This is a genomic window from Pseudomonas sp. LBUM1663 (assembly GCF_059695905.1).
The window spans coordinates 1030651-1086943 of sequence record NZ_CP166792.1; the positions used below are offsets into that span (position 1 = coordinate 1030651).

A 56293-nucleotide genomic window follows, 5' to 3' on the forward strand; every position below is an offset into this window, starting at 1 on the left:
CGGTGCGACCGGTGGCGCCACGCACGATCTTCAGTGCGTTTTCCGCCGCTTCTGCGCCGCTGTTGGTGAGCATGCCGCTGACCGGGTAGTCCACCGGCATGAACGCGGTCAGACGATCCATCAGTTCGAGATAGGGCACATGCGGTGCGGCGTTGAACGCGTAGTGAGTCAGCCGGGTGGCTTGTTCGCGAATGGCCTCGACGATGCTCGGATGGCAATGGCCAAGGTTAAGTACGCCGATGCCGCCGACAAAGTCGATATAGCGTTTGCCATCGGTGTCCCACACCTCGGCGTTTTTGCCGTGGCTGAGCGTGACGGGATGAACGACGTTGATCGACTGGCTGATGGTTTCGCTGCTCATGGGTACCTGACTCAGAAGAAGGGATGCTTCTTTTTATCTAAGCCGTGAGCAGTGGTTTGGGGCAAACGAAATAAAGTGGCCGGGTCAATCTTAAAAGTCGGGATGTGTGCGAATGAGAGATGGGCAGGCAAAGCGTAACCTGTGGCGAGGGCGCTTGCTCCCGCTTGGTCGCGCAGCGGCCCCAAAAAAGAGGGACCGCTACGCAGTCCAGCGGGAGCAAGCTCCCTCGCCACAGGTCCAGTGTCACTGGTGAAGTGTTTTGCGGGCTTTGATCAGCGACGAGTCAGCGGTTGCTGCGAGAACTTCACGCCGGCCAGACCATGCGTAATCAACGCGCGAATGTTGCCGTGGTCGTTGCCTTCAGGCGTGGCCACGACCGAGCGGTAATGCTCGCCAAATGCCAACAGCGCTTCTTCATCGCTCAGGCCTTCCAGTAGCGCCAGGCCCAGGGTCTTGCACGAACCTTCGTTCTGCCCGGCGGCGTTTTCCACGCCACCGTTGTTGAAAGCCTGAGGCTGGTAGTCATAACCCGCGGCGATGAACGCCAAGGTGTCGGCGAAAACGTGTTCGCCGCTCTTGAGGCTGGTGCGCAGGGTAGTCAAATCATTCATTGGGTTTTCCTTTGGCGAACGCCGCTTGTTGTTCGGCGTTGGCTTCTTGCTGGTATAGGGCTTTCCACTCGGCGTAAGGCATGCCGTAAACCACTTCGCGGGCGTCATCGAGGCTGACCTCGATCTGACGTTCATCGGCGGCGGCCTTGTACCACTTGGACAGGCAGTTGCGGCAGAAACCCGAGAGGTTCATCAGGTCGATGTTCTGCACGTCCTTGCGGCTGTCCAGGTGGGCGACCAGCCGGCGAAAGGCGGCGGCTTCAAGTTCCAGGCGTTGTTGATCGTTCATGGCGGGCTCTGTGCAATCCAATCGTGGCGCGGATGATAAAAGTCTGGCGGACAATGCGCCAGACGCGGTCAGCGGCTTGCGGCCAGGGTGATCGACACCGACTCGGCGAAACGCAACGCGTGGGGCTTGTCGACTTCGACCTCGGCGTACAGCACCGACTCATTGGCCATGACCAGATCGAGAATTTCCTGGGTCAGGCGTTCGAGCAGGGCAAAGCGATTGCCTTCCACGTGAGCGATGATCGCTTTGGTGATGGTCCGGTAATTCAGTGCGTGATCGATGTCGTTGTCACGCACCGCTTCCTGAGCGGCATACAGGATGGTCAGGTTGATCAGCACATCCTGCTTGTTGAGGATTTCATCCTCGTTGATCCCGATGAAGGTCCGCAGGCACAGGTCCTTGACCCGGATGCGTGCCATTCCTGGTTGAAGTTGTGGCATTGCTACTTGCTCCGTCCAATCAATTGCAGAAACTCCTGGCGGGTGTTGCTCGACTCGCGGAAGGCGCCGAGCATCACCGAGGTGTTCATGGTCGAATTCTGTTTTTCGACGCCGCGCATCATCATGCACATGTGCCTGGCTTCGATGACCACCGCGACACCGGCGGCGTCGGTCACCTGTTGCACTGCGTCGGCGATTTGCCGGGTGAGGTTTTCCTGGATTTGCAGGCGCCGGGCGAACATGTCCACCAGCCGCGCGATCTTCGACAGGCCCAGCACCTTGCCCGTTGGAATATAAGCCACATGGGCCTTGCCGATGAAGGGCAGCAGGTGATGTTCGCACAACGAGTACAGCTCGATGTCGGCGACGATGATCATCTCGTCGGTGTCTGACGCAAACAGTGCGCCGTTGACGATCTCTTCGACACTCTGGTCGTAGCCATGGCAGAGGTACTGCATGGCCTTGGCCGCGCGAACCGGGGTGTCTTGCAGTCCTTCGCGGTCGGGGTTTTCACCGAGGCCGATGAGGATTTCGCGATAGCTCTGGGACAGGGCGTTCTGGTGCAGGGATAACGTCATGGAACATCCTCGCGGGGGCCGCTTATTTGATGTGCCGTCCGCCGTTGACGGTCAGGGTCGTACCGGTGACATAAGGGTTGTCGAGCAAATAACGCAGGCTCTGGTAGATCACTTCGCTGCCGGGTTCGATGCCCAGCGCGGACTTGGCCAGGGCCTTGGCGCGGTACGTAGCGTCGTCGTCGGGATTGAACATTAGCAGGGCTGGCGCGATACCGTTGACCTTGATTGTCGGCGCATATTTCGCGGCGAAGGACAGGGTGAGGCTGTCGAGTCCGGCTTTGCTGGCGCAGTAGCCAATGTGTTTGCTGCTGCCCTTGCGGGTCACGTCATCGCTGATGTGAACGATGTCGGCGGGGCTTGAGCGTTCGAGCAAGTCGGCACAGTGCAGGTTGATCAGGTAGGGCGCCAGCATGTGCACGTTGAACATGCGGGTGAAGGCCTCGGCGTCCGTGTCCGGGGTTTCGGCCAGCCATTCGGAAGCGTTATGGACAATGGCTCGCAATCTGTCGGTGTGGGTTTTCAGTTGAGTGATGAACGCGAGGATCCCCGCCTCAGTGGAGAAGTCGGCAAATACCGCAGTGGCGCCCAGGTCGCGCAATGTCTGCACGCCGGGGCGTTCGCTGCGGTAGCTGAAGATCACCGAATGGCCGTCTTCGAGCAAACGCTGCGCACAGTGCAGGCCGACACGCTGGCCGGCACCGGTGATGAGGATCGGAGCTGCGGAAGAGGTCATGAACGGCTCGCGTCGCGGTAAGAGCAAAACTATACCAGCGACGAGCCGTGAGGTGGCTATTGTAGGAGCGAGGCTTGCCCGCGAAGAACGATAACTCGGTCTATCTGTTGAACTGAGTTGTCTTCTTCGCGGGCAAGCCTCGCTCCTACAGGGATCAGTGGTTTTGAGGGGTGGATTCTACGGGCAACGGCCGCGCCGGAGTGCTGTTCAGCCAGCCGGCCAGCACGCGGGTCGACAACGGAATGAAGAAGTAGACCATCAATGGCGTCAGGCACAGGGTGCTGATGAGCACGCGCGGCAGCAGGCTCATGTCGCCGAGCAACGGCCCCAATACAAAGTTGAACAATAGGGAAACCGGAAAGAATGCCAACCAGATCGCCACGGCCTGCTTCCAGCGGGGTGGGCGCTGGCCGACCGCACCGAACCAGCCTTCAATGCCACTCACGCGATGTTCCGTCTTATGCGCAAACAGATCGCTGCCGCGCGCTAGCCATGCGGTACGCGAAGCGGAATGCTCCCAGGCGTGCATGGTTTGCTCGTTGGCAAAGCGGAAAATAATCTGGAATTCGTTATCGCCGGGCGGCGGGGCGAGCACGCCTGAGCCGAGATAACCGGGAAAGTCGGTGGCCAGTTGTTCGCCTTCGCGCAACCAAGCCATCAGGTCCTGATAACGCCCATCGGCGACGCGGCGCGCAACCATCAGCGTGACGGGTGAGGTAGACATGGTGAATCTCCGTATAACAAACGCGTCACCCCGGGTAGGAGTTTCGCCAGGCGCAGCGCCGGGGTGATGGGCTGCGTCTTGAGACAAGCAAGGATTATTCCTGATTCTGACGTATACACCAGCGACATCGTCGTTTTTCAGCCTTGAACAGTGGGGTGGAAGAGTTAGAATGGGATCCAATTTTGCACGCGGACGTTAATTTCCACATGCCTGTCCTGACTGAAAGTCTCCCAGTTTTGCAGCGAGGAGCTGCACTGGAACAGGAAGAGCTGTTTCCCATCCGTGAAGTGGCGCGCCTGACGGGTATCAACCCCGTTACGTTGCGGGCATGGGAGCGACGATATGGCCTGATCCAGCCCACACGCACCGAAAGCGGGCATCGGCTGTACTCGATGGCGGATATTGAAAAGGTCCGCAGCATTCTTGGCTGGATCGACCGCGGCGTTGCCGTGAGCAAGGTCGGCAAGATACTGGCCAAGACCGAGCCGCTCAAAGCCCTGGCGAAAATCATTCCCGACGAACTCGTTCAGGCCGACTACGCCCAGTGGCAGCAGGAGGTTCAGGTGGCGGTGACGGCGTTTGACGAGGTTAAGCTGGAGCAAGTCTATGGACAGATTTTTTCCAGTTACCCCCTGGCCGTGGTGTTCCAGGACATCCTGATGCCGATCTGGAAGTTGATGCTGCAGCGCCATGACGCGTTCGGTCAGACCAGCGAATGGCTGTTTCTGGATGGTTTCCTGCGTTCCCGCGTGTTGCAGCGCATGCTGCTTGTGCGCGTCATGCAGCCTCGACGTGTGATTGTCTGCGCCTTGGCCGATCAGGCTCATGAACTCGAAGTGCTGGTCACGGCGCTGTACCTGAGCAGTGTCGACTCGGCCATTCAATTGCTGGCGATCGGTCAGCCCTTCGACGAGTTGACTCTGGTTTGCGAGCGGATCAAGCCCACGGCATTGGTTCTGGTGTCCAATCACGCGCCGGCCCCCGAGATGCCTCGACGTCTGAATCGACTGGCCTTGAGCCTGGATTGTCAGTTGTTGCTGGCCGGCGATGCGTCGGACCTGGCACAGGACAGCCTGGCCGGATCGTCGATCGGGTGTCTGGGGAATGAGGGGATGGTGATGCGTCAGCGTCTAAAACAGTTCCTGGCAGGAAACCTGGATACCTGAGATCAGATGTGCAGGGCGGGATGTGTCAGACGATGTTGCTGAAGGATGTACTGACGCAGTCGCTCGGTCTCGTCCTTGTCGCTCTGGCTCAGTTCGTAGGCGTAGAAACCTTGTTCGGTTTCGCGCTCAAAAGTGCCGCGCAATGCAATTCGCTCATAACCTGAAGGACTGAACCACAACGCGAAGTGTTTGGGCGGTTTGGTCTTGTTGCGAACTTCCAGCAAAACCCCTTTGAACGATATTTCATGCACCCACATTGTGCCGGGTTGGCCTTTGGCATTTTCCAGCGCCACAGGGTCTTCAAGCGTCAGGCGCCATGGCCGTACCATCGGCCCGTCTTCATAAATACTCGGCACGCCCAGGCGCAAATGCAGCGCATGAAATTCGTCTTCCACCAGGTGCAGCGGAAAGGTCATTTGCTGGTTTTCGAAGTTGGCCTGGATGGTGACTTGCTCATGGGCCGCCAGACGCGTGAGCAAATCACGGATTTGCGATCCACCGTTGACGAGCAGACTCGACGTCGCATCCCGCACATTGAGTTGCGGGTTGTGTTGCATGGTCTGGATGAAATCCAGCTCATCCTGTGTCAGGAGTGCGTCGCGTTGCATGGCTAACTCGAAAGAAAAAGTTACAAAGTCATCGGTGATTGTAGTTAATGACAATTAATTCGCCGTTTTGTTTTCGCCGTTCGTCGCTTTCAGTGCGGCAAGCTCGGCTTGCATCTCGGCCAATTGTGCTTCCAGTTGCGCAACCCGCTGCTGTGCCTTGACCTGCACCGTAACGTCTTTCTGCACGCCTATAAAATAAGTTTGCCCATCGCTTGGGTTCTTCACTGTAGAAACGGACAGTTCATTCCAGAACGGGGTGCCGTCCTTGCGGTAGTTTCTCAGGATTTCACGGCAGGAGCCGCCACGGGCCAACGATTCGCGAATCGCGGTGAGGGCTTCTTTTTGATCCCGGTCGCCGGACTGCAGGAAACGGCAATCCTGGTAGAGAATTTCTTCGCTGGTGTAACCCGTCATGCGCTCAAACGCAGGGTTTACGTAAATCAGGATGTTGTCTTGGTCGCCTTCCTTTTCGGCAATCACGATACCGTCGTTGGAAGCGTTGATCACCATTTGTAGCAGTTGAGCGTTGATCATCGGAGAATCCTTTCCGAGTGGGTTGAGGGCAGCATTCTAAAAGATCAAATAAGGCTGTGCTGTTAATATCTGTGTCTTTTACTCAGCTTCAGGATCGATTGATGAAAGTTGCCATCATTTCCGGCTCGGTGTACGGCACGGCAGAAGAAGTTGCCCGCCACGCCGCCACTCTTTTAAAAGAAGCGGGTTTCGAAACCTGGCATAACCCGCGGGCAATGCTTGCCGATGTCCAGGCCTTCGGCCCGGAAGCCTTTCTGGCGGTAACGTCGACCACCGGCATGGGTGAGTTGCCGGACAACCTGCAACCGCTGTATTCGATGATCCGTGACCAATTGCCTGCGGCCTGGCGCGGTTTGCCAGGGGCGGTGATCGGCCTGGGCGATGCAAGTTATGGCGATACGTTCTGCGGGGGCGGCGAGCAGATGCGTGAATTGTTCGGCGAACTGGGCCTGCGCGAAGTGCTGCCGATGCTGCGCCTGGATGCCAGCGAAAGTGTGACCCCGGAAACCGACGCCGAGCCTTGGCTGGCCGAGTTGATCAGCGCGCTGCGGGGCTGACCGGCCGCTCGCGCAGCAGGGCGAGCCAGGCTTGCGCGGCTTTAGACAGGTACGCACCCTGCCGCCAGATAAAGGCAATGTCCCAGCGCAAATAGCTCGGCGCATTCAAGGTCAGGCGTACCACCCCTGGGCGCACCAGCCCGCGCGCCACCACGCTGGGCAACAGCACCACGCCTTGGCCGGCCGCCACCAGTGCCGCGAGAAAATCCGCCTGGCCACTGCGCCCACCTTCCTTGGGCGTAAACCCCAGCTGATGACAGGCCTGCAGCAAACGGTCGTTGAGCACGAAGCTGCGCTGGTACAGCAGGAACGGCGTATCGGACAATTCCTCCAATCCGATCACCGACTTCGTCGCCAGGGGATGATCGGCGGGCAGCAGCGCATCCAACGGCTCGTCACAGAAAGGCTGAAAGGCGAACTGCGGATCCTTCGGTAACAGACTGCCACCGAGTTCAAGCTCACCGCTCAACACCGCCTGTTCGATGTTCAGGCTACCGCCCTCCAGTAACTGAATGCTGATGTTCGGGTAGCGCCGCCGGTACTCGGCAAACAGCCCGGCGAACAGCGCATCACTGCCCAGCAATGGCAGGCCCAGACGCAATTCCCCGCGAGCCAGTTGGCTCAAATCGTCCAACTCGCTGAGCAACTCGTTGCGCAGCCGCAGCATGCCTTCGGCCCGTTGCAGCACCACGCTGCCTGCGGCGGTCAGGCGAAGCTGGGAACCCAAACGTTCGAGCAGCGGTGTGCCCAGGCTCTGTTCCAGCTGGGCGACTTGCTTGCTGACCGCCGATTGGCTGATGTGCAGGGTCTTGGCGGCTTGAGTGAAACCACCTTGGTGCATCACTTCGACGAAGCTGCGTAGCTGTTTGAATTCCATGTGCAGGATTCCAGATTGGAATAGAGCCGAGTCTAACAATTCGTTTCGGGGATAGCAGCCCGCTCCGTAGAATGAGCACCTGTGAGGACCGAAACCATGAATGCACCAACCTTGAAACGCCTGGCTCGATTAACCGCTGAACTGGCCGTGTTGCTCGGCATCTACCTGCTCGGCTGCGAAATCGCCGCAGGGTTTTCCTGGCCTATCCCGGGTGGTGTCATCGGCATGGCGCTGTTGCTGTTGGCCTTCGCTGTTGGCGGGATCAAACCGGCGGCGTTGCAAATGGGGGCCGGCCTGTTGATGGCCGAGATGCTGCTGTTCTTTATCCCGGCGCTGATGAGCCTGCTCGACTACGGCAGCCTGATGCGCGACGACGGCTGGCGGATTCTGCTGGTGATTGGCGTCAGTACGCTGATGGTGATGCTGGTCACCGCGTTTACCGTGGAAAGTGTGGTGCGGTTGAGGAGGTCCCATGAAGCTTGAGCTGATGCCGATGTTCTGGCTGGCCTTCACCCTTTCGGCCTATTTATTCAGTCGCTGGATCTACCGTCGCACCGGGCGTTATCTGCTGTCGCCGCTGATTCTGGTCCCGGCCCTGCTGCTGGCCCTCGCGGTGCCGCTGCACACCGCGTATGCCGAGTATTCGAGCAACACCCATTGGCTGATGTTGGTGCTGGGGCCGGTGACCGTCGCGTTCGCGGTGCCGATCTGGCAACAGCGGCAGATGCTGATGCGGCATTGGTCGGCGTTGCTGCTCGGAATGCTGGCGGGCAGTGCGGCGTCCATCGGCACCTCGTTCGGGCTGGCCAAGGCGCTGGCGCTGGACAGTTCGGTGACGATGTCGCTGGTGCCACGTTCCATCACCACGCCGTTTGCCATGCCGCTGGCTCACGACCTCGGTGGCGTGCCGGAACTGACGGCGGTGTTCGTGATGTTCACCGGGGTGTTCGGGGCGATGCTTGGCGGCATTCTGCTGAAGTGGCTGCCCTTGCGCAGTGCCCTTGCGCGTGGCGCGTTGTTTGGCGTCGGGGCGCACGGTGCCGGTGTCAGTCGGGCCCACGAAGTGGGCGGTGAGGAAGGCTCGGTTGCGGGGCTGGTCATGGTTCTGACAGGGCTTTTGAACCTGTTTGCCGCGCCCTTGTTGGCGGCGGTCCTTTGACATGGATCCAGGCTTTCTTCTGAACTGACTCGTTAGGCCATCAAGCTGGCTGCCAATGCAACTACACGAAATCCGGGGGCTGACTAGACTGTTGTACGACAGTAAAACAATAAGAACAGGAGGTCCTTGCCGTGAAAGTTGCTCCCGTCCAATCCCCCCAGAGTGTCAAAGACCAAGTCAGTGCCGCCGAGTGGCAGACCCGCGTCGACTTGGCTGCCTGTTATCGTCTGGTTGCCTCGCATGGTTGGGACGATCTGATCTTTACGCACATCTCGGCCAAGGTGCCGGGCACCGAAGATTTCCTGATCAACCCGTTCGGGCTGATGTTTCACGAAATCACTGCGTCGAGTCTGGTCAAGGTCGATCAGGCCGGCAACAAGCTGATGGACAGCCCTTACGAGATCAACCCGGCGGGTTACACCATTCACAGCGCCGTGCATGAAGTGCGTCACGATGTGGTGTGCGTGTTGCACACCCACACCGCCGCGGGTGTCGCGGTGTCCGCGCAAAAGCAGGGCATTTTGCCGATCAGTCAGCAGTCATTGTTTGTGCTGTCCAGCCTGGGGTATCACGCCTACGAAGGTGTTGCCTTGAACCATGAAGAGAAGGCGCGCCTGCAAGCCGACCTGGGTGAAAACAATTTCCTGATGCTGCACAACCACGGCCTGCTGACCTGTGGCAGCACCATCGCCGACACGTTTCTGATGATGTTCACCTTCCAGCGCGCCTGCGATATCCAGGTGCTGGCGCAGAACGGTGGCGCCGAGCTGATTGCCATCGAGCCGCAGATTCTGGCGGGCGCCAAGGCGATGATCGCCGGCGTGACCAAAAGTGCTCAAGGAATGGGCGGCGCGTTGGCCTGGCCGGCGTTGCTGCGCAAACTCGATCAACAAGACCCGGGTTATAAACTCTAATGGCACTTGCCGAGATCCCCCTGTGTGTCTGGCGCAAACGCGGCCAGACGTTCGTATTCCGTGGCCAGACCATCCGTTACTGGACGGCGGGGCAGGGTGAGCCGCTGCTGCTCATTCATGGCTTCCCGACCGCCAGTTGGGACTGGCATTACCTGTGGCAACCGCTGGCGCAGCGCTATCGGGTGATTGCCTGCGACATGCTCGGCTTTGGCGACTCGGCCAAACCGGTCAATCATGAATACAGCCTGTTGGAGCAGGCGGATTTGCAACAGGCCTTGCTCGCTCACCTGAACGTCGAGCAGCCAGTGCATGTGTTGGCCCACGATTACGGCGACAGCGTGGCTCAGGAGTTGCTGGCCCGGCATTACGAAACCCGCATTGATATCGCCAGTTGCGTGTTCCTCAACGGTGGCCTGTTTCCTGAAACCCATCGTCCGGTGTTGATGCAGAAGCTGCTGCTCAGCCCCTTGGGCTGGATGATCGGGCGAGCCTTCAGCCGTGACGGGCTGGTGAAAAGTTTCCAGCAAATATTCGGACCGCAGACTCGGCCCACCGAAAGCGAGATGGATGATTTCTGGGGTCTGGTTGACAGCAATAACGGCCCGCGAATCATGCATAAGCTCATCGCTTATATTCCTGAGCGGCGCGTCCAGCGCGAGCGTTGGGTCAACGCCATGCAGCGTGGTGAAGTCCCGTTGCGGGTCATCGATGGTGAAGTCGATCCAATTTCCGGCGCGCACATGGTCAAGCGTTATCGGGAACTGGTCCCCAACCCGGACACGGTGTTGCTGCCCGATATTGGCCATTACCCACAGACCGAAGCGCCGGCGCAGGTGCTCAAGCATTACCTGGAGTTTCGGGAACGGCTGGTTTCTCCGCCGCGCAGGGCCGCCTGTTCCTGACTATCCCCCAGCCTTATCGGGCACCATTCAGCTCTACCTGTGTTTATTGTGACCAGCAGCCTGGTGCCTGACACTCGGACTTATTGTCCCTGGTCTGCTGGAGTTCCCCCATGAATGAGTCTGTGCGCTTCGAAGATAAAGTTGTGATCGTCACGGGTGCCGGCGGCGGCCTGGGCCGGGCTCACGCGCTGCTGTTCGCCAAACAAGGCGCAAAAGTGCTGGTCAACGACCTCGGCGGCTCGGCTCAAGGGGAAGGCGCCAACGCGTCGGCGGCAGACCGCGTGGTGGCGGAAATTCGCGAGGCCGGCGGCATTGCCGAAGCCAACCACGACTCCGTTACCGATGGCGACAAAATCGTCCAGCACGCCCTCGACGCTTTCGGTCGCATCGACGTTGTGGTCAACAACGCCGGGATCCTGCGCGACAAGACCTTCCACAAAATGGACGACGCCGACTGGGACCTGGTTTATCGCGTCCACGTCGAAGGCGCCTACAAAGTCACCCGCGCCGCGTGGCCGCACATGCGCGAGCAAAACTACGGCCGCGTGATCTTCACCGCATCGACCTCGGGCATCTACGGCAACTTCGGCCAGTCCAACTACGGCATGGCCAAACTCGGCCTCTACGGCCTGACCCGCACACTCGCCATCGAAGGTCGCAAAAACAACATCCTGGTCAACGCCATCGCGCCCACCGGCGGCACCCGCATGACCGAAGGCCTGATTCCGCCGCAAGTGTTCGAGCAACTCAAACCGGAACTGGTCAGCCCGTTGGTGGTGTACCTGGCCAGTGAAAATTGCCAGGAGACGTCCGGGTTGTTCGAAGTCGGCGGCGGCTGGATGGGCAAGGTTCGCTGGGAGCGTAGCCTGGGCGCAGGGTTTGATCCGCGGGAGGGCTTCTCGCCGGAGGATGTGGCGGCGCATTGGCAGCAGATTTGTGATTTCGAAGGGGCGGCGCACCCGAAGGACAATATTGAGGCGCTGAAGGAAATGATGGGGAATTTGCAGAAGTATTCGATTTAAAAATGTAAGGGGAGCAAGCATGAATGCTTGCTCCCTTATGTTTATTCTTTGGGTTTGAAGCCTGGTTTGCCGTTTATGTTTCGCCAAGCTTTAACTTTCGCAACGATAGCTTCAGGTGTTGAGTCTTCGTCTGAATCTGCGTAGTAAATCAAGTCGGATCCGTCGGGGTGCTCTGTTAGTTCTTCAAACAAAAGTACTGCATCAATCTGTTCCTTCTCTGTCGGGTATTCTGATTGGCAGATTCTGGAAACGAACTCAAGGAATTCTGTTTCGCTGTAGTCGGAGAGGTCAAAGAGGCTCATGTCATTTATCTCCATTGTGTATTTCTGAGTGTCGTTTCGGGGTGACGATTCGGATATTGTCCATGTCATATATCTCGCCATCTTTTGAAATTTGGTTCACATGGTGTAGCTCTAGTTTTACTTGGCCACCTAATCTGTCCGCTTTACGAGAAAAAGGGGCTCGGCCGTTACTCATTTCTTGAACATTGTTGGCATTGAATTGTGTCGCCAGCTCCAAATCGTCTGAAACCGCTCTCCAGAGCGCTTCCCTGAACGCTCTGAAATTCGAAAACTCCCGCCCCCGAAGTTGATCCGCAATCTGCTTGGGAATCGGCGCGCCTCCCGACAGCGATCTCGTCCCCAGCCAGATTCCTGAAACGAACTCTCCATTCCCGCTGGCAATTCCAGGGTCCTGCCGTCGATCCCTGAATAGCGTGAAAATCGGAGGAATGCCGGAGTCGATTGGAAAGACGGTAATAAAACCACCAAACCCGTAGCGATCCAGCTCTGGAAATGGATCGACTCGTCCGGTGTTGGGAGTGACAGTAGCGCCTTCATAAATCGGCAGATCTGTTTCGGTCAGCGGAAGATCAGTCGAGGGGTTTATGGGTTCCACCAACGGTGTCCAGGTGATGACTGGACCGTTGACGACAGTGCTGCCCGATACGTAAACATTGTTGCCAGCATCAAAGTGGGCCAGATTCACCGGCACACTGGCGGGAACTGTCACGCCGTCTGTGGTGACAACGACGATCTCAACCCTATGACCTATTGACTTCGAACCGAGGGTAACCGGCAGGTCGATTGTTCCCCCGGCGACTGCTTGTTCGTACAGATGGGCAGTTGGAACTGGCGAAAGTTCTGACAGCGGAACACTGACAGAAAACAGATCACCGTTACCTAGCCGTGATGGCGCGAAAAGGGCGGCGAAGCCTACGAGAACTGGCGCGGCTGCTGTCGCAAGAGTTGCGGTGACAGCGGATACGGCTGTGCGAAGCGCGGTCTTTAACGCCAGAGAGGTCGCAGGGCTATTGCCGATAGTTCCGGTCGTGCCGGTAAACGCTGGGCCGAATGCTGCGGTCGAACCGACATTGGCAAACGTAGGGCTTTGCCACCTGGCCTCCGTTTCCTCTGACCCCAAGAGGCGGGCTTGCTCAAGTTTTCGTCGAGTCTCATCCTCTGCCGTCAGACGACCCTGTTGCCGCTCGCGCTCTTGCGCTTGCCTTTCCTTCAACTGCTGAACTATCAGATTCACCCGTTGAACGTGGCGTTGAGCCACGGCAGTAGCTGAATCAATGACTTTGAGGCGAGTCTCCAGACGCTGTCTTTCCGTCTCTAGCTGCCTTTGTATCTGCTCGATTTGCTGTTCCATTTCAGCTTGGAGACGAGCCTGTTCGGCTGCGAAATGCTGAGCAGCTGCTTTCGCATTAGCCTCAGCCTCGGCCAGGGCTGTATTCAATTCTGCAATACGTGCCTGTTCTTGAGCCTGAGCCTGAGCTTTCGCTTCAAGACGAGCCTCTTCCGCAGCGACCTGCTGCGCCGCTGCTTGCGCCGCAACCCGAGCTTGCTCAGTAGCCACCCGCCGCGCATTTTCCAATGCTGCAAGTCGCGCTTGTTCTCGAGCCCGAGCTGCTGCTTCCTCATTTACGCGCACCAACTCTGCAGCTGCTCGCTGGGCTTGCTCATTGGCCTGCACAGCACTGAGGAAGTTCTGCACATTGACGTTTTGCTGTCTAAGTAACTCAAGGCCTTGAGCCAACAATCTTGCATCGTGAGCTGCCCGAAGGGACTGAAACAGCGCCTGCATGGCAACGCCGTTCGGTGTAGGCCTCTTTTCGATAGTTGTAGCCTTCTTCATGAATTCGTTGATGTGCCTGTTAAATGGATCTCCTCCATAAAAAGAATGGGCAATAGCTGTTTTATTGTGGAACTCGGCTGTTTTTCGAGCAGTGAGTCTGTTTCGTACATCCAGTTCGCGAATTATCGATTGTGCAGGTGGAAGTGGATCAGTTGGACCCTCAAGCCGAGTGGCGGCCAGTTCATTTTCAATGGTTTGCGGCAATTGGCTGGACTTGGTTTGATATTCCTGTTCCAACGCATTGGAAGTGGCTTTTATTGTATTGAGATTCTGGTAGTAAACCGCTATGCCGTGTCCGTGTGGGCCCGCAATCACTTCGGTCGCTGTTAACGGTATAGGTGTTATGTGATCGGGTGCTTGTCCGATCGTATGGACAGGCACACTGATGTCTAGGAAACCTGGTCTCGGTGGCTTTTGCATATTCATATCCTTTTGAATGTGCAGGGCGATTTAGAATTCGCGCGTTGTTGGTATGTCTTTTAATAAAGTCGAGTTGTTGCATCGTGCCCATAAAGGTTACAACCAAAACCAGAAAGTCTGGGTCCGAGAGATGTGTGGGCTGTTACATACAGGGTTGAGAGAAGTTTCGATGCGGCAGGAATAAAGACGCGAATGTCTTTCGCGTAAAGAGATGTTTCTTATGCGGTTATAGGAAATATCTTGCAGGAGATTCTTCAGCGAAAATCCCCATCGCCATCCCCAAAACCCTCGCCCATAAAAAAGGCCGCTGCAAACGCAGCGGCCAAAGCAAGACGTTGGATCAAGGAGCTACAAATCAACGTCAGTGAACACAGGGCGATCAATCGAAAAAGTGTCGATTCATCTGGATTCTGTCGCCAATGGCGTGGACTAAACACACGCCATCGTTTCGCGCTTTCTGGCGGTTTGCCGTGAAAGCCCGGCAAGAATAAGCCGTTGAGCCGAAAGGAAAAACAGCGATTCGCGACATGCACTGTTGCAGTCTGAGCAATAGTCCGACGCGCCACGTCCCCTGTAGCAGCTGCCATGCGTTCTGCTGATAGTCCCCCATCCAGCCCGTCCATACCCGGCGCAAACCCTCGCCCCATCAGGCCATTCATCCTTTAGAGGTACACCACGAATACCTCCTTGGTGCGCTTATCGCTCCCAACGTGCGGCAGTAGGGTGGGGCCTTCTGTCACTCACCGGGGAAGACGCATGACAAAAACAACAATGCGCGCCATCTTCACACCGCAAGCGCTGGCCGCTGCGGTTGCCTTGGGCTGCTGTGCCCAGGCGCAGGCTGTTGCGTTCAACATTGGCGAAATCGAGGGGACGTTCGACTCCTCGCTGTCCGTCGGCGCGAGTTGGGGCATGCGCGATGCCGATAAGTCTTTGGTGGGCACCGTCAACGGCGGGACCGGACAGTCTTCGACCGGTGATGATGGCCGGCAGAACTTCGAGAAGGGCGAAACCTTCTCCAAGATCTTCAAAGGCTTGCACGACCTGGAATTGAAGTACGGCGACACCGGCGTGTTTGTCCGTGGCAAGTACTGGTACGACTTCGAGCTCAAGGACGAAGATCGCCCGTTCAAACCGATCAGTGACAGTGGCCGCAAGGAAGGCGCCAAGTCCTCCGGTGCGCAGATTCTCGATGCCTTCGTGTATCACAACTATTCCATCGCCGATCTGCCGGGCACCGTGCGCGCCGGCAAGCAGGTGGTCAGTTGGGGTGAAAGTACCTTCATCGGCAACTCGATCAACAGCATCAACCCGATCGACGTCTCGGCGTTCCGTCGTCCGGGCGCCGAGATCAAGGAAGGGCTGATTCCGGTGAACATGCTGTTCGCCTCCCAGGGCCTGACCGATCAGCTCTCGGTGGAAGGTTTCTATCAACTGGAGTGGGACCAGACCGTCGTCGACAACTGCGGCACCTTCTTCGGCAACGACGTGGTGGCGGATGGTTGCAACAACAATTACACCGTCGGCAGTCCCGCCATTGCTCCGTTGGCGCCACTGGCGGCAGCCTTCGGTCAGCCTATCCAGGTGACCCGCGAGGGCGTGGTCGTTCCCCGTGGTGGCGACCGCGATGCGCGGGACTCCGGGCAGTGGGGCACGGCGTTGCGTTGGCTCGGTGATGACACCGAGTACGGCCTGTATTTCATGAACTACCACAGCCGCACGCCGACGGTCGGTACCACCACTGCCGGCCTGTCGACACTGGCCAGCCTGCCAGGGATGGTGGGTGTGGCCAACCGTCTGGCGCCGGGCAGCGGTGCGGGACTGGCCCAAAGCGTGATGCTCGGGCGCGGTCAGTACTACCTCGAATACCCGGAAGACATTCACCTCTACGGCGCGAGTTTCTCCACCACCTTGCCGACTGGCACCGCGTGGAGCGGCGAGATCAGCTATCGGCCGAATGCTCCGGTACAGGTCAGCACCAATGACCTGACCCTGGCTTTGCTCAACCCGATTGCCGGTGGCGCCGCATCACCGATCGCCACCACCCCCGGCGCTGACAACAAAGGCTACCGCCGCAAGGAAATCACGCAGATCCAGAGCACCCTCACCCAGTTCTTCGATCAGGTGTGGGGCGCACAACGGTTGACGTTGGTCGGCGAAGCGGCGGTGGTTCACGTCGGTGGACTGGAGTCGCGTAGCAACCTGCGTTACGGCCGCGACTCGGTCTACGGCCAGTATGGTTTCGGCGGCGATACCGACGGTTTCGTCACCTCGACTTCCTGGGGCTACCGTGCCCGGGCGATCCTCGATTACGCCAACGTGATCGGTGGGATCAACCTCAAACCCAACCTGTCCTGGTCCCATGACGTCGCGGGCTATGGCCCCAACGGGCTGTTCAACGAAGGCGCCAAGGCCGTCAGCGTCGGTGTCGATGCCGACTACCGCAACACCTATACCGCGAGCCTGAGTTACACCGATTTCTTCGGCGGTGACTACAACACCCTGGAAGACCGCGACTTCCTGGCACTGAGCTTCGGCGTGAACTTCTGATCTGGCTGAGAAGGATGAATTTGATGCGTAAGATAATTCTGCAATGCGGCGCCCTGGCCCTGAGCCTGCTGGCGGCCAACGTGATGGCGGCGGTGTCGCCGGACGAAGCGAACAAACTCGGCACCACCCTCACGCCGCTCGGCGCCGAGAAGGCCGGTAACGCCGACGGTTCGATCCCGGCGTGGACCGGTGGCATCCCTAAAAACGCCGGCGCGGTCGACAGCAAAGGCTTCCTGGCTGACCCGTTCGCCAGCGAAAAACCGCTGTTCGTGATCACCCCCGCCAACGTCGACAAGTACAAGGACAAACTTTCGGAAGGTCAGGTGGCGATGTTCAAGCGCTACCCGGAAACCTACAAAATCCCGGTCTACCCGACTCACCGCACCGTGGCCGTGCCGCCGGAAATCTACGAGTCGGCCAAGCGCAGCGCGCTGAACGTGAACAGCATCAATGATGGCAACGGCCTGGCCAATTTCACCGGCAACCGCTACTACGCGTTCCCGATTCCGAAGAATGGCGTGGAGGTGTTGTGGAACCACATCACCCGTTATCACGGCGGTAACCTGCGACGCATCATTACCCAGGTGACGCCGCAGACCAACGGCAGCTACACGCCGATCCGCTTTGAGGAAGAGATCGCCGTTCCGCAATTGATGAAGGACCTGGATCCTGAAAAAGCCGCCAACGTGCTGACCTTCTTCAAGCAGTCGGTCACGGCGCCGGCACGTCTGGCGGGTAACGTGTTGCTGGTGCACGAAACCCTCGATCAGGTGAAAGAACCGCGTCTGGCATGGATCTACAACGCCGGCCAACGTCGCGTGCGCCGCGCCCCGCAAGTCGCCTACGACGGGCCGGGCACCGCCGCTGACGGCCTGCGCACGTCCGACAACTTCGACATGTTCTCCGGCGCGCCGGATCGCTACGACTGGAAACTGGTCGGCAAGAAGGAAATGTACATCCCCTACAACAGCTACAAACTCGACTCGCCGAGCCTCAAGTACGACGACATCGTCAAGGCCGGCCACATCAACCAGGACCTGACCCGTTATGAACTGCACCGTGTCTGGGAAGTGATCGGCACGGTCAAGCCGAGCGAGCGACACATCTACGCCAAACGCCACATGTACATCGACGAAGACAGCTGGCAAGTCGCGCTGGTGGATCACTACGACGGTCGCGGACAACTGTGGCGAGTGGCCGAGGGTCACGCTCAGTATTACTACGATCACCAGGCCCAGGCTTACACGCTCGAAGCGCTCTACGACATCATTGCCGGTCGATACATTGCGCTGGGGATGAAGAACGAAGAGAAGCACAGCTTTGAATTCGGCTTCGAAGCCAAGGCGGCGGACTACACGCCATCGGCGTTGCGTGCCGAGGGTGTCCGGTAAGGGAGTTGATACATTCGCAGTGCAGAAGGCGACCGGTGGGTCGCCTTTTTTATGGCTGCCAATCAGCGTCCTGAATACTTCTCAACAAGCGGGTTGGAGAGGTCTAGGGTTGCCGGACAATTATAAATAGGCACGCCGCAATGACCGCCATGACCCCGTGTCTTGACCGTTCTGGATTCCTGCCCCGTCTGTCCTCTCATCACCTGTCACGTGATCGATTGACCGAGCCCTTGCTGGCTTCCACATCCCGGGTGAAATTACTCTGCGCGCCCGCCGGCAGTGGCAAGACCGCGCTGCTTGCCGACTGCCTGTTGCAGGCACCGCCGTCATGCCGGGTGTGCTGGTTGCCGTTATCCGGGATGGCGATGAGCACGGCGGACTTTCGTCAGCGTGTGATAGAAGCGCTGGGCCTGGCTTCGTCAGAAGAGCCGGCGATGCTCGGCGCGCTGGCTCGATTGCAGGCGCCGACCTGGCTGTTTCTCGATGACTATTGCCGTGTTCCGAACCCGGAACTCGATCAACTGCTGGATCGCATGCTGGCCGTCAGCAGCCCGGCGCTGACCTGGTGGCTGGGCGCCCGCCGTCGCCCGCAATGCAACTGGCCGCGGTTGCTGCTCGATGATGAATTGTACGAATGCGAGCGCGATACGCTGGCCTTCAATCAAACTGAGATTGCCTCGCTGTTGCGCCACCTGACACCGGCCGATGCGAGCACCGCCGCCAGCAAGATTATCCAGCGCAGTGGCGGCTGGTGCGCCGGTGTACGCATTGCGCTGCTGCAAAAATGCGACTGGTCGCGCAACGACCCGCATCACAGCCGACCTGACACATTGCTCGATTACCTCGAACACGAACTGTTTACCAGCCTGACCCCGGAGTTGACGGAAGCCTGGCGGGTACTCGCGCATTTGCCACGCTTCAACGCACGGCTGTGCGATCACCTGTTTGGCGCAGGGGAGGGCGCGCAATGCCTGAAGACGTTGCAGGAGCTGGGGTGCTTTATCGAGCCCTGGCAGGACTCCGCCGACTGGCTGCAGATCTTCCCTCCACTCACGCAATTGATGCGCGATGAACAATGGCCGGCCGGACGTTCCTGGCATCGCCGCGCCTGTCAGTGGTTCGCCGCCGAGCAGGACTGGAAAGCGGCGTTCGAACAGGCCTTGCTGGCCGAAGAGTTCGAGGTCGCGGTCAGCCTGTTGCAGCATTTCAGTTTCGAGCATTTGTTCGAGGAGCAAACGGTCGTGCTGTTGTTGCGGTTGTACGAGCAACAAGGCGACGCGCTGATGTTCGGTTCGCCGCAACTGGTCGGGTTGATCACGGCGGCGTCGTTGTTTGCCGGGCGGTTTGAGCAAGCCGCCGATTGCATCGAGCAGTTGTCACGATTCACACCTATGCCGTCGGTGCTCCTTCAGCAGCAATTGATTGCGCGCTGGCAGGCCCAGCAAGGGTGGCTCCTGCATTTGCAGGGGCGCATGGAGGGGGCTCGCGCGCATTTTCTCGACGCGTTGACTGTGCTCGGTCCTGACCTCTGGCCCGTGCGCTTGATGTGCCTGTCGGGTTTGACGCAACAGGCCTTGCTCAGGAGTGAGCTCGAAGTGGCGCAGGCGATAAACCGCGATGCGTTGTGCCTGGCGCGGGCTCAAGGCTCGCTGGTTTTCGAAGGGCTGCTGGAACTCGATCATGCGCAATTGCTGGAGCAACGTGGGGCTCCTCAACGAGCCGACCATTTACTCGCCAACGTTGAGGGCATACTCACTCAACAGCAGCGGATCGCCGAGCCTCTGCTTGGGCGGATTGCCTTGCACCGTGGACGCTTGAGTTTGTGCCAGGGCCTGGATACGCAGGCTGCCGAGTATTTCGAAGCGGGGCTGTCTATCTGTTTGCGCAACCACGACAAACGGGCGCTTTACGGTTTCCTCGGTTTGGCGCAGGTGGCGGCCAATCAGCGCGACTATGCCCAAGCATTTGTCCATCTGCGCGATGCCGAGCGTTTGATGCAGCAACGGCAGATTCCCGACACCGTTTACCGCGGTGTGCTGTTGCAGGTCAGCAGTCAATTCTGGCTTCAGCAGGGTCGCCCGGAATTGGCCCATGAGGCGCTCAGTCGTGTACTGCGCCACTATCGTGGCCCGCACGCACGGCAGGCGCCTCCCGCAACCCTGATGCTGATCGCGCGGATCGATTATCTGTTGGTGTTGGCAAAGGTCGATCTGCACCAGGCCCAAGACCCGCTGAGCCATTTCGCCCAGGCACTCGAACAATCGCAGCTCGCGGGCATGCTGGCGCTGGAGGTCGAATTGCTGTTCGCCGCAGCCGAAGTCGCGTGGCAGAACGGTGACATGGCCGGCGCCCGGGGTTGGTTGCGTAAAGGATTGAATCTTTCTGAGCACCATGGGCTTCGCCAGGCGCTCGTTGAGTTGCAATTGCGAAAGCCTGATCTTCTGCCTGTATTGGAGGTGACTTGGAATCGCTCGGAAAAAACTCCATTGGTAAGTGAAATCAATCCACTCAGTCAGCGTGAAGTGGAAGTGCTCAAGCTGATTGCTCTGGGCAATTCGAATCAACAAATAGCCGAGCAGTTGTTTATCTCCTTGCATACGGTAAAAACACATGCGCGGAGAATTCACGGGAAGTTGGGCGTGGAGCGGCGGACTCAGGCGGTTGCGAAAGCCAAGAGTGTCGGTTTATTGGATTGAAGAGTGCAAGACTGTTTGCTGGTGAGTATGAGCGCTTACGGAGTGCGAATAGCCGGTTCTGCTTTTAAAGTCTTTTCATATTGGAAAAAAATTTCGCTGGGAGATGTTTCATCTTATATGTAAGGGCTGGTGTATTAATGGTTGATTAAAAGTTAGGGGTGGGGTGGTCGTTGCAGTGTCAGGCCCGCAGTGGCTGAATGCGTGGCTTTGTTGTGGAGGATGTGGGTTCATGTATTTCGTTTTTTTCTTTATGTGTTTTTTCTGTATTTAAGTTGCTTGTACAATTATTGAAAAACGTTTTGAGTTTTTAATAATAGTTCAATCTGTTTTAGTTTGGTCTCAAGTTAGTCGGCAGCAACGTGCCGTTTATGTGATCAAACTAAATGAGGTTGGAAATGCAAGGCGAACAAGCAACAAATACAATGCTGGACCCAGTGCGTGAAGCACGTAACAATTTGCTTGAAGCACTCAGGAAAATTCCTTCGTTCAAGACGATTCTTCATGTTGCCCTGATGGACGAGTTTCAGAAGATGGACTCAGGCGCCTCTATAGCGCGGCGTTTTGTTAATCTTCGCTCGGGTGTAAGTCCAACATCTGCAGAACCCACTGGCAATCTGCTAGATGTGTTTTTTGAGTGCTTAAAGCGCGGCAGGCCACCCCAGTACACTGCTGATAAATACGGGATGTATGAGCTGGATAAAGTCGGCACTGAAACCTTCAGGCTGAAATATCTGGACGTGGTAAACGTCGGAAAAATGATCGCCGAACTGATGCAAAAGCTGCCTGAGAAATGCAGTTCTGAATTAGGTAAGTATTGGAACGTATCCTATCTGGTTGATAGTAAAAATCGTCCTTTGCCGTCGCCTAAACAGGAGTTGCGCACTCTTCAGGCGCGACTTTTCTGGCGCGAGCTGGACCTGGCGGGCAGCGAGAACCTGATGTCCAAAGCCGATGTCGCGACCATCAATGGTTTAATCGGTTCGGGACTACCAAGTTCCTGCTATGCCGTCTCTGTTGAAAAACAAAAGGGAGGTTTTGCGACGCTGGCATCCACCTTTGTTATTTCTCTTTCCGGCGCTGTTGCAAATGAGCTGAATCCAGCAGGCAATCAAGAGGTTGTTCTGTATTCGCCGTTCGGTGGATTCGAAAAGTTCAGCACCGTGGGTGCACTTCATAAAACGTTGCAACAACGGTTGTCCAATGCGTCGACCCGTGCCGAACTTTTGCAGGGGCTGTCGGAGGACGAGCGAGCTCTGGTATCGAGTGTTCCAGCGGTTCGTTACGCGAGAATCCTTGAAGATCTGTTTGAGCATTGCAATAACGGCCTGCTGGCAAGGCAAAGTCGTGATGTCATCTCTCAAGTACTAAAGTTAGTGACCGTCGGCGCGCATACCGAGGCGGCGTGGAAGCCGCTGGATTCTATTCTGTCCATGGATGCACTTGTACATTCTGAAAATGCGCGAAATGTGTTCTTGATCAAAGCGATGCTGGCGAATGCCCGGCCCGAGTGGTTTAAAAAAGCTTATGTCACCAATCAGGAACTTTATGTCGGTCTGGAGAAGAACCTGCTGGAAAGCCAGATTCAGCTTCATGAATTGACCAAAGATGTGGCGACTCTTACAGCTTATGCCCGACAGGCAGTAGAGGCATTCATCTCGCCGGGAACCGACGAGCGAATCGATCCTGACACGGTATTTGTGAATATTCAGCACTCGGTCAGGATGGCGGATGGCAAACGTATAGAACACATTGAGCGGAAAACGCTGACCCAGGCGTTTATGTATGGGGCACATGATCGGGCAGGGCGTTACACGATTACGCTGGAGAAGAACTATGGCCTCGCCAGGCTGACGCCTGAAAACATCATGCGCGCCATTGAAACGCTGGACCTGCGTCTGGCGTATGGCCCCGCGCGACAGCGGGTGTATGGCCAGCAGAACGTCAAGGAAGCGATGCGGGAAGTGCTGGGTCGAAAGACGGCTTTGACCCTGTTCGGCGCCATCTTGCAAAAACACATCACCTCGGCTGCGCAGGATATTGTTCAGCGCTACAACTTTGGCGATCCCTCTATTGAAGCGTCTGGTATCGCATTAAGAGCTTTCTATAACTTCAAGCCCTTAAAGGATCTCATTGTCTACCGGAGGAAAGGAGGCGACCTGAATCTCAAAGCTTACGTGCTTTATGCACCCGGCTCCCCGACGGATAAAGACTGGTACGAATTCTCCGATCTGGACAGTCTGCAACGGTATATAGGGTTGTGGGCACTTGAAGAAGAGGGACGTACCTACCTTCGAACCCAAGTGCATGAAAGTGATCGACGTAATCTGGAGCATGAAGTCTTCGGCAAGGAATGGCCGCGTGGTGAGCCGAGGGAGAGGAATCAGGGCCGAGCATGGTGGGACCAGGTCAATCTTGTTGCCTGGGTTGAAAGCGATGGGTTAAAGGGCAGTATTCAAAGTGTCCTTGACTGGGAAGACGCCGAAGAAAAGGCAGTCACGCCCCATTGGTACCGAAACGCCTCTCTCTCTGATCGCCAGCTGTTCAATCGTTTGACCACGGACTTCAAGGCCATTTATAACGCGTCAAAAGACAAATTTCATATTGAGGGCTTTCAAAAGTTTTCTCGTGAATTGGTCATGAGCCGGTTAAATGAACATTTGGGCCGCACGGGCGATCGCCAAATCGATCCTGATCAAGTCATGGTGAAATTCCACAAAGGCGCAATGACGCTGACACAGCTATTTATCAATTGGCATCTGTGGCGCAGCGATACCAATGTGTTCGAGAAAATCGTGCTGCCTGGATCGAGTACGCTCAGAGACAGTATCCGGGTGTCTGAGTTCTGGTGGAAAGACACGGGCAAGCCAATGACTGAGCTGAATTCCAGTACGCTCAACAAGCTTATCGACCTGATGCCCGGCGAGCATTACAGCCGTTATCTGAAATCAAACTTTCTATGGAAGTCGGATATTGATCTGCGGGCCAACCTGTACCGGGAGCTCAAGAAAAACGAGATGTTCCGAGCAGCATTGACGCAAAAGCTCAATGGCACGTTGCCGTCGGGGCATTATGAGTGGTTGATAGAGTCGATCAAGGGGCTGGATCGAGACACAAGGACGCCAGACGGTGTTTCACCTGGCAGTGAGCCTGGCGAAGGGGTTTATGAATTCTGGCTTGAAGGTGCGCGCATAGCCGGGGGGTATGTTTTTGGTGAGGGGCATATGAAGTTTGCCTATATCCCGAATTCGCCTGGCAAGGCCTTTATCTGGGTCGGTGATTTATCCAAGGCTATCGAGAACGATCGTATTTTGGGCGAGCATCTTCGGAGTCTGGCTGGATTACGTGGGCAGAACAGGGTCGGCGCCTACATCAGCAAGTCCCGCGATCCACGAGGTTCGTTGCCAGTACCGGGGTTGGGCGGCACCAATCCGGTTTACAACTTCAAGGCCGAATACGAAAACCTGATTAATCGCGCACTTGATGATCTGGATGTCCTGACCACCTCGCCAGTCGAAGCGTTCTGGCAGGAGACAAAGATTCTTCTCGAAGTGGCATTGGATGTGATCTCGATCTTTGTCCCGCCGGTGGGTTTCGCCGTCAGCGTGTTGAAGATCAGTCATTCGATCGTGCAAGGCATCATTGCATCCAGCCATGGGGATTCTGCAGGCGCCAATGCACATTTTGCTGCCGCATGGCGCGGGGCAATCCTCATGTACCTGGGTAAGGTCGCCTCGGTAGGAACGGCGGCCTCTGCACTTGGCCTGCTATCCACGATCAGGGATCTGACCGACGTGCTCTCGGCCGTCACGGGCGTTCCGGTTGGAATCAGTTATGTCACTGCGGTGGCTGTGCCGCACTGGACTCCAGAGAGTACGACCCGCGTGATCGGTTGACAGTCGGGACGCACATCAAGGTGTTATCCAGAGGATGAATGATCGGAGCTGATCAGTTCCGGTCTTCGGGCATCGGCGGTGTCTCATACCCCATCCGCCAACTCACGGCCCGCGTCGCCGCCAGCAATCGCTGCGCCGCCGGGCCGTTTTCGTCGGCGTGAAACAATGAGGTCGGGCCGACAATGGTCAAGACCGCCGCCACGTTCCCTACGGCGTTGAATACCGGTGCCGACAAGGCGTCCACTCCCGGCATCAACAACCCATGCACATGATGCAGGCCGCGTTCGCGGATCTGTTCGCACAAGGCCGCATAGATTTGATCGTCCGCCAAGACGTGGTCAGTGGCGTTGTGCAGTTCCTGATCGCGCAAGTCCACGGTTTCCCGTTTCGGTAGATAAGCGCCAAATACCAGTCCAGTGGACGAACTGAGCAACGGCAGCACCGAACCCAATTGCGTCACCACCGTCACCGCACGCACGGCCGGTTCGATGTGCACCACGGTCGCACCCTGATTACCCCATACCGCCAGAAAGCAGGTTTCGTTCAGTTCATCGCGCAACTCGGCCAAGGGCAGGGCGGCCACTTTCAGCACGTCCATACTGTTGAGTGCGGCGAGGCCGACGCGCAAGGCTTCACGGCCGAGGCCATAGTGGTTGGTCGCTGCGTTTTGCTCGGCAAAACCGCTGGCGATCAACGCCTGCAAATAACGATGAACCTTGCTCGCCGGCATCTGCACGTGTTCGGCCAGGCGCGACAACGAGGTCGAGGGCGACAACTCGGCCAGGGCCTTGAGGATGTCGGTACCGACCTCGGCCGAGCGGACTTTCTGTTTATCGTTGTTGCGCGGCGTTTCCATGGAGGCGATGTGATCCCGGGACGAATGGGCGTCTTTATAGCTTGACGGTCAATACCAATCAAATTACGTTATGCGTAATCGAATTACGATAAAAATAACCCAGGCGTGCCGAGACCTCTGCAGCAGAGCGACAGGCCATTGCCTACTCCCTGTTCAGGAGGCTCCATGAACCTCGATTCAACGGCGCCAGCGCTGGCTTATCAGTCAGGCTTCGGCAACGAATTCAGCAGTGAAGCGTTGCCCGGCGCACTGCCCGTCGGCCAGAATTCCCCGCAAAAAGCCCCTTACGGCCTCTACACCGAACTGTTCTCCGGCACCGCGTTCACCATGGCCCGCAGCGAAGCGCGGCGCACCTGGATGTACCGCATTCAGCCGTCCGCCAATCACCCGGCGTTCGTCAAGCTGGAGCGGCAACTGGCCGGTGGCCCGTTGGGTGAAGTAACTCCCAATCGCCTGCGCTGGAACCCGTTGGACATCCCGACCGAGCCGACCGACTTCATCGACGGGCTGGTGAGCATGGCTGCCAACTCGGGCGCGGAAAAACCGGCCGGGATCAGCATCTACAGCTACCGTGCCAACCGTTCCATGGAACGCGTGTTCTTCAATGCCGACGGTGAACTGTTGCTGGTACCCGACCAGGGTCGTCTGCGCATCGCCACTGAACTGGGCGTGCTGGACCTGGAGCCGCTGGAAATCGCCGTGCTGCCGCGCGGTCTGAAATTCCGCGTCGAACTGCTTGACCCGCACGCTCGCGGCTACATCGCCGAAAACCACGGCGCGCCGCTGCGCCTGCCAGACCTGGGGCCGATCGGCAGCAACGGTCTGGCCAACGCGCGAGACTTCCTGACACCCGTCGCGCATTACGAAAACCTCAAGCAACCGACCACCCTGGTGCAGAAATTCCTCGGCCAGTTGTGGGGCTGCGAGCTCGATCATTCGCCGCTGAACGTGGTCGCCTGGCACGGCAATAATGTGCCTTACAAATACGATCTGCGCCGATTCAACACCATCGGCACCGTGAGTTTCGATCACCCGGATCCGTCGATCTTTACCGTCCTGACTTCGCCGACCAGCGTCCACGGTCTGGCCAATCTGGACTTCGTGATCTTCCCGCCACGCTGGATGGTGGCCGAGAAAACCTTCCGTCCACCGTGGTTCCACCGCAACCTGATGAACGAATTCATGGGCCTGATCAAGGGCGAGTACGACGCCAAGGCCGAAGGTTTCGTGCCCGGTGGCGCGTCGTTGCACAGCTGCATGAGCGCTCACGGCCCGGACGGCGAAACCTGCACCAAGGCAATCAACGCCGAACTGGCACCAGCGAAAATCGACAACACCATGGCGTTCATGTTCGAGACCAGCCAAGTGCTGCGCCCGAGCCGTTTTGCCCTGGATTGCCCGCAACTGCAAACCAACTACGATGCCTGCTGGGCCACGCTGCCCGCCACTTTCGACCCGACCCGGAGATAACCCATGACTCAGACTTCCATCACTCGTAGCTGGGTTTCTTCCGCCAACGACCACGCCGATTTCCCGCTGCAAAACCTGCCGCTGGGCGTGTTCAGCGTGAAGGGTTCGGCGCCTCGTAGTGGCGTAGCCATTGGCGAGCACATCTTTGATCTGGAAGCCGCACTGGACGCCGGCCTGTTTGATGGCCTCGCGAAAACCGCCGTGGAAACCACCCGTGGCGGCCTGCTCAATGCGTTTTTCGAGTTGGGCCGTGAGGCTCGCGTGGCTCTGCGCGAACGTCTGCTGGAACTGTTCGCTGAAGGCAGCACCCTGCACGGCAAGATCGAGGCCCAAGGCGCAAAACTGCTGCCTCTGGCGGCGAATTGCGAGATGCACCTGCCGGCGAAAATCAACGATTACACCGACTTCTACGTCGGCATCGAGCACGCACAGAACGTCGGCAAACTGTTTCGCCCGGACAACCCCTTGCTGCCGAACTACAAGTACGTACCGATCGGCTACCACGGTCGGGCCTCGACCATTCGCCCGTCCGGCACCGACGTTCGCCGCCCGAAAGGCCAGACCTTGCCGGCCGGTCAGACCGAGCCGACCTTCGGTCCGTGCGCACGTCTGGATTACGAACTGGAGCTGGGCATCTGGATCGGCCAGGGCAACGAGATGGGCGACTCTATCGCCATTGCTGATGCGGCCGATCACATTGCCGGTTTCTGCCTGCTCAACGACTGGTCGGCGCGCGACATCCAAGCCTGGGAATACCAACCGCTGGGGCCGTTCCTGTCAAAAAGCTTTATCACCAGCGTCTCGCCTTGGGTGGTGACGGCCGAAGCGCTGGAGCCGTTCCGCCGTGCTCAACCGGCGCGCCCTGAAGGCGACCCGCAGCCGCTGCCGTATCTGTTCGACAAGCGCGATCAAGCCGCAGGCGCGTTCGATATCGAGCTGGAAGTGCTGTTGCTCACCGAAGGCCTGCGCGAGCAAAAACTGCCGGCCCATCGCCTGACCCTCAGCAACACAAAACACATGTACTGGACCGTGGCGCAAATGGTCGCGCACCACAGCGTCAACGGCTGCCAGTTGCAGGCCGGTGACCTGTTCGGTTCAGGCACGTTGTCGGGGCCTGAAAACGGTCAATTCGGCAGCTTGCTGGAAATCACCGAAGGCGGGAAAAAGCCGATTGAACTGGCGTCGGGCGAGGTACGCAAGTTCCTCGAAGACGGCGACGAAATCATCCTGCGCGCCCGTTGCAGCCGCGACGGTTTTGCCTCCATCGGTTTCGGCGAATGCCGTGGCAAAGTGATCGCGGCGCGCTAAGAGGATCGGGTCATGGAGCTTTATACCTACTACCGTTCGACATCGTCGTACCGGGTGCGCATCGCGTTGGCGCTGAAGGGCCTGGATTACCAGGCACTGCCGGTCAACCTGATCGCACCGCCAGGTGGCGAGCATCGGCAAGCGCGGTATCTGGCCATCAACCCGCAAGGCCGGGTGCCGGCCTTGCGCACCGATGAAGGCGAGCTGCTGATTCAGTCGCCGGCCATCATCGAGTACCTGGAGGAACGTTATCCACAGGTGCCGCTGCTGTCCAAAGACCTGGCCGCGCGCGCTCATGAGCGTGGCGTTGCAGCCGTGATTGGTTGCGACGTGCATCCGCTGCACAACGTCAGCGTGCTCAACAAGCTGCGGCAATTGGGTCACGATGAACCGCAGGTGGTGGAGTGGATCGGCCACTGGATCAGCCAGGGTTTGGCGACGGTGGAGCAGTTGATTGGGGAGGAGGGTTATTGCTTTGGGCCGGAGCCAGGTCTGGCGGACGTCTATCTGATACCTCAACTGTACGCAGCCGAGCGGTTCAACATCTCACTCGAAGCGTATCCACGGATTCGCCGAGTGGCGACGTTGGCGGCGCAGCATCCCGCGTTCATCAAGGCCCATCCGGCGAACCAGCCAGACACCCCTAAAACCTGACACCTCCACCCCTGTGGGAGCGGGCTTGCCCGCGATGAGGGTGTATCAGTCGACATTCATTTGGCTGATACGCCGCTATCGCGGGCAAGCACGCTCCCACAGGGGATCTGTGATTAATGGACGATGGAATTGGGCGGGAGGTGGCCCAGGCGTTCAGTCAGGCGAATCCGCTGGATCGGGTCATCACTGAGCAGCAGCGCATGCTCCAGGTCGAAGCGCTCGGCGTTCGGGCAGTCCAGCCGTTGATAGAGGCTGGCCCGGGCCAGGTAATCGGCGGCGTTGGCGTTGCCCAGTTCCAGCACGCGTTCAGCGTCGATCAAGGCCCCGATGTAGTCATCGTGGGAAAGGTGCAACTGGCGCAGGTTGCGCGACAGCCGTTGCAGCATCTGCACCGGGTCGGCGGTCAGCATATGCTCGGCGTTGAGTTGCATGTTCGGGCCGTACTGGCGTTGCAGCAGTTCACGGCAATCATTGGGGTACAAGCGGCGCCCACCGCATGGGTCCAGCAGATGATCGGCGCCCGGCACTCGCAGCAGGAAGTGCCCGGGGAAATTGACCCCGACCAAAGGGATCTCCAGGCGTTTGGCCAACTCCAGTGCGATCAGCCCCAGGGACAATGGCTGGCCGCGCCTGAGTTCCAACACTTTGTTGAGCAGGGCCACTTGCGGGCGCAACGGGGTGAAGTCGTCCTGGGCGAACCCCAGGTCATTCATGCGCCGCAGAAGCGGCTGGGCCAGTTCGCTCACTGGCAGCATCGGCAAGCCATAGCTCACCCGCTGTTGCAGGTCTCGGAAGTCTGCCAGCACCTTCTCGAGATCCACCTCTTTGTCATGTTCGGCCGCCATCCACAGCGCGGCCTCGAACAGCGCGGGTGGTGATCGTTGCAGGCAGTCAAAAAAACGTTGGCGCGGCGTCATCGAAATCTCCGGTCAATGCCTCGTTTTAGCCCCGTCGCCGGCATTCGTCCAGTACCGCACACATGCGGTAGCAGGTTATGCCCGAAAGCCTGCAATGCGGCGCCGCTTATTCCGGTGCGCTTCTGCAAATTTTGCGCGCAAGCCTATACTGGCGACTACAAGAAGTGATTCGGGAGCCCGAAGATGTTCGCTCTCATGCAAAGCACTCGCCTTGAATCGCTGCATCTGAGCGTCGACCCGGTCACCGGGTTGAAGGCGGTCATTGCCATTCATAACAGCCGTCTGGGGCCCGCCCTGGGGGGATGTCGTTACCTTGCCTATCCCAGCGACGAATCTGCGGTCGAGGATGCCATTCGCCTGGCGCAGGGCATGAGTTACAAAGCGGCGCTGGCCGGCCTGGCCCAGGGCGGCGGGGTGGCGGTGATTGTCCGACCGGTGCATGTGGAGAATCGCGCGGCGCTGTTTGAAGCTTTCGGCCGCTGCATCAATCAGCTCGACGGGCGCTACATTACCGCGATCGACAGCGGCACCTCGGTGGCGGACATGGATTGCATCGCCCAACAGACCCAACACGTCACCAGCACCACCTCGGCGGGCGACCCCGCGCCCCACGCAGCGATGGGCGTGTTCACCGGCATTCGTGCTACCGCCATGGCCCGTCTGGGCAGCGATAACCTCGAAGGCCTGCGAGTGGCCATTCAAGGTTTGGGCAACGTCGGTTATGCCTTGGCCGAACAGCTGCACGCCGCTGGCGCTGAACTGCTGGTCAGCGACATCGATCACGGCAAGGTGCAATTGGCGATGGAGCAACTGGGCGCTCACCCGATCGCCAATGACGCGTTGCTCAGTACGCCGTGCGACATTCTCGCGCCCTGCGGCCTGGGCGGTGTGCTCAACAGCCACAGCGTGACGCAATTGCGCTGCTCCGCGGTGGCCGGTTCTGCGAACAATCAGCTGACCCATCTGGACGTTGCCGATCAACTGGAGCGGCGGGGCATTTTGTATGCGCCGGATTATGTGATCAACTCCGGCGGGCTGATCTACGTTTCACTCAAACACCGCGGCGAAGAGCTCACGACCATTACCGCCCACCTGTCGAAAATCGCCTCGCGGCTGACCGAAGTCTTCGCCCATGCCCAGGCGGAAAAACGCTCTCCGGCACGGGTGGCGGACGAGTTGGCGGAAAAAGTGCTGTACCGCTGAGCCACTCCTTTACTGCAGACATGAAAAAGGCCCTGAGCCATTCGACTCAGGGCCTATTCAATTCGGGCATCGTTTACTTCGGTGTCTTGGCGGCTTTGGCTGGCTTGGACAGCGCAGCGGCTTCACCCTCTTCGACCGGCTCAACCTTTTCAACCACTTCAACCGGCGCATTCAGCAGTTCGGACAACGCATCCGGCTGGCTCTTGAATGCCTTGGCGAACACATCGCGATTCTTCGCCATGTAGATCCCGGCTTCTTCCACTTGCTGTTCGGTCAGGGACGGAACGGCTTTCTGCAACACTTCAGCCAGCAATTCAGCCAGTTCGAGCATTTTGTCATGACGGTCAGCTTCGGCTTTATCCATGAACAAGCGCTCCAGATCTCGGCTGCTGCGGTATACCACTTCGACGGCCATTCACCACCTCACATGCCTTCACATTAGTTGTCTGTTTCGACCACTGTATTTATATACAGCGAAAAGGATAAGCGAATCCCTGCGCTTTGGGTAGTGGCTTTTTAATGTAGACCGAAATGAGGGTTTGTCATTTAAACCGTGGCGCGCCCATCGCTAGCAGGCTAGCTCCCACAGGTGCGACCAAACGCCACGGAGCGTGTTTTAGAGCATCTCGCCATCATGTGCGAGGCGCCCCTGGCCTTTTTTCTGCATGCAGAACAACCGTCACGTCAAAACCGCATCATCCGCTCGAACTGAGCTAAGGAAGAATTATCGTGAAAATCAACTGGGCCGAGAACCTGCGGCAGAACGTGCATCAATTGGCAGAGTCCCTGGGCAATCTGTTCGTCGAGACCTTCCATTACCTGGCGCTGTTCGCCATCGGTGCAGTCACCGCGTGGGCGGCGGTGATGGAATTTCTGGGGATGATCGAAGAAGGGCACATCAAGATCGATGACATCTTGCTGCTGTTCATCTACCTGGAACTGGGGGCGATGGTCGGGATTTACTTCAAGACCAACCATATGCCGGTGCGCTTCCTGATCTACGTGGCGATCACGGCGCTGACACGGCTGCTGATATCCAACGTCTCGCACCACAATCCGCCGGACCTGGGGATCATCTACCTGTGCGGCGGGATTCTGCTGTTGGCGTTTGCAATTCTGGTGGTGCGATACGCTTCGTCGCAATTCCCTTCGGTGAAGATCGAACACCCGCAACGCAAGATCGGTGCGGGTTCCGGTGAACATCCAGAAGTCGAGAAGGGCGAGATTTAAAGGCCCATGGTCGGGCGGGGCCGGGCTTTGGCCTGGGGTGGCGGCAAGTTGCGATTGTCGCCATCGGTCATCGCTTCGAGGATGGCCACGGCGCTGTGGCCCTGTTCGATGGCGATGCCGAACTGAATGCTTTGCACCAGGCGCTTGAGGCGCTTGGGGTCATTGCGCTGTTCGGCGCTGATCATCCGCTTGGCAACCACATGGCCGCTGTTGGAGAGGGTCAGCATGATGCTGCCATCCAGACCCTGAATGCTCAGGTTGATCTGATAATCCGCTGCAAAGGCATCGGTAATGAGCTGAAAAGGGTTGTCCATGATGCGTCACCGCCTGATTGAACGTGCAGTTGTTGACCGGCCATGATCGGGTTGGTTCGCGTTACCGGACCATCGGCAAGCCGCTCGCTGAGGTTTTCAAAAGTCCTTTTGCCTCTCAGGTGATGTAGCAAGGGCCATGCCGGAAAAATTGTCGAACAATGTTCACGGCAAAAAAGAGGCGGGCACCGAGGCCCGCCTTCTTTTTGCCTGCCCGTTTCAGGGCATGAACGAGTAGATGATCGCAGACAGTGCAATCAAACCGATCAACACCACGAATACGTTCGACGCTTGGCCAGAGTACTGGCGCAAGGCCGGCACGCGGCGGATGGCGTACATCGGCATCAAGAACAACAGGCACGCAATGATTGGCCCGCCGAGGGTTTCGATCATGCCGAGGATGCTCGGGTTGAAGGTCGCCACGGCCCAGCAGCTGAGAATCATGAACAGCGCAGTGACGCGGTTCAGCCAGCTTGCCGACATCACCCGGCCACGGCCGCGCAGGCTTTTCACGATCAGGCCCTGAAAGCCTTCACTGGCACCGATGTAATGGCCGAGGAAGGATTTGGTGATCGCCACCAGCGCAATCAGCGGCGCAGCATAAGCGATGACCGGGGTCTGGAAGTGGTTGGCCAGGTACGACAGGATCGAGATGTTCTGCGCCTTCGCCGCCGCCAGGTCAGCCGGGGACAGTGCCAGCACGCAACTGAAGCAGAAGAACATCACCGTCACCACCATCATCGCGTGGGCGATGGCGAGGATGCCGCTGCTCTTGCGCTCGGCCTGTTCGCCGTAACGCTGTTTCTGGTCAACGGCGAAGGCGGAAATGATCGGCGAATGGTTGAACGAGAACACCATCACCGGGATCGCCAGCCACAAGGTTTTGAAGAACAGCGGCATCGGCATGCCTTCGCTGGCGGTGGCGAAGAACGCGCCGTTCCAGTTCGGTATCAGGCTGACACCGAGCAGCAGCAACGCCGCGACGAACGGGTAAACCAGCACGCTCATGCATTTGACGATGACGCCCTGGCCACATCGCACGATCGCCATCAGACCGAGAATCAGCACCAGAGACAGAATCGCTCGCGGTGGCGGGGCGATGTGCAATTGATGCTCCATGAAGCTGCTCAAGGTGTTGGTCAGCGCCACGCTGTACACCAGCAGAATCGGGAAGATCGCGAAGAAATACAGCAGCGTGATCAGCTTGCCGGCACCAATGCCGAAGTGTTCTTCCACGACTTCGGTGATGTCCCCGGAACGGCCGGACAGCACGAAGCGGGTCAGGCCCCGGTGAGCGAAGTAGGTCATCGGGAATGCCAGCACCGCCAGGATCAGCAGCGGCCAGAAGCCCCCCACGCCGGCGTTGATTGGCAGGAACAGCGTGCCGGCGCCGATGGCCGTGCCGTAGAGGCCGAGCATCCAGGTGGTGTCGTGTTTGCTCCAGCCCTTGTGGGTTATTTCGCTATTGCGTGTCAGGTCTACAGCGGGATTTTCGGCAGCAGGTGTACGTACATCGGTCATCGTTTGGCCTCGTTATTGTTCTTGCTCGGGCTCACGGTTGCGGGCGGTCAGGGAATGCGCCTCAGCACTCCACCCAGCTCACTGCCAGGCCGCCCCGTGAAGTCTCTTTGTATTTGTCATGCATGTCGGCGCCGGTATCGCGCATGGTGCGGATCACCCGGTCCAGGGAAATGAAGTGTTTGCCGTCGCCGCGCAGGGCCATTTGCGTGGCGTTGATCGCCTTCACCGCCGCGATGGCGTTGCGCTCGATGCACGGCACTTGCACCAGGCCGCCGACCGGGTCGCAGGTCAGGCCGAGGTTGTGTTCCAGGCCGATTTCAGCGGCGTTTTCCAGTTGCTCGGGCGTGGCGCCGAGCACGTCTGCCAGGCCGGCGGCGGCCATGGCGCAGGCGGAGCCGACTTCACCCTGGCAGCCAACTTCGGCGCCGGAGATGGATGCGTTTTTCTTGCAGAGTATTCCTACAGCCGCCGCGCCCAAAAAGAAGGCGACAACGTCATCGTCCGACGCGTCCGGGTTGAATTTCATGTAGTAGTGCAGCACCGCCGGAATGATCCCTGCCGCGCCGTTGGTAGGTGCCGTGACCATGCGCCCGCCCGCTGCGTTTTCTTCGTTCACGGCGAGGGCGAACAGGTTCACCCACTCCATGGCCGACAGCGTCGAGGTAATGACATTCGGCTTACCGATTTCCAGCAGGCTGCGGTGCAATTTCGCCGCGCGACGCGGAACATTCAAGCCACCGGGCAAGATGCCCTCGTGACGCAGGCCTTGCTCGACGCACTCACGCATCACCGACCAGATGTGCAGCAGGCCCTGGCGGATTTCAGCTTCGCTGCGCCACGCCAGTTCGTTGGCCATCATCAACTCGGAGACCCGCAGACCGTGCTGGTTGCAGAGTTTGAGCAGTTCAGCGGCGCTGGAAAAATCGTAGGGCAGCACCACGTCGCTGGCCGGAGCGATACCGGACTCGGCTTCCGCCGCTTCGATGATGAAACCGCCGCCGATCGAGTAGTACGTTTGCTCCGACAACTCACCGGTTTCGCCAAAGGCTGTCAGAGACATGGCGTTAGGGTGGTAAGGCAAACTCTCGTCCAGCAGCAGGAGATCCCGTTGCCAGTTGAAGGTGATGGTCTTGTTGCCGGCCAGAGAGAGCTCACCGGTTTCGCGCAGGGTCTGGATCCGGCTTTCGATGGTGGTCGGATCGATGCTGTCCGGCCATTCGCCCATCAGGCCCATGACGCAGGCGCGGTCGGTCGCGTGGCCGACGCCGGTGGCGGAAAGGGAGCCATAAAGGCGAATTTCTACCCGACGGACGGCGTCGAGCAAATTCTGGTCAATCAGTGCCTGGGCGAAGGTCGCGGCGGCGCGCATCGGGCCGACGGTATGGGAACTGGACGGACCGATGCCGACTTTGAAGAGATCGAAAACACTGATAGCCATGCTAAAGCCTATACAAGCAATGGAAGAGAAATCGCTGCCATTTTTGTAGGACAAGCGCAATGTCGGCGATACTGCCTACCTCGGTCCTACGTGACCAACGAAACTTCCTAAGACAGCCTTTAGCAGGACTAAACAATGAGTCGCCAATTGCACGCCCAGACTTACGTCTGGCTGCACGTGTTTTCCTGTGCCGCGCGGCACTTGTCGTTCACCCGTTGCGCCGAAGAGCTGCACATCACGCCGGGTGCCGTCAGTCAGCAAATCCGCCAACTGGAAGAGCGGCTGGGCTTTCGCTTGTTTCACCGTCGTGCACGCGGCGTGGAATTGAGCGCTGAGGGCCAGCGACTGGCCATCACGGTCAACGAGGCTTACGGCAGCATTGATGCGGAATTGCGACGACTGGACGCCGGGATGATCAGCGGGATTCTGCGGGTGCGTTCGATTCCATCGTTCCTGAGCAAGTGGCTGACCCCGCGCCTGCCGCGCTTGCAGCAGCGCTTTCCTGACATTCAGTTACGCCTGGTGGCCGAGGACAGCAGCGTGCCGTTGCACGAAGGGGACTTCGACCTGGCGATCGACCTGAATGACGGCAGTTACCCGGGATTGTTATCCACAACCTTGCTCGACGAGCAGATCTTCCCGGTCTGCGCCCCGAGTCTGCTGCGCGGCCGACCACCGCTGCACGGCCCGGCGGGACTGGTGCACTTTCCGTTGCTGCACGACATCACCGCCTGGCGCGGCAGTTACGAGTACGCGGAATGGGAGTTCTACCTCAATGCCATCGGCTTCGAAGGCGCGGACGTGCGGCGCGGGCATACTTTCAATCGCAATCACCTGACCATCGAAGCGGCCATTGCCGGCATGGGCGTGGCGATTGCGCGAAGAACACTGCTGAACGATGAGCTGGAGCGGGGGACATTGATCGTGCCGTTCGGCTTGGCGGTGCCCAATCACAAGCGCTACGTGCTGCTTTATGCGCCTGGCGCGCTGAGCCATCCGGGCGTGCGTGCGGTGCATGACTGGCTAGTAGAAGAGGCGGGGATTTTCCGGAGTCTGCACCCGCTGGCGGAGCGGCAGATGTGAGCAATTGTGACTAAATAGAGGGGCGACCCAACTCCCGACCTTAACAGCGCTTTTTGCCGTTGTCCGGCTTTTTTTGTGAATCCATATTTTTCTTTTTTTAGGGGTTGAAATGTTCTTCGCACAGACCGATTGTGTAAGTAAGAGGTCACGGTGATGACGCCCAAGGGCCAGCCGATGCGCCTCTCGCGAGCTAGCTGAAATAAGGGATGAACTATGCAAATCCAAGTCAACAGCGATAACCATATTCAAAGCAGCATCCGACTGGAGGAGTGGGTACGTACTACCATTGAGAGCACGCTCGAACGTTATGAAGAGGACCTGACACGCGTCGAGGTTCATCTGCGGGACGAGAATGGCGACAAGCCAGGTCCCCATGACATGCGCTGCCAACTGGAAGCGCGCCCAAAAGGCCACCAGCCGATTTCTGTCACTCATAAAGCCGACACCCTGGAGCAAGCGATCGACGGTGCGGCGGAAAAACTTGAACATGCACTTGAGCATCTGTTCGGCAAACTGCGGGGCAAACCACGCGCCGCCGTGGTGCCATTCGAACGAACCGTTGCCGATGCGCTGCTCGAAGACGAGTTTCTCGAGAACGAACAGGCTGCACAAAACGGCTGAAGCCTGATTCACTTTTTACCTTCCCACTGAAAACGGGCCTGCTGATGCAGGCCCGTTCTTGTTTGTGGTGTTCACCGATTCCGTTGGCTCCACGATTACCTGTGGCGAGGGAGCAAGCTCCCTCGCCACAGGGGCTGCGACAAACTCAAGTGATGTCGACAGTAATCAGAAAGCCACGGATGTCTGTACATAAACCGTCCGCGGCTCGCCCACGTACTTGCCCTTGTTGTTGTCATCAAACGACCGGGTGTAGTACTGGTGGTTGAGAATGTTTTTCACCCCCACCGCCACATTCAAATCCGACAACTTCGGCCCGAAGTCATACGCCGCGCGGCTGCTGAACAACATGTATCCGGGAATCTTGCCCGTGCTGCCGTCAGCGCTTTCGGCCGAGGTGTTGGCGTTGTCGGCAAACTGGTCGCTCTGGTAGCTGCTGTCCAGGTTCAGCTTCCACACGCCTTCGGTGTAACCCACGCCAAGGGTGCCTTTGTGTTTCGAGGAGAACGGCACACGATTGCCCTTGTTCGGTCCGTCTTCGCGGATGGTCGCGTCCACGTAGGCGTAAGTGGCGTACACATCGAAGCCGGCCAGCGAAGGGCTCAAGTCATCCAGCGAATAGTTGATGCTGCTTTCGATCCCTTGATGACGCGTCTCGCCGCGGGCGATCACCGAGTCATTGGTCTGATTACTTTCGTACTGATTGTCGAAGTTGATCAGGAACGCACCGATCTCGGCTCGCAACGCCCCGTTGTCGTAACGGGTGCCCAGTTCCCAGGTTCGCGCCTTCTCCGGTTTGACTTCGCCGCTGGTCACCCGGTTAGGCATCTGGCTGTATTGCACGCTGCCGAACGAGCCTTCGGTGTTGGCGTAGAGATTCCAGGTGTCCGTCACGTGATAGAGCACATTCAACGCGGGTAGCGCGGTGTTGTAATCGCCCTTGTACTTCACGTTCGTCAGGTTGTTGGTCTGCTGCGAATCGATCATCTCGTAGCGAATGCCCGGCGTGAGTGTCCACTTGCCGATGTCGATCCGGTCATCGAGGAAGAACGCGTTGGCTTCGGTGCCGCCACGGGTGTCGCGGTCATTGCGGCTGTTGGTGGTTGGAAAGGTATTGTTGGCGATCGGTTCGCGGTAGCGCAGTTCGTGGCCGGCTTCGTTGATGTAGCGATAGCCGACGCCGACTTCATGGCTGGTCGGGCCGAGGTCGAAACCTTGGGCGAAACGGGTTTCGAGGCCGCGCACCCAATACTCGCGCGGGGACAGCGACAGGAACGTGCCCTGATCCAGATAACCGCTGCGCAGGGTTTTGGTGAAGAAGGTGTTGGCGGTGAATTCGCGGCGATCTTCCTGATAGCGGTAGCCGAAGTTGAACATCGTCCGGCGGCCCCAGAACTGATCTTTGGGGCGCGTCGACTGGTACGGGTCGGCGTCGTAATCGGCGACGTTCAGGCCGCCGGGCATGTCCGCCTTGCCTTCGTAATACTGAGCCATCGCGTTGAAGCTGTTGGCGTCATCGAGTTGGTATTTGCCCTTGAGAATCAGGTCGTCGATTTCGGTATCGCTGTGTTCACGCCAGTCGCCATCACGGGTGCCGGAATACAACAGCGCCCCGCCCAGGCCGTTTTCAGCCGTGCCGCCGGCCAGCAAGTTGCCGGTGGTTTTGACGCCGTCGTGACTGGAGGACGGGCTGGTCTCGGTCTGGAAACCGCCTTTTACGGTCGGCTCATCGGGAATCGCGCGGGTCACGAAGTTGACCACGCCGCCGACGTTCTGCGGGCCGTAACGCACCGCGCCGCCGCCGCGCACAACGTCCACCGCGTCCATGTTGCCGATGCTCACTGGCGCGAATGACAGCTGCGGCTGGCCATAAGGTGCGAAGGGCACCGGGATGCCGTCCATCAATACGGTCGAGCGTGAAGCCAGGCGCGGATTGAGCCCGCGAATGCCGAAGTTCAGCGCCATGTCATGGCTGCCGGTGCCGTTGTTGTCCGGCGCGTTCACGCCGGGGATGCGGTTGAGCACGTCTTTGGCCTGGGTCGCGCCCTGGCGCTCGAACGCCTCGCGGCGGATCACATCACGTGCGCCCGGGTGCTCGAAGACGTTGATTTGCGCTGCATCACCGAGCCAGTCGCCGACCACTTTCGAGGTGTCCAGCTCCAGCGCGGTGTCGCCCGCCGGTTGCAGGCTGAAGGCATTGTCGCCCTCGGCGCGCGCTTGCAGGCCGGTGCCGTCGAGCAAGGTATCCAGGCCTTGCGAAGGGGTGTAGTTGCCTTCGAGGCCACGACTTTGCACGCCGCTAGTGACTTGCGAGCCGAAGGTGATCAACACGCCGGCTTCACGACCGAACTGGTTGAGTGCGCTTTCGAGCGAGGACGGTGCGATGTGGTACGGCTTGGCGTCGGCGGCGTGTGCGAGTGGCAGCGCGCCGAAGCTCAGGCTGGCGCCCAGCAAGAGCTGACGCACGTTGCGAGCCAGCGGGGTAAGGCGGGTGGGGTGCATGGAGGACGGTCCTGAGAAGGTGGAATCAAGGGGGCTTTCCTTCTCTGTCACGCCAGATCTGAAAAACGGCTCACGTTGAATGAATATTTTTTGCTGGGCTGACACTGGCCAGCTTTTGTGGCGAGGGAGCTTGCTCCCGCTGGGCTGCGAAGCAGCCCCATAGCTAACACCGCCATTATTCTGAAAGACGGCATGCACAGGTTTACGACTGCTACGCAGCCGAGCGGGAGCAAGCTCCCTCGCCACAGGTAAGGTGTCTCGCTCCAGGATTACGCCTTCGCTTCGACGGTCACCCAATACCGCGTAAAGCGCCTTACCTTCACCGGCAAACTGATTTCCAGCAGATCCAGAATCCGCTCGCTATCGTCCAGCGGATACGTCCCGGAAATCAGCAAGTCCGCGGCCTTCGCATCGCAATTCAACCGCCCGCGACGATAACGGCCAAGTTCATCGAGAAAATCCCCGAGGCGCATGTGCGCGGCCACCAGCATGCCGTCGGCCCAGGCGCCGCTGTTGGCGTCCAGCGGCAGCGGTTTACCCACGTCACGCGGGCCGAAAGCCAGTTGCCAGGCGGCGGGCAATACCAGTTGTGTGCCGTCGTCCGGGGTCAACTCGACACTGCCCTCGAACACGGCCACCTGGGTGCGATCAGCAAACTGCCGTACGTTCAATCGCCCACCTTGCGTCTTTAACACGCCCTGCGCGGTCTGCACCTGAAACGCCTGGCTGGCGGTCAACAGCAGTTCGCCCTCCAGCAAACGGATCAGCCGTTGCTGACCCTCCACCCGCACATCCGCCGAACTCGTGGTGTTGAGCTGCAACTGATTGCCTGCACCGAGCGCCACCTTTCGCCGCTGGCCGACGGGGCTGCGGTAATCAGCGAGCAACGGCGGCAACACGTTGTGCTCGCGCATGCCCCAAGTGACCGCAGAACCTGCGCCGAGAATCAGCAACAGTTTCAGCGCCTGACGTCGGCTGCCGGACTTCGGCGCATTGAGGGCCGCGTGGGCCAGCGGTGAAGACAAACCGCGAAGCCGCTGATTGACCCGCTGGATATGTTCCCACGCCCGCTGATGCTCGCTGTGCGCATCGTGCCATTGCTGCCAGGCGAGCTGCTGGCGCGGGTTCAACGGCCCCTGCTGCATTTCCATCAGCCAGTGCACGGCCTGCTCGGCGACTGGGGAAGAAAAGTCCGGAGTGCCGTTCATAGTGCGAAATAACAGCGCATGGCTGCTTTACTCAAGTGGCGTTTGACCGTGGCAATGGAAATGCCCAGTTCGGCCGCGATCTGTGGATAAGTCAGGCCATCGACCTGCGCCAGCAGGAAGGCGCGTTTGATCAGTCGCGGCAATCCATCGAGCAATTGGTCCAGCTCCATCAGGGTTTGCAGGATGATTGCCCGCTCTTCCTCGGACGGCGCGTACACCTCAGGCATTTGCGCGAGCGCTTCGGCGAAGGCGCGTTCCAGGTCCTGGCGACGGTAATGGTTGAACAACACGCGTTTGGCGATCGTGGTCAGGAACGCTCGCGGTTCGATGATCTGCGGTGTTTCCCGGGCCGTGAGCACCCGAATGAACGTGTCCTGGGCCAGGTCCGCTGCGCTGTCGGGGCAGCCAAGCCTGCGCCGCAACCAGCCGGTGAGCCAGTTGTGGTGGGCGTGATAGAGGACTTCGACGGGATTGGCGGGCTGCAACAGGACCACTCCGACACAAACGGATACGTTAGAGAACAAGAATTGTTCGCATTGTAGAGGTGTGCAACGGCCCCCGGCAATCGGATCTGTTTTGCGTATGAGAATATTTATCATTAATATTGCGGCCTTGTTGGCCCCATGACTTTCATGCGGCCTCACCCGGTTTCAAGGTCGAAACATGAAAGGCAAAATCAGCGCGCTCCCCGTTTCTTATCGATTGGCCGTCACTTCACGAGTGCTGGCCGCGGTATTGGGTGGTTATATCGTCGCGGCGCTGGCCAGTGTCAGCCTGAGTTCGTGGTTGCCGATGGCCCGCGCCGAAGCGGTGGTGACCGCGATGATGGCCTCGTTTCTGGTCTATCTGCTCGCGGTGCTCTGGTGTTTCGCCTGTCGCAGCGCGTGGCAGGCCTGGTTCGGGCTGATCGTGCCGGGCTTGGTGCTGGGGGCCGTCTCCGACCTGGCTTATTGGATGGGCCAGGTATGAAAGAGGGTTTTCGTCAGGCGATGGCCTGGTTGCACACCTGGGCCGGGCTGATCTTCGGCTGGTTATTGTTCGCGATTTTCCTGACCGGTACGCTCGCCTATTTCAAGGACGAGATCAGTCACTGGATGCAGCCCGAGATACCGGCGCGCGCGGTGACCTCCGAAGCCAGTTTGACCCTGGCGCAAGACTACCTCCAGCAACACGCCGCGGGTGCCTCGCGCTGGCTGATCGACTTGCCGAGCGCCCGGGAACCGGGCCTGTCGGTGCGTTGGCAACAGACCCCGGCCAAACCCGGCGAGCGCGGGCAATTCACCGAAAAACTGCTCGAAGCGCAAACTGGCCGCGAAGTGCAGGGCCGCGAATCTATGGGCGGCGACTTCTTCTATCGTTTCCACTTCCAGCTGCAAATGCCCTATCCGTGGGGCCGCTGGTTGTCGACCATCGCGGCCATGGTGATGTTCATCGGCCTGATCACCGGGATCATCACCCACAAGAAAATCTTCAAGGACTTCTTTACCTTCCGCCCCCGCAAAGGCCAGCGGTCCTGGCTGGACGGGCACAACGCGGTGGGCGTTCTGGTGTTGCCGTTCCATCTGATGATCACTTACAGCAGCCTGGTGATTTTCATGGCGATGGTGATGCCGGCGAGCATTCTGGCCTCGTACAAAGGCGATCCCCGCGCGTTTTACGCTGAGATGTTCCCGGCCTCCAGCACGCCCGAGCTTGCCGGCAAACCGGCCGAACTGGCACCGATGGCGCCGCTGCTGGAGCGGGCGCGCGCGCAGTGGTCGGGCGGCCGGGCGGAACGGCTGACGGTGAACAATCCGGGGGATGCGAATGCCTCGATTGTCGTCTCGAGGGATGACGCCGACCGAGTGATTTATGACGCCAGCAGCGCGGTGACCTTTAACGGGGTGACTGGCCAACAACTCAGCGCCACGCCACAGCAACCGGTGCCGATGGCCATTGCCGGCAGTTTCTATGGCTTGCACATGGGCCATTTCGCGAGCCCCGTGCTGCGCTGGCTGTACTTCATTTGCGGGTTGGCGAGCACCGCGATGATCGGCACCGGGCTGGTGATCTGGCTCGGCAAGCGCCAGCTCAAACATGTGAAAAGCGGCGTAATGCCCTTCGAATTGCGGTTGGTCGAAGTGTTGAACATTGCCAGCATGTCCGGGCTGGTGGTCGCGGTGGCGGCGTTCTTCTGGGCCAATCGGTTGCTGCCGGTGGAGATGGCCACAAGGGCGGACTGGGAAGTGAACAGCTTCTTCATCGTCTGGGGCTTGAGCGTGGTTCATGCGGTGATCCGCCGTGGACGCGCGGCATGGGTCGAGCAACTCGCGGTGGCTGCGTTGCTGTTCTGCGGCGTGCCGCTGTTGAACGCGTTGACCACGCCGTATCACTTGGGCGTAACGCTGGCTCAAGGCAACTGGACGCTCGCCGGGTTCGATTTGACGTGCCTGGGCAGTGGCCTATTCCTGGCCTGGGCTGCCTGGAAAATGCAGCGCTCCGGGCAGACCGTTCGCGTCGCCAAAGAACGCGCCCGACCGATCACGCTTGAGCAAAAGGTGAACTGAATGTTGTTGGCCCTGCTGCTCTGCTACGGCGGTTTCACCGCGCTGTGTTTATCGATGGATCGGCATCACGCCGAACTGCTGGGGCGCAAGTCGTCAGCCCGGCGACGCAAAACGTTCAAGCTGAGCGGTTGGTTGCTGCTGGCCGTTTCGTTATGGGCGACGGTGGCGAAAACCGGTTGGGGGCTCGGGTTGGTGGAGTGGTTTGCGGTGTTGATGTTCAGCGCCTTGCTGCTGGTGTTGTTGATGCCGTATCGCCCGCGCCTGGCCCTGGCGTTGGCCGGATTGAGTCTGCTCGCGAGCCCCGTCGCCGTGTTTGCACAGTGATGATCACCAATCCCCCGGAATCCCGCGACGACGAACATCGCGGCGCCCGTGCGCATTTCCTTCAGGTGTTCCTGTCCCAGCGTTCGCAGATGGAAGCGCTGGTGAGCCGGCGTGTCGGCTGCCGCGCGACCGCCGCCGATCTGGTGCAGGACTTGTTCCTGCGTTTCTGGCGGCGGCCGCTGGTGCAAGTCGAGGAGCTCAGCACTTACCTGCTGCGTTGCGCCGGCAACATTGCCATCGACCATCTGCGCAGCGAAGGCACGCGGGTGCGGGTCAACGAAGGCTGGATGCCGGATCAACCGGACAGCCAGGGCAGCGAACCACAAGCGGCGCTGGAGGCGGGCAACGACCTGCGTCACGTCGAAGCGGCGTTGCGCGCGTTGCCGGAACGTACCCGGCAGATCTTTCTGCTCAACCGCATCCATGGCCGCAAATATGCGGAGATCGCCAAGGCCATGGGCCTGTCCCAAAGCGCCGTGGAAAAACATATGATGCGCGCCCTCGATGCCTGCAAGGCCAGCCTGCAGGAACCGCCAACGCGCACGCCAGGGAAAGCGCCGTGAATCCACTCGACCGCGTCACACCGACGCCCGCCCAGCAGCAGGCTGCACTCGCCTGGCTGAGCCTGTTGCACGACCAACCGAGCAGCGGCGATCAACTCACTTTCAGCCGCTGGCTCCAGGCCGATCCCGCCCATGCCGAGGCTTACGCCCAGGCGCAAGTGCTGTGGGAACTGAGCGAAGTGCCGGCGCGAACCTTGGCCGATGAAGACGCTTTCGCCTTGCAGGGTTACCTCAATGCGATGAACCGATCCCGACGCACCAGCGTGCGGCGCTGGTCTGGCGCGCTGGCCATGGCCGCCTGCCTGGTGCTGATGATCGGCCTCGGCGCGGGTTGGCAGCCGACGCGCTGGATCGATGATCTGGGGGCGGACTATGTGGCTGCGCCGGGGGAAATTCGTACCGTAACGCTGGCCGATCAGTCGCAAGTGACGCTGGACGCCGACAGCGCCATTGTCGTGGATTTCAGTCGCGGTGAGCGCCACGTGCAGCTACGTCGCGGTGCCGGATTTTTTAGTGTGACCCACACGGGCGATCCGTTTGTGGTCGACGCTGAAAAGGGCCAGGCACGGGTGCTCGGCACGCAGTTCGAAGTGCGTTTGCAACCCCATGGCGCGCAGGTCACGGTGCTGTCGGGACGGGTCGGCGTGACAGCGGATAAGCACGCCGAGCAGCAAATTCTGACCGCCGGCCAGCAAGTGGCGTATGGCGGAGGTTCGGCGCAAAAGCTGCGTATGGTCGACAGCGAAGCGCAGCTGGCCTGGCGTCAGGGCTGGCTCAATTACTACAAGGCCACGCTGGCCGATGTGGTGCAGGACCTGGGGCGCTATTACCCGGGGCGGATTGTGCTGCTCAATGATGAACTGGCGGCGCGGCGGGTCAGTGGCAGTTTTCCGAGCAAGGACCCGCAGGCGGTGTTGAGTTCGTTGCAGGGTGCTTTGGGGTTGGAGCAAACAAGCGTTTTGGGGCATTTGATTATTTTGCGGTGAGGCTGCTTGCCTCATCGCGAGCAAGCTCGCTCCCACAGGGATAGATGTTGATCACAAAAATGTGGGTCCAACTTCAATACCTGTGGGAGCCGGGCTTGCCCGCGATGACGGCAGGTCAGGCACCACATCCCTCAAGGCAAAAAATTATTTTCAAAATTATGGTGAGGTAAACCCGACCCCCATCCGTGTAGTGACTGAAACTGCGAGTCATTCGCATCCCGTAGGTTCTACACAGGTCATTGAGCAATGAAGTCCAGGGCAAAACCGGGTTCGGTCAAACAGTGGTTGGGTGCTTCTGCACTGTGTGTGTCGGCGTTGGCCTTGCTGCCATCGAGCGTCGCATCGGCCGCTGAGGCGGCCATCACGCAGCCACTTACGCAGTTCAGCTTCGCCATCGCTGCCAAGCCGCTGCCCCAGGCCTTGAGCGACTTCAGCCGCGTCACCGGTATCAGCGTGGTCTACACCGATGAAGCGCCCTACGGCCTCACCGCCCCGGCGGTCAATGGCCCGTTGAGCGCCGAGCAGGCCCTGCAGCGTTTGCTCAGCGGTTCGGGTTTCACCTTCCGCCGCAGCGACGCCCGCACCCTGGTGCTTGAACCGCTGCCCACCGCCGGCACGTTGAATCTGGGCACAACCACCATTAACTCGGTGGCCGATCAGTCCATGAGCTATCAGCCGCCGCCCACCAGCTCGGTGATGCGCTCGTCGGCCTTGCTCCAGGAAATCCCGCAGACCGTCAACGTCATTCCAGCCCAGGTCATTCGCGATCAGGCTCCGCGCAATTTGGATGACGCGCTGGCCAACGTCAGCGGCATCACCCAGGGCAACACGCTGGCGAGCACTCAGGATTCGGTGATGACCCGCGGTTTCGGCGACAACCGCAACGGCTCGATCATGCGCGACGGCATGCCGATCGTGCAGGGCCGAGGCATGAATGCGACCGTGGACCGGGTCGAAGTGCTCAAGGGCCCGGCCTCGCTGCTGTACGGCATTCAGGACCCGGGCGGCGTGGTCAACATGGTCAGCAAGAAACCCGAGATGGAGCAATACAACGCCCTGACGCTGCGCGGCTCGACCTACGGCGACGGTAAAAACGGCAGCGGTGGCGGCCTCGACAGCACCGGCGCGCTCGGTGATTCCGGCTTCGCTTACCGCATGGTGCTGGACCACGAAGACGAGGATTACTGGCGCAATTTCGGCACCCACCGCGAGACGCTGGTGGCGCCGTCACTGGCCTGGTTCGGCGAAAGCACCCAGCTGTTGTTCTCCTACGAACACCGCGAGTTCCTCACCCCGTTCGACCGCGGCACGGTCATCGATCCGCGCACCAATTACCCGTTGGACATCTCGCGCAATGAACGCCTGGACGAGCCCTTCAACAACATGGAAGGCCGTTCGGACCTGTATCACTTCGAGGCCGATCACGAACTCAACGACAACTGGAACGCTCACTTCGGCTACAGCTGGAACCGTGAAACCTACGACGCCAGCCAGGTGCGCGTCACCGCCATCGACACCCGACGCGGCACGTTGACCCGCAGCATGGACGGCACCCAGAACGCCATCAGCACCGACCGATTCACCACCGCCAGCCTCGAAGGCAACGTCAATGTGCTGGGCCTGCAACATGACCTGGTGTTCGGCATCGATGACGAATACCGCAAGATCTACCGCGAAGACCTGATCCGCCAGAAAAGCCTGAGCACCTTCAGCTACGTCAACCCGGTCTATGGCCGTGAAGTCGCCGGCACCACGGTCAGCCCGGCGGACAGTGCGCAGACCGATGAACTACGCAGCGATTCGATCTTCCTGCAGGACTCGATCCACCTAACCGATCAATGGATTTTCGTCGCCGGCGCACGCTTTCAGGAATACGACCAGTACGCCGGCAAAGGCGTGCCGTTCCAGGCCAACACCGACAGCAACGGCCAGAAGTGGGTACCGCGCGCCGGCCTGGTTTATCGCTTCACCGATGAACTGTCGTTCTACGGCAGCTACACCGAGTCGTTCAAACCCAACTCGACCATCGCGCCGTTGAGCGGCAGCAGCACCGTGCTCGACGGCAGCGTCGCGCCGGAAGAAGCCAAGTCCTGGGAAATCGGCGCCAAGCTTGATATGCCAGGGCGCGTGACCGGCAACGTCGCGCTGTTCGACATCAAGAAACGCAATGTGCTGGTGGCCAACTCCGAAGGCCCGGTGACGATTTACAGCGCCGCCGGTGAAGTACGTTCCCGTGGTCTGGAAGTGGATTTGAGCGGTCAGCTCAGCGACCGCTGGAGCATGATCGGCAGCTATGCCTACACCGACGCCGAAGTCACCGAGGACCCGATCTACAAGGGCAAAAAACTGCAAAACGTCGCGAAGAACAGCGGCTCACTGTCGGCGGTCTACGACTTCGGGACCATTGTCGGCGGCGATCAACTACGGGTCGGCGCGGGTGCGCGTTACGTCGGCGAGCGGGCGGGTAACGCCGTCAACGATTTCGACCTGCCGAGCTACACCATGGCCGATGCGTTCGCGACCTACGACACCAAGGTTGAAGGGCAAAAGGTCAAGTTTCAGCTCAACGTGAAGAACCTTTTTGACCGCACCTACTACACCTCGGCGGCGAGCCGGTTCTTTGTGTCGATGGGGGATTCGCGGCAGATTTCGTTGTCCAGCACGTTGGAATTCTGACCGCAGACCGCGTCATCGTTCATCGCGGGCAAGCCCGGCTCCCACAGGGATAGTGTCGTTCACAAAAGATGGGTTCGACACCTGTCCTGTGGGAGCCGGGCTTGCCCGCGATGGCGATCTGACGGGCGCTGCAAATTTCGGGACTAACGCAAAAACGCCTGCCGATACTCCCCTGGCGTCCCACCCAAAACCTGCCGAAACCGATTAGTGAAATGACTCGCACTGGCAAACCCGCACGCCAGCGCAATCTCCCCCAAAGGCTGCGAAGTCGAACGCAACAACTCCCGCGCCCGGCTCAGTCTGCGCGCCAACACATACTGATGCGGCGGCAAGCCAAAGCTCTTCCGAAACATCCGCGCAAAGTGATATTCCGACAGCGCACACAACGCCGCCAATTGCCCCAGGCTGATCGCCTCGGCCAACTGATTGTCGATGAACTCCACCAACTGCCGCCGCTGATGCGCCGCCAATCCGCCTTTTAACCGCAAGCCCTCACGCATCCCGACCTGGCCGAGCAATACGTGACTGAGCATTTCGTGAGCCAGGCTGCTGGTGAGCAGGCGTTCGCCGGGTTCGTCCCAGTTGAGGGTGAGCATCTGCCGAAAGCGCCGGGCTTGTGCCGGATCATCAAGGAAGGTGGCTTCGCGCAAGTGCAATTCGCGTGGCTCGCGGTCCAACAGCGTGACGCAACCGAGGGCGAATTGTTCGGGGCTGAAATACACGTGGGCCAGGCGAATGTCGCCGTTGATCACCCAACCCGATTGATGCTCGGCCGGCAGGATGCACAGCTTGTCGGGGCCACCCTTGGTGCCGGGCTGGTCTCGGCGGAAGGTGCCGGTGCCCCCGGCGATGTAGCAGGATAAAGTGTGGTGGCTTGGGGCTTCGTAGTCTTGGGCATCGTGATGGTTGCTCCACAAGGCTGCAGCCATCCCGTCACCGAGCTCGGCGCTGTGCTCGAGGCGAGCATTGGGCGAGCGGTTGAGGGCTTGAAAGACTTGCAGGGTTTCCAGTGCGGGCATGATGGCTTCTCTCCAACGCCTTGCATCCTACTCCGTAGACCATGCGCTGCCAGCCTCTGCCACGACAAAAGCGCAAGTTTATGCAAGTGCGCCCACGCTTGGCGCAGGACACTGAGTTCCTATCGAGGAGCCTTTGTCATGAACCTGTCGTTGTACTTGCTGACCGTGCTGATCTGGGGCACCACCTGGATTGCCTTGAAATGGCAGCTGGGTGTGGTTGCCATTCCCGTGTCGATCGTTTATCGCTTCGGCCTCGCGGCGCTGGTGCTGTTCGTCCTGTTGCTGCTCAGCCGACGCCTGCAAGTGATGAACCGTCGCGGGCATTTGATCTGTCTGGCACAGGGCTTGTGCCTGTTCTGCGTCAACTTCATGTGTTTCCTGACCGCCAGCCAGTGGATTCCCAGCGGTCTGGTCGCCGTGGTGTTTTCCACGGCCACGTTGTGGAACGCGCTCAATGCACGGGTGTTCTTCGGCCAGAAAATCGCCCGCAACGTTTTGATGGGCGGTGCGCTGGGCCTGTCCGGGCTTGGCCTGTTGTTCTGGCCGGAACTGGCCGGCCACACCGCCAGCCCGGAAACCTTGCTCGGCCTGGGTTTGGCATTGCTTGGAACCCTGTGTTTCTCGGCCGGTAACATGCTCTCGAGCCTGCAACAGAAGGCCGGTTTGAAGCCGTTGACCACTAACGCCTGGGGCATGGCGTATGGCGCCGCGATGTTGTCGGTGTGGTGTCTGTTCCGGGGCATTCCGTTCGACATGGATTGGAACACGCGTTACATCGGCTCGCTGCTGTACCTGGTGATTCCGGGTTCGGTCATCGGCTTCACCGCGTACTTGACGCTGGTCGGACGAATGGGCCCGGAGCGGGCGGCCTATTGCACCGTGCTGTTCCCGGTCGTGGCGCTCAATGTATCGGCGTTTGCCGAAGGCTATCAATGGACCGCGCCGGCATTGGTGGGGTTGGTGTTGGTGATGCTCGGCAACGTACTGGTGTTCCGCAAACCCAAGGCGCCGATAGCGCAAGGCAATGGCAAGCTCGCATGAAAGCGTTGGGGCCGAGTGCGCTTAGCGTTCGGTCCTGAGCGCAACGAATATCAACAGCGGAAGTATGAAGTCGACAATATGCCGGGCCCAGTCCTTGGCATTCCAGGTTTGTGATTCGTCCATGTTGAACCATTCAACGCCGATCACTTGCAGGCAAACGTAGTAGACAAATATGGCGATCAATAATCCGATGATTGAGAACTTTTTGGCCTCATGGAATAGGTCGGCAGACGCGTTCAGGTTTCGGTAAAGGTGATAGGCACCGACCAGGCAAAAGGCGGTATAGATAACTTCAAGTGTAATGATGAACCAATAGATCCGGTGGTGGAGCATGGGTGAGGTGATTGCCCGGTAGTTCAGCTTAATGTTTTCCCTTGTGGTGTCCATGCTCAGGATGTGACCGACGTATTCATAGTTGGATGCGTAGTCGGTGAAGTTGCTGTACATCACCAGCAGGCCAAAAAAGCTTATATAAGCCATTAATGATAATTTGCTGTATCTGATGATCTTGTCGGTGGTAAGGCTATTCAAGGTTAATGTGCTCCAACACTATTTTTCGTGAGTCGAATAAGGGGAGGAGTGTATAGCGCTTGAACTTTTTTAGTGGATTGACTGAATTGCAAGTTATGTAAGGAGCGGGCAAATACTTGATAAGTCTCTGCCCGTTTTAGTTAGCCTTTCCACACTTGCGGGTTGACCAGATCCTGCGGCCGCTCGCCCAGCAGTGCGCTGCGCAGGTTAGCCAACGCGCGGTTGGCCATGGCCTCGCGGGTTTCATGGGTCGCGGAGCCGATGTGCGGCAACGTCACCGCGTTTTTCAGCTGGAACAACGGCGACTCGGCCAGCGGTTCTTTCTCGTAGACGTCCAGCCCGGCGCCGCGAATGCGGTTGTTTTGCAGCGCTTCGATCAGGGCGGGTTCATCCACGACCGGACCGCGGGCGATGTTGACCAGGATGGCGCTCGGCTTCATCAGGGCCAGTTCACGGTGGCTGATCAGATGCCGGGTTTTCTCGCTGAGCGGCACGACCAGGCAGACGAAATCGGCTTCGGCCAGCAGTTCGTCAAGGTTGCGGAACTGCGCGCCGAGTTCTTGCTCAAGTTCAGTCTTGCGGCTGTTGCCGCTGTAGAGGATCGGCATGTTGAAGCCCAGCCGGCCGCGACGGGCGATGGCCGCGCCGATGTTGCCCATGCCGACGATGCCCAGGGTTTTGCCGTGCACATCGCAACCGAACAGCGGGGCGCCGACGGTGGCTTGCCATTGGCCGGCCTTGGTCCAGGCGTCGAGTTCGGCGACGCGGCGGGCGCTGCTCATGAGCAGGGCGAAGGCCAGGTCGGCGGTGCTTTCGGTGAGGACATCCGGCGTGTTGGTCAGCATGATCCCGCGTTCGTTGAAGTAGGCGACGTCGTAGTTGTCGTAGCCGACGGAGACGCTGGAGACGACTTCAAGGTTGGCGGCGTTTTCCAGTTGTGCGCGACCGAGTTTGCGACCGACGCCGATCAGGCCGTGGGCGTGGGGCAGGGCTTCGTTGAACTGGGCGTTGATGTCGCCGTTTTTCGGGTTGGGGACGATGACGTCGAAGTCTTGCTTGAGGCGCTCGACCATTTCCGGGGTGACGCGGCTGAAGGCGAGGACGGTCTTTTTCATGGGAGGAGGGCTCGTCGGGGCTTGGTGAATGCCAAGCACGCTAACATTCTTCTCCGTTGTTGTGCGAGTTCGCGGATTGCCGGGGGTAACTGTAGGAGCGAGGCTTGCCCGCGAAGGCGGCCTGGTAGCCGACCTGTCTCTCTCAGGTGTACATATCCATTTCTGCGGTAACGGCGGCTGGCGGTTTCGCCCTTACGGCGAGGCACTTTTTTCAAACGCCAAAAAAGTACCCAAAAAGGCTCGCCCCAAGCGTCCGGCCCCTCGCTAAGGCTCGGCGTACCTTCGCTCCGGTATCCATCCGGGGACACTGCCCTCCGGTCTGCTTCGCGACGACCTACATGCAGCGTGTTCGACTGCGTCGAACGGCGCTGCGCGCCACTCCCCGGATGAACACCTCCACTCAGCCTCCCGAAAGGGGCGGGTGGATCAAGATCAAGAGCTGCAGGCGAGCTAACGCTCGGCCTGTTGAGTGGTGAGGAGCGAAGCATGTACGCCGATCCGTTTTTGTAGGAGCGAGACTTGCCTGCGATGGCGGCCTGACAGCCGACCGATATCTTGCTGATGCACCCAATCCAATTGTGGGAGCTGGCCTGCCAGCGATGGCAGAGTGTCAGCCGAAATCAGTGCCGGATGTCGGACCGCAATCGTCGGAACGCCGCCCGGAGCAGGCTCGCTCCCACAGGGGGATTAGCTGTGTGGCGCAGGTTTTGGTACTGCGACGTTATCCAGCATCCGGTTCGCTGCCAGTTCGGCCAGCATGACGATCTGTTGAATGGCCATCGCTTTGTGCCGATGCAGGCCTTCCAGATAGTCCGCGAAGTCACTTGCCATCACGCTGGCCTGGGCCAACGACTCGCAGGTATGGGCCAACAGGTCTTCGTCTTTGATGTCCGGTGCGATCAAAAACATCGTGCTGGGTTTGCGCGCGGCAGGGGATCTGAGTGCGGCGGGGTTGAGGTAATGATCCAGTGCGCGCTCGGCGGCATCGTGGAGTTTTTTGGAATCGAGTGATTCGTAGGGGGAAACGTCTTCGGTTCCCGGGGGATTCGGAGTTTCTTTGATCATGCAGAAGTTACTCATTGGCAGATGAAGTGGAACTGCCATCTTTCGTTTTCCAGACGAAAGGGAGGCAGCTGTGCGCGGACTGGAAAAACCGGAACACCCACCAAATACCGGCAGACCCGAAGGTCTCCCGCGCACAGCCGCCATAACAAGGATTTGCGTGCAGAAAAAAGCGCCGCAGTATGCCATGGGGTGTGGTAAGTGTTCGCCAGGTTTTCCAGACCTGATCGCTGATTTTGCAGCGACCCACAAAGCCTACCCATTTCCCGTCCGACCCAACAACCGACAGAACTTTTCAGAAACATCCGCCAAAATCACCACGTCTGTAGGACCAGATGTTTAAATGTTTCACGAACTTTCAAACTGCGTGTCCCGTCTTATCACCCTCAAAACTGCATTTCACATGCTCCAGACCTTTGATATTCGTCATCTGGCCCACAACTTGGCGTGCCTCAAGTTTATCTTTGAATGTGAAATTAAACGTAGCGTTGAGCGTGCCTTGGGCAAGATCGAAATTTATATCAATGTGCCCCGCATCCAACCTCGAGTAATAGGGGCGAAACCAGGTGAGTCCATTGTCATCGATCCAATGTAGAGAGAAAGAAGGCGGTTCAACTGGGCCGTTTTCATAAAACTCATGCCGCTTGTTTTCAATATTCGCCGGGAATAGAAAAGTGATAACCATCCAGTTTTTGTCGTCAGTTTGATGGAGGGATCTAAGAAAAACTTGGATGTCATTGGTGTAAAAGTGAGTGGCTTTTCCATCAAATTTGCCAAATTTTTGAATCTCCGCTGTCAACGTGCCCGATACGGCTTCGGAGGTAGTGTTTTGTTCAAACAAGTAAGTTGTCATTTCGTTTTCCCTTTCATAACGACAATAAGTTGAATCTATGTCATGAAGTCTCCGGTGACCCAATAAACGCCGTCTACTGTCAGAAATTACAGGTATTACGAACTTATAGTGTTTTTCGCGATATCAACCGGTTAATCGGCATTCCTTTGCCATAAGCCAATGAGCCATAGTGGTTAATTAGCCACCCGAACCCCACCCAGACTCCCACTCAATTCATACGCCACCAGTTCCGCCTGATGCGCCGCCAATATCTCCGGCAACGACCCGCGCAGGTACTCGACCCAGGTCTTGATCTTCGCGTCCAGGTACTGCCGCGACGGGTAGATCGCATACAGATTCAGTTCTTGCGAGCGGTAGTTCGGCATCACCCGCACCAGCGTGCCGTTGCGCAACCCTTCAATCGCCGCGTACACCGGCAAGACGCCGACGCCCATGCCGCTGATGATTGCGGTTTTCATGGCATCGGCCGAGTTCACCAGGAACGGCGAGCTGTTGATGGTGACCATTTCCTGGCCTTCCGGTCCGTCGAAGGTCCATTTCTCCAGCGGGATCACCGGACTTACCAGGCGCAGGCACGCGTGGTTGAGCAAGTCGCTGGGCTTGTGTGCGCAGCCGTTGGCTTTCACATAGGCCGGCGAGGCGCAGACGATGCTGTAGGTGATGCCCAGGCGCTGGGAGACGAAGCCCGAGTCTGGCAGTTCGCTGGCCAGCACGATGGACACGTCGTAGCCCTCGTCGAGCAGGTCCGGCACGCGGTTGGCCATGGTCAGGTCGAAGGTCACATCCGGGTGGGTCTTGCGGTAGCGGGCGATGGCGTCGATCACGAAGTGCTGACCGATGCCGGTCATGGTGTGCACTTTGAGCTGCCCTGCCGGGCGCGCGTGGGCGTCGCTGGCCTCGGCTTCGGCTTCTTCGACGTAGGCCAGGATCTGTTCGCAACGCAACAGATAGCGTTTGCCGGCCTCGGTCAGGGCGATGCGACGGGTGGTGCGGTTGAGCAGGCGGGTTTGCAGGTGGGCCTCCAGGTTGGAAACCGCGCGCGAGACGTTGGCCGTGGTGGTGTCCAGTTGCACGGCGGCAGCGGTGAAGCTGCCGGCCTCGGCCACGTAACTGAAGGCGCGCATGTTTTGCAAGGTGTCCATGGGGTGTTCTCGGGTGCGATGGCAAATTGTGACACGAAGTTGCGGGGGCGGTGACCCCGACCAACGGATTATCGCGTTAACGGTAACAAAGATTCACAGGATTCCCAGCTTATCGCCCTTCGGGCCGCCGCCTAGAATTACGCCGGTCTTTGTAGGAGCGAGGCTTGCCCGCGAAGGCGGCGTAACAGTCACCAACGATGTCGACTGATACGCCGTCTTCGCGGGCAAGCCTCGCTCCTACAGGACCTCGTACGCCCCTTCTTTCAGGAAATCGCAGCAGTGCCGCGTCGCATCAACAGAGCGCTTCAGACGCTCAGTGTTCTGGCTTTATCCCTGACCCTCAGCGGCTGCATCGGAACCGGAGGAATTGCCCCGCAGGGCAAGGCACTGGAGGCCGATTCACTGGCCACCGACGACGCCATCCAGAGCGCCGCGCAGGACGCTCACTGGCCCACCGCGCAATGGTGGCAGGCCTATGGCGACCCGCAACTGAACCGCTGGATCGACCTCGCCGTGCAAGGCAGCCCGACCATGGCCATGGCCGCCGCACGGGTGCGGCAGGCCAGGTCCATGGCCGGCATTGCCGAGTCCGCCGAGTCGTTGCAGATCAACGGCGAATCCACCCTCAAACGCCACAACTGGCCCACCGATCAGTTCTACGGGCCGGGCGAGTTGGCCAACACGACTACTTGGGACAACAACGCCGCGCTGGGTTTCAGCTATGCCCTCGACCTCTGGGGCCGCGAAAGCAACGCCACTGAGCGCGCCGTGGACATGGCGCACATGACAGTCGCCGAAGCGCGTCTGGCCCAGCTCGAATTGCAGAACAACATCGTGCGCGCCTACATCGAGCTGTCGTTGCACTACGCGCAGCGGGACATTGTCGAGGCGACCCTGAAACAGCAGCAGCAAATTCTCGATCTGGCGCAAAAACGCCTGAACGGCGGCATCGGCACCCATTTCGAGGTCAGTCAGGCAGAAACGCCGCTACCGGAAACCCATCGCCAGATCGATGCGCTGGACGAAGAAATCGCCCTGAGCCGTAACCAATTGGCGGCCCTCGCCGGGAAAGGCCCGGGCAATGGCGGGCAGTTGCAACGACCCACACTGTCATTGGCCGCGCCGCTGAAACTGCCGTCGGCGCTGCCCGCACAATTGCTCGGTCAACGCCCGGACGTGGTCGCCAGTCGTTGGCAAGTCGCGGCCCAGGCGCGTGGCATTGATGTCGCCCATGCCGGTTTTTACCCCAACGTCGATCTGGTCGGCAGCCTCGGCTACATGGCCACCGGCGGCGGGGCGCTGGAGTTTTTGACCGGCAAGAAACTCAACTACAGCGTCGGCCCGGCGATCTCGTTGCCGATCTTCGACGGCGGGCGCTTGCGTTCGGAGCTGGGCGAAGCCTCGGCCGGGTATGACATCGCCGTGGCCAGGTACAACCAGACGCTGGTCAACGCGCTGAAAAACATCTCCGACCAGTTGATTCGCCGCGAGTCCATGGACAAGCAGCAAACCTTCGCCGCCGAGTCGGTGGCCACTGCGCAGAAGACCTACG

Annotated in this window: 53 protein-coding genes and 1 pseudogene (2 of these 54 running past the window's edge); 26 read left to right on the plus strand and 28 right to left on the minus strand. The window is 59.0% G+C overall.

The annotated features are described in order from the left end of the window. The 7 genes from ACA075_RS04490 to ACA075_RS04520 form a co-directional block, all read right to left on the minus strand. On the minus strand, positions 1–361 hold the 5' portion of the coding sequence (locus ACA075_RS04490; RefSeq protein WP_497297439.1) for a 2-aminoadipate transaminase. Its footprint begins 890 nt before the window's first position; only the first 361 of its 1251 coding nucleotides appear in the window; its start codon is at positions 359–361; its stop codon lies off the left edge, out of view. Between the two features lie 272 nt (positions 362–633). Next, positions 634–972: a HopJ type III effector protein gene (locus ACA075_RS04495; protein ID WP_497297441.1), complete on the minus strand. Its 339-nt coding sequence runs from the start codon at positions 970–972 to the stop codon at positions 634–636. Further along, positions 965–1261 carry a DUF1244 domain-containing protein gene (locus ACA075_RS04500; RefSeq protein ID WP_497297442.1) on the minus strand — a complete coding sequence of 99 codons (297 nt, stop codon included), beginning with the start codon at positions 1259–1261 and terminating at the stop codon, positions 965–967. The genes ACA075_RS04495 and ACA075_RS04500 overlap by 8 nt, the downstream gene beginning before the upstream one ends. A 68-nt stretch (positions 1262–1329) precedes the next feature. Beyond that, positions 1330–1701, minus strand: coding sequence for a dihydroneopterin triphosphate 2'-epimerase (folX, locus tag ACA075_RS04505; RefSeq protein ID WP_008026970.1), 372 nt, complete (start codon positions 1699–1701; stop codon positions 1330–1332). Between the two features lie 2 nt (positions 1702–1703). Beyond that, positions 1704–2279, minus strand: coding sequence for a GTP cyclohydrolase I FolE (gene folE / locus ACA075_RS04510; protein ID WP_497297443.1), 576 nt, complete (start codon positions 2277–2279; stop codon positions 1704–1706). A gap of 22 nt (positions 2280–2301) precedes the next feature. Further along, a complete protein-coding gene (folM, locus tag ACA075_RS04515) occupies positions 2302–3012 on the minus strand; it encodes a dihydromonapterin reductase (protein ID WP_497297444.1) in 711 nt (236 codons plus the stop codon). A 154-nt stretch (positions 3013–3166) separates the two neighbouring features. Then, complete coding sequence (locus tag ACA075_RS04520) at positions 3167–3736, minus strand: antibiotic biosynthesis monooxygenase (RefSeq protein WP_497297445.1); 570 nt, start codon at positions 3734–3736, stop codon at positions 3167–3169. A gap of 206 nt (positions 3737–3942) precedes the next feature. Here ACA075_RS04520 and ACA075_RS04525 point away from each other — a divergent pair, with 206 nt between their 5' ends. Then, the gene (locus ACA075_RS04525) at positions 3943–4902 is read left to right on the plus strand and encodes a MerR family transcriptional regulator (RefSeq protein ID WP_497297447.1); all 960 of its coding nucleotides are present in this window, start codon (positions 3943–3945) and stop codon (positions 4900–4902) included. A 2-nt stretch (positions 4903–4904) separates the two neighbouring features. Here ACA075_RS04525 and ACA075_RS04530 read toward each other — a convergent pair whose 3' ends face one another. Next, entirely contained in the window at positions 4905–5510 is a 606-nt protein-coding gene (locus ACA075_RS04530) for a hypothetical protein (protein ID WP_497297448.1), read from the minus strand. A 54-nt stretch (positions 5511–5564) separates the two neighbouring features. Then, entirely contained in the window at positions 5565–6044 is a 480-nt protein-coding gene (locus ACA075_RS04535; protein ID WP_497297450.1) for a PAS domain-containing protein, read from the minus strand. 101 nt (positions 6045–6145) lie between these two features. Between ACA075_RS04535 and ACA075_RS04540 the strand changes: the two genes are divergently transcribed. Further along, positions 6146–6601, plus strand: coding sequence for a flavodoxin (locus tag ACA075_RS04540; protein ID WP_497297451.1), 456 nt, complete (start codon positions 6146–6148; stop codon positions 6599–6601). Here the strand turns inward: ACA075_RS04540 and ACA075_RS04545 are convergent. Beyond that, complete coding sequence (locus ACA075_RS04545) at positions 6582–7478, minus strand: LysR family transcriptional regulator (protein ID WP_497297452.1); 897 nt, start codon at positions 7476–7478, stop codon at positions 6582–6584. The genes ACA075_RS04540 and ACA075_RS04545 overlap by 20 nt on opposite strands. Before the next feature lie 96 nt (positions 7479–7574). Between ACA075_RS04545 and ACA075_RS04550 the strand changes: the two genes are divergently transcribed. The 5 genes from ACA075_RS04550 (at position 7575) to ACA075_RS04570 (ending at position 11475) form a co-directional block, all read left to right on the plus strand. Continuing rightward, positions 7575–7961, plus strand: coding sequence for a CidA/LrgA family protein (locus tag ACA075_RS04550; protein WP_497297453.1), 387 nt, complete (start codon positions 7575–7577; stop codon positions 7959–7961). Then, on the plus strand, positions 7951–8637 hold the full coding sequence (locus tag ACA075_RS04555) for an LrgB family protein (protein ID WP_219095748.1): 687 nt from the start codon (positions 7951–7953) through the stop codon (positions 8635–8637). Before ACA075_RS04550 ends, ACA075_RS04555 begins: the two co-directional genes overlap by 11 nt. Positions 8638–8768: 131 nt before the next feature. Then, positions 8769–9551, plus strand: coding sequence for a class II aldolase/adducin family protein (locus ACA075_RS04560; RefSeq protein WP_497297454.1), 783 nt, complete (start codon positions 8769–8771; stop codon positions 9549–9551). Beyond that, positions 9551–10453 (plus strand): alpha/beta fold hydrolase, encoded by a 903-nt coding sequence (locus ACA075_RS04565; protein ID WP_497297455.1) that lies wholly within the window; start codon positions 9551–9553, stop codon positions 10451–10453. The genes ACA075_RS04560 and ACA075_RS04565 overlap by 1 nt, the downstream gene beginning before the upstream one ends. Before the next feature lie 110 nt (positions 10454–10563). Continuing rightward, a complete protein-coding gene (locus tag ACA075_RS04570) occupies positions 10564–11475 on the plus strand; it encodes an SDR family oxidoreductase (RefSeq protein ID WP_497297456.1) in 912 nt (303 codons plus the stop codon). Between the two features lie 41 nt (positions 11476–11516). Here ACA075_RS04570 and ACA075_RS04575 read toward each other — a convergent pair whose 3' ends face one another. The 3 genes from ACA075_RS04575 to ACA075_RS04585 all read right to left on the minus strand — a co-directional run bounded on the left by ACA075_RS04575 (position 11517) and on the right by ACA075_RS04585 (position 14693). Next, the gene (locus ACA075_RS04575; RefSeq protein WP_497297457.1) at positions 11517–11777 is read right to left on the minus strand and encodes a bacteriocin immunity protein; all 261 of its coding nucleotides are present in this window, start codon (positions 11775–11777) and stop codon (positions 11517–11519) included. A gap of 1 nt (position 11778) precedes the next feature. Next, positions 11779–14034 (minus strand): pyocin-S2/colicin E7-DNase domain-containing protein, encoded by a 2256-nt coding sequence (locus ACA075_RS04580; protein ID WP_497297458.1) that lies wholly within the window; start codon positions 14032–14034, stop codon positions 11779–11781. 254 nt (positions 14035–14288) lie between these two features. Further along, positions 14289–14693 carry a hypothetical protein gene (locus ACA075_RS04585; RefSeq protein ID WP_497297459.1) on the minus strand — a complete coding sequence of 135 codons (405 nt, stop codon included), beginning with the start codon at positions 14691–14693 and terminating at the stop codon, positions 14289–14291. A gap of 97 nt (positions 14694–14790) precedes the next feature. Here ACA075_RS04585 and ACA075_RS04590 point away from each other — a divergent pair, with 97 nt between their 5' ends. The 4 genes from ACA075_RS04590 to ACA075_RS04605 all read left to right on the plus strand — a co-directional run bounded on the left by ACA075_RS04590 (position 14791) and on the right by ACA075_RS04605 (position 24564). Next, a complete protein-coding gene (locus ACA075_RS04590; protein WP_497297460.1) occupies positions 14791–16584 on the plus strand; it encodes a DUF1302 domain-containing protein in 1794 nt (597 codons plus the stop codon). Between the two features lie 23 nt (positions 16585–16607). Then, positions 16608–17975: a DUF1329 domain-containing protein gene (locus tag ACA075_RS04595; protein ID WP_497297462.1), complete on the plus strand. Its 1368-nt coding sequence runs from the start codon at positions 16608–16610 to the stop codon at positions 17973–17975. Between the two features lie 140 nt (positions 17976–18115). Then, positions 18116–20671, plus strand: a complete 2556-nt coding sequence (locus ACA075_RS04600) for a LuxR C-terminal-related transcriptional regulator (protein ID WP_497297463.1) — start codon at positions 18116–18118, stop codon at positions 20669–20671. 395 nt (positions 20672–21066) lie between these two features. Then, positions 21067–24564 carry a dermonecrotic toxin domain-containing protein gene (locus ACA075_RS04605; RefSeq protein ID WP_497297464.1) on the plus strand — a complete coding sequence of 1166 codons (3498 nt, stop codon included), beginning with the start codon at positions 21067–21069 and terminating at the stop codon, positions 24562–24564. A 52-nt stretch (positions 24565–24616) separates the two neighbouring features. Here ACA075_RS04605 and ACA075_RS04610 read toward each other — a convergent pair whose 3' ends face one another. Then, the gene (locus ACA075_RS04610; protein ID WP_497297465.1) at positions 24617–25420 is read right to left on the minus strand and encodes an IclR family transcriptional regulator; all 804 of its coding nucleotides are present in this window, start codon (positions 25418–25420) and stop codon (positions 24617–24619) included. A 165-nt stretch (positions 25421–25585) separates the two neighbouring features. Here ACA075_RS04610 and hmgA point away from each other — a divergent pair, with 165 nt between their 5' ends. From hmgA to maiA, 3 genes are read left to right on the plus strand one after another with little or no spacing between them, the layout of a single operon-like run. Continuing rightward, complete coding sequence (gene hmgA / locus ACA075_RS04615) at positions 25586–26890, plus strand: homogentisate 1,2-dioxygenase (protein WP_497297466.1); 1305 nt, start codon at positions 25586–25588, stop codon at positions 26888–26890. Between the two features lie 3 nt (positions 26891–26893). After that, the gene (gene fahA, locus ACA075_RS04620; protein WP_497297467.1) at positions 26894–28198 is read left to right on the plus strand and encodes a fumarylacetoacetase; all 1305 of its coding nucleotides are present in this window, start codon (positions 26894–26896) and stop codon (positions 28196–28198) included. Between the two features lie 12 nt (positions 28199–28210). Next, positions 28211–28852, plus strand: coding sequence for a maleylacetoacetate isomerase (maiA, locus tag ACA075_RS04625; RefSeq protein ID WP_497297468.1), 642 nt, complete (start codon positions 28211–28213; stop codon positions 28850–28852). A 113-nt stretch (positions 28853–28965) separates the two neighbouring features. On the opposite strand, the gene ACA075_RS04630 is transcribed toward maiA, so the two are convergent. Next, a complete protein-coding gene (locus ACA075_RS04630) occupies positions 28966–29769 on the minus strand; it encodes a SirB1 family protein (RefSeq protein ID WP_497297469.1) in 804 nt (267 codons plus the stop codon). 183 nt (positions 29770–29952) lie between these two features. Between ACA075_RS04630 and ACA075_RS04635 the strand changes: the two genes are divergently transcribed. Continuing rightward, positions 29953–30972, plus strand: a complete 1020-nt coding sequence (locus ACA075_RS04635; RefSeq protein WP_109628037.1) for a Glu/Leu/Phe/Val dehydrogenase family protein — start codon at positions 29953–29955, stop codon at positions 30970–30972. Positions 30973–31147: 175 nt separating this feature from the next. On the opposite strand, the pseudogene ACA075_RS04640 reads toward ACA075_RS04635, so the two are convergent. Further along, positions 31148–31387: pseudogene (locus ACA075_RS04640) on the minus strand (YebG family protein); the annotation flags it as partial. Positions 31388–31701: 314 nt separating this feature from the next. Here ACA075_RS04640 and ACA075_RS04645 point away from each other — a divergent pair. After that, the gene (locus ACA075_RS04645) at positions 31702–32202 is read left to right on the plus strand and encodes a phosphate-starvation-inducible protein PsiE (protein ID WP_017336597.1); all 501 of its coding nucleotides are present in this window, start codon (positions 31702–31704) and stop codon (positions 32200–32202) included. Here the strand turns inward: ACA075_RS04645 and ACA075_RS04650 are convergent. The 3 genes from ACA075_RS04650 to ACA075_RS04660 all read right to left on the minus strand — a co-directional run bounded on the left by ACA075_RS04650 (position 32199) and on the right by ACA075_RS04660 (position 35472). Beyond that, positions 32199–32516 carry a DUF3509 domain-containing protein gene (locus tag ACA075_RS04650; protein ID WP_497297470.1) on the minus strand — a complete coding sequence of 106 codons (318 nt, stop codon included), beginning with the start codon at positions 32514–32516 and terminating at the stop codon, positions 32199–32201. The genes ACA075_RS04645 and ACA075_RS04650 overlap by 4 nt on opposite strands. A 216-nt stretch (positions 32517–32732) precedes the next feature. Further along, positions 32733–34034 (minus strand): HAAAP family serine/threonine permease, encoded by a 1302-nt coding sequence (locus tag ACA075_RS04655; RefSeq protein WP_497297471.1) that lies wholly within the window; start codon positions 34032–34034, stop codon positions 32733–32735. A gap of 61 nt (positions 34035–34095) precedes the next feature. Further along, positions 34096–35472 (minus strand): L-serine ammonia-lyase, encoded by a 1377-nt coding sequence (locus tag ACA075_RS04660; protein WP_497297472.1) that lies wholly within the window; start codon positions 35470–35472, stop codon positions 34096–34098. A 135-nt stretch (positions 35473–35607) separates the two neighbouring features. Between ACA075_RS04660 and ACA075_RS04665 the strand changes: the two genes are divergently transcribed. Next, on the plus strand, positions 35608–36555 hold the full coding sequence (locus ACA075_RS04665; RefSeq protein WP_010463175.1) for a LysR substrate-binding domain-containing protein: 948 nt from the start codon (positions 35608–35610) through the stop codon (positions 36553–36555). A gap of 213 nt (positions 36556–36768) precedes the next feature. Beyond that, positions 36769–37176 carry an HPF/RaiA family ribosome-associated protein gene (locus ACA075_RS04670; protein WP_497297473.1) on the plus strand — a complete coding sequence of 136 codons (408 nt, stop codon included), beginning with the start codon at positions 36769–36771 and terminating at the stop codon, positions 37174–37176. A 165-nt stretch (positions 37177–37341) separates the two neighbouring features. Here ACA075_RS04670 and fecA read toward each other — a convergent pair whose 3' ends face one another. The 3 genes from fecA to ACA075_RS04685 form a co-directional block, all read right to left on the minus strand. Further along, positions 37342–39675, minus strand: coding sequence for a TonB-dependent Fe(3+) dicitrate receptor FecA (fecA, locus tag ACA075_RS04675; protein ID WP_497297474.1), 2334 nt, complete (start codon positions 39673–39675; stop codon positions 37342–37344). A gap of 269 nt (positions 39676–39944) precedes the next feature. Next, a complete protein-coding gene (locus tag ACA075_RS04680; RefSeq protein ID WP_497297475.1) occupies positions 39945–40883 on the minus strand; it encodes a FecR domain-containing protein in 939 nt (312 codons plus the stop codon). Then, complete coding sequence (locus ACA075_RS04685) at positions 40880–41368, minus strand: sigma-70 family RNA polymerase sigma factor (protein ID WP_497297476.1); 489 nt, start codon at positions 41366–41368, stop codon at positions 40880–40882. The genes ACA075_RS04680 and ACA075_RS04685 overlap by 4 nt, the downstream gene beginning before the upstream one ends. Positions 41369–41546: 178 nt before the next feature. Here ACA075_RS04685 and ACA075_RS04690 point away from each other — a divergent pair, with 178 nt between their 5' ends. The 6 genes from ACA075_RS04690 to ACA075_RS04715 all read left to right on the plus strand — a co-directional run bounded on the left by ACA075_RS04690 (position 41547) and on the right by ACA075_RS04715 (position 47978). Next, positions 41547–41852, plus strand: coding sequence for a DUF3649 domain-containing protein (locus ACA075_RS04690; RefSeq protein WP_497297477.1), 306 nt, complete (start codon positions 41547–41549; stop codon positions 41850–41852). Further along, entirely contained in the window at positions 41849–43429 is a 1581-nt protein-coding gene (locus ACA075_RS04695) for a PepSY-associated TM helix domain-containing protein (RefSeq protein WP_497297478.1), read from the plus strand. Before ACA075_RS04690 ends, ACA075_RS04695 begins: the two co-directional genes overlap by 4 nt. Next, entirely contained in the window at positions 43430–43753 is a 324-nt protein-coding gene (locus tag ACA075_RS04700) for a DUF3325 domain-containing protein (RefSeq protein WP_497297480.1), read from the plus strand. It abuts the gene before it with no gap. Beyond that, a complete protein-coding gene (locus tag ACA075_RS04705; protein WP_497297481.1) occupies positions 43753–44316 on the plus strand; it encodes an RNA polymerase sigma factor in 564 nt (187 codons plus the stop codon). Before ACA075_RS04700 ends, ACA075_RS04705 begins: the two co-directional genes overlap by 1 nt. Further along, positions 44313–45302 (plus strand): FecR family protein, encoded by a 990-nt coding sequence (locus tag ACA075_RS04710; RefSeq protein WP_497297483.1) that lies wholly within the window; start codon positions 44313–44315, stop codon positions 45300–45302. The genes ACA075_RS04705 and ACA075_RS04710 overlap by 4 nt, the downstream gene beginning before the upstream one ends. Positions 45303–45548: 246 nt before the next feature. Next, positions 45549–47978, plus strand: a complete 2430-nt coding sequence (locus ACA075_RS04715; protein WP_497297484.1) for a TonB-dependent siderophore receptor — start codon at positions 45549–45551, stop codon at positions 47976–47978. Positions 47979–48121: 143 nt separating this feature from the next. Here the strand turns inward: ACA075_RS04715 and ACA075_RS04720 are convergent, their stop codons facing one another. Further along, complete coding sequence (locus ACA075_RS04720; RefSeq protein ID WP_497297485.1) at positions 48122–48997, minus strand: helix-turn-helix domain-containing protein; 876 nt, start codon at positions 48995–48997, stop codon at positions 48122–48124. Between the two features lie 138 nt (positions 48998–49135). On the opposite strand from ACA075_RS04720, the gene ACA075_RS04725 reads away from it, so the two are divergent. Beyond that, a complete protein-coding gene (locus tag ACA075_RS04725) occupies positions 49136–50038 on the plus strand; it encodes a DMT family transporter (protein WP_497297486.1) in 903 nt (300 codons plus the stop codon). 21 nt (positions 50039–50059) lie between these two features. Here the strand turns inward: ACA075_RS04725 and ACA075_RS04730 are convergent, their stop codons facing one another. The 5 genes from ACA075_RS04730 to ACA075_RS04750 form a co-directional block, all read right to left on the minus strand. Then, complete coding sequence (locus tag ACA075_RS04730; protein ID WP_497297487.1) at positions 50060–50569, minus strand: DUF2165 family protein; 510 nt, start codon at positions 50567–50569, stop codon at positions 50060–50062. 140 nt (positions 50570–50709) lie between these two features. Beyond that, positions 50710–51684, minus strand: coding sequence for a 2-hydroxyacid dehydrogenase (locus ACA075_RS04735; protein ID WP_497297489.1), 975 nt, complete (start codon positions 51682–51684; stop codon positions 50710–50712). Between the two features lie 687 nt (positions 51685–52371). Further along, positions 52372–52749, minus strand: a complete 378-nt coding sequence (locus tag ACA075_RS04740) for a DUF6124 family protein (protein WP_497297490.1) — start codon at positions 52747–52749, stop codon at positions 52372–52374. 355 nt (positions 52750–53104) lie between these two features. Continuing rightward, positions 53105–53599, minus strand: a complete 495-nt coding sequence (locus ACA075_RS04745) for a hypothetical protein (protein WP_497297492.1) — start codon at positions 53597–53599, stop codon at positions 53105–53107. 173 nt (positions 53600–53772) lie between these two features. After that, positions 53773–54741 (minus strand): LysR family transcriptional regulator, encoded by a 969-nt coding sequence (locus ACA075_RS04750; RefSeq protein WP_010463147.1) that lies wholly within the window; start codon positions 54739–54741, stop codon positions 53773–53775. Between the two features lie 279 nt (positions 54742–55020). Between ACA075_RS04750 and ACA075_RS04755 the strand changes: the two genes are divergently transcribed. Continuing rightward, positions 55021–56293 carry the 5' portion of an efflux transporter outer membrane subunit gene (locus ACA075_RS04755; protein ID WP_497297493.1) on the plus strand. It continues 227 nt past the right edge of the window, so the window shows 1273 of its 1500 coding nt (coding positions 1–1273); its start codon is at positions 55021–55023; the stop codon falls past the right edge of the window.

Excerpts from the sequence above, each read along its gene's own strand:
- ACA075_RS04495 (WP_497297441.1), bottom strand. The coding sequence starts at position 972 with ATGAATGATTTGACTACCCTGCGCACCAGCCTCAAGAGCGGCGAACAC.
- ACA075_RS04500 (WP_497297442.1), bottom strand. The coding sequence starts at position 1,261 with ATGAACGATCAACAACGCCTGGAACTTGAAGCCGCCGCCTTTCGCCGG.
- folX (WP_008026970.1), bottom strand. The coding sequence starts at position 1,701 with ATGCCACAACTTCAACCAGGAATGGCACGCATCCGGGTCAAGGACCTG.
- folE (WP_497297443.1), bottom strand. The coding sequence starts at position 2,279 with ATGACGTTATCCCTGCACCAGAACGCCCTGTCCCAGAGCTATCGCGAA.
- folM (WP_497297444.1), bottom strand. The coding sequence starts at position 3,012 with ATGACCTCTTCCGCAGCTCCGATCCTCATCACCGGTGCCGGCCAGCGT.
- ACA075_RS04520 (WP_497297445.1), bottom strand. The coding sequence starts at position 3,736 with ATGTCTACCTCACCCGTCACGCTGATGGTTGCGCGCCGCGTCGCCGAT.
- ACA075_RS04525 (WP_497297447.1), top strand. The coding sequence starts at position 3,943 with ATGCCTGTCCTGACTGAAAGTCTCCCAGTTTTGCAGCGAGGAGCTGCA.
- ACA075_RS04530 (WP_497297448.1), bottom strand. The coding sequence starts at position 5,510 with ATGCAACGCGACGCACTCCTGACACAGGATGAGCTGGATTTCATCCAG.
- ACA075_RS04535 (WP_497297450.1), bottom strand. The coding sequence starts at position 6,044 with ATGATCAACGCTCAACTGCTACAAATGGTGATCAACGCTTCCAACGAC.
- ACA075_RS04540 (WP_497297451.1), top strand. The coding sequence starts at position 6,146 with ATGAAAGTTGCCATCATTTCCGGCTCGGTGTACGGCACGGCAGAAGAA.
- ACA075_RS04545 (WP_497297452.1), bottom strand. The coding sequence starts at position 7,478 with ATGGAATTCAAACAGCTACGCAGCTTCGTCGAAGTGATGCACCAAGGT.
- ACA075_RS04550 (WP_497297453.1), top strand. The coding sequence starts at position 7,575 with ATGAATGCACCAACCTTGAAACGCCTGGCTCGATTAACCGCTGAACTG.
- ACA075_RS04555 (WP_219095748.1), top strand. The coding sequence starts at position 7,951 with ATGAAGCTTGAGCTGATGCCGATGTTCTGGCTGGCCTTCACCCTTTCG.
- ACA075_RS04565 (WP_497297455.1), top strand. The coding sequence starts at position 9,551 with ATGGCACTTGCCGAGATCCCCCTGTGTGTCTGGCGCAAACGCGGCCAG.
- ACA075_RS04570 (WP_497297456.1), top strand. The coding sequence starts at position 10,564 with ATGAATGAGTCTGTGCGCTTCGAAGATAAAGTTGTGATCGTCACGGGT.
- ACA075_RS04575 (WP_497297457.1), bottom strand. The coding sequence starts at position 11,777 with ATGAGCCTCTTTGACCTCTCCGACTACAGCGAAACAGAATTCCTTGAG.
- ACA075_RS04580 (WP_497297458.1), bottom strand. The coding sequence starts at position 14,034 with ATGCAAAAGCCACCGAGACCAGGTTTCCTAGACATCAGTGTGCCTGTC.
- ACA075_RS04585 (WP_497297459.1), bottom strand. The coding sequence starts at position 14,693 with ATGAATGGCCTGATGGGGCGAGGGTTTGCGCCGGGTATGGACGGGCTG.
- ACA075_RS04590 (WP_497297460.1), top strand. The coding sequence starts at position 14,791 with ATGACAAAAACAACAATGCGCGCCATCTTCACACCGCAAGCGCTGGCC.
- ACA075_RS04595 (WP_497297462.1), top strand. The coding sequence starts at position 16,608 with ATGCGTAAGATAATTCTGCAATGCGGCGCCCTGGCCCTGAGCCTGCTG.
- ACA075_RS04600 (WP_497297463.1), top strand. The coding sequence starts at position 18,116 with ATGACCGCCATGACCCCGTGTCTTGACCGTTCTGGATTCCTGCCCCGT.
- ACA075_RS04605 (WP_497297464.1), top strand. The coding sequence starts at position 21,067 with ATGCAAGGCGAACAAGCAACAAATACAATGCTGGACCCAGTGCGTGAA.
- ACA075_RS04610 (WP_497297465.1), bottom strand. The coding sequence starts at position 25,420 with ATGGAAACGCCGCGCAACAACGATAAACAGAAAGTCCGCTCGGCCGAG.
- hmgA (WP_497297466.1), top strand. The coding sequence starts at position 25,586 with ATGAACCTCGATTCAACGGCGCCAGCGCTGGCTTATCAGTCAGGCTTC.
- fahA (WP_497297467.1), top strand. The coding sequence starts at position 26,894 with ATGACTCAGACTTCCATCACTCGTAGCTGGGTTTCTTCCGCCAACGAC.
- maiA (WP_497297468.1), top strand. The coding sequence starts at position 28,211 with ATGGAGCTTTATACCTACTACCGTTCGACATCGTCGTACCGGGTGCGC.
- ACA075_RS04630 (WP_497297469.1), bottom strand. The coding sequence starts at position 29,769 with ATGACGCCGCGCCAACGTTTTTTTGACTGCCTGCAACGATCACCACCC.
- ACA075_RS04635 (WP_109628037.1), top strand. The coding sequence starts at position 29,953 with ATGTTCGCTCTCATGCAAAGCACTCGCCTTGAATCGCTGCATCTGAGC.
- ACA075_RS04650 (WP_497297470.1), bottom strand. The coding sequence starts at position 32,516 with ATGGACAACCCTTTTCAGCTCATTACCGATGCCTTTGCAGCGGATTAT.
- ACA075_RS04655 (WP_497297471.1), bottom strand. The coding sequence starts at position 34,034 with ATGACCGATGTACGTACACCTGCTGCCGAAAATCCCGCTGTAGACCTG.
- ACA075_RS04660 (WP_497297472.1), bottom strand. The coding sequence starts at position 35,472 with ATGGCTATCAGTGTTTTCGATCTCTTCAAAGTCGGCATCGGTCCGTCC.
- ACA075_RS04665 (WP_010463175.1), top strand. The coding sequence starts at position 35,608 with ATGAGTCGCCAATTGCACGCCCAGACTTACGTCTGGCTGCACGTGTTT.
- ACA075_RS04670 (WP_497297473.1), top strand. The coding sequence starts at position 36,769 with ATGCAAATCCAAGTCAACAGCGATAACCATATTCAAAGCAGCATCCGA.
- fecA (WP_497297474.1), bottom strand. The coding sequence starts at position 39,675 with ATGCACCCCACCCGCCTTACCCCGCTGGCTCGCAACGTGCGTCAGCTC.
- ACA075_RS04680 (WP_497297475.1), bottom strand. The coding sequence starts at position 40,883 with ATGAACGGCACTCCGGACTTTTCTTCCCCAGTCGCCGAGCAGGCCGTG.
- ACA075_RS04690 (WP_497297477.1), top strand. The coding sequence starts at position 41,547 with ATGAAAGGCAAAATCAGCGCGCTCCCCGTTTCTTATCGATTGGCCGTC.
- ACA075_RS04695 (WP_497297478.1), top strand. The coding sequence starts at position 41,849 with ATGAAAGAGGGTTTTCGTCAGGCGATGGCCTGGTTGCACACCTGGGCC.
- ACA075_RS04700 (WP_497297480.1), top strand. The coding sequence starts at position 43,430 with ATGTTGTTGGCCCTGCTGCTCTGCTACGGCGGTTTCACCGCGCTGTGT.
- ACA075_RS04705 (WP_497297481.1), top strand. The coding sequence starts at position 43,753 with ATGATCACCAATCCCCCGGAATCCCGCGACGACGAACATCGCGGCGCC.
- ACA075_RS04715 (WP_497297484.1), top strand. The coding sequence starts at position 45,549 with ATGAAGTCCAGGGCAAAACCGGGTTCGGTCAAACAGTGGTTGGGTGCT.
- ACA075_RS04720 (WP_497297485.1), bottom strand. The coding sequence starts at position 48,997 with ATGCCCGCACTGGAAACCCTGCAAGTCTTTCAAGCCCTCAACCGCTCG.
- ACA075_RS04725 (WP_497297486.1), top strand. The coding sequence starts at position 49,136 with ATGAACCTGTCGTTGTACTTGCTGACCGTGCTGATCTGGGGCACCACC.
- ACA075_RS04735 (WP_497297489.1), bottom strand. The coding sequence starts at position 51,684 with ATGAAAAAGACCGTCCTCGCCTTCAGCCGCGTCACCCCGGAAATGGTC.
- ACA075_RS04740 (WP_497297490.1), bottom strand. The coding sequence starts at position 52,749 with ATGATCAAAGAAACTCCGAATCCCCCGGGAACCGAAGACGTTTCCCCC.
- ACA075_RS04745 (WP_497297492.1), bottom strand. The coding sequence starts at position 53,599 with ATGACAACTTACTTGTTTGAACAAAACACTACCTCCGAAGCCGTATCG.
- ACA075_RS04750 (WP_010463147.1), bottom strand. The coding sequence starts at position 54,741 with ATGGACACCTTGCAAAACATGCGCGCCTTCAGTTACGTGGCCGAGGCC.